The organism is Polyangium spumosum (assembly GCF_009649845.1).
GTDB classification, from domain to species: domain Bacteria; phylum Myxococcota_A; class Polyangia; order Polyangiales; family Polyangiaceae; genus Polyangium; species Polyangium spumosum.
In genome coordinates this window covers 743638-791043 of record NZ_WJIE01000001.1, presented here as the reverse complement: position 1 = coordinate 791043, position 47406 = coordinate 743638, and the positions used below count along the sequence as shown (strand labels likewise).

The window sequence follows — 47406 nt, the reverse complement described above, 5'->3', positions numbered from 1 at the left end:
CGTCGGTGGTCCAAGGACTAGGGGGGGGGGCTGGGGAGTTCGTGGGGGGGGGGGGGGGGCGCGGGGGGGGGGGCGCGCGCGCGTCTCGAAGTCGTGCGGGGGCGACGAAATGTTGCGCGGGCGAGACTTGAAGTCTCGTGGACGAGACCCGAAGGTCTCGCGGGCACGACCTGGAGTCGCGTGGGCGTGTGAGGTGGGTCGCGCGGAGGCGACAAAATGTTGCGCGGGCGAGACTTGAAGTCTCGTGGACGAGACCTGAAGGTCTCGTGAGCACGACTCGAAGTCGCGTGGGCGTGTGAGGTGGGTCGCGCGAGAGCGACGAAATGTTGCGCGGGCACGACTCGAAGTCGCGCGGGCGCGAGGGGAGGGTCGTGATTTTGGGGGGTGACGAGGAAAAGTTTGTGCACACGCTGTGTGCGGAATGGAGCTGGCCCCCGGGCACGAGCAGCTCGAACCCGCCGAGCGACCGCGGCGCGGGTCCATGGCATGCCTGTCGGGCTGGGGACCGTCCGGCATCCGGCTTGCCCCGTGAGGGCGCATGCGGACTCATTCCCCGCTCGGTGTGCAAAGCCGGTCGCGGCGCGTGCGCGCGTGGAGACGCAAGGCCCCCCGTGGCGAGCGTGGACAGGAGCACCCGACGATTCCGTTCAAGCGGCTGATCCGGCCCGGCGTCGGGTACAAGCGCTTCTTCAAGGATCTCTACAACGAGATCCGGGAAGATCAGGTCTCCACGGGCGCGGCGGCATTGGCGTATTTCCTGATGCTCTCGATCTTCCCGGCCGCGATTTTCCTCCTGAGCCTCTTGCCTTATTTGCCCATTCCGGGGCTCGAGCCGGCGATCATGGACCTCCTCCGGGAGGCCATGCCGACGCAGGCGGCGGAGCTCTTCACGTCGACGGTCGACAGGGTGCTGTCCGAGCGCCGCGGCGGGCTGCTCTCGGTCGGCTTTCTGGGCGCGTTATGGGCCGCGTCGAACGGGCTGAATGCCGTGATCGGGCAGCTCAATGTCACCTACGACGTGAAGGAGACGCGGCCTTTCTGGAAGACGCGCGGGATGTCCGTCCTGCTCGTGTTGCTCTTCGGCGCGCTCGTGGTGACCGCGTTCGGGCTCATCGTGTTCGGCGGGATCTTGCAGCGCGAGGTGGCCGCGATCATCGGCTGGAGCGGCGCGCTCCTGAAGCTCTTTTCGGCCTTCCGCTGGACGGTGATCCTGGGCTTTTTGCTGATGGCGTTCGCCGTGGTGTATTACTTCGGGCCGAACGTGCGGCAGAGCTTCCGGTTCATCTCGCCGGGCGCGGTGCTCGGCGTCGGCGTGCTCATCCTGGCCGCGCTCGGCTTCCGGTTTTACGTGGAGAACTTCGGGTCGTACGAGGCGACGTACGGGAGCCTGGGCGCGGTGATCGTGCTGCTCTTGTGGCTCTACGTGGCCGGGCTCGTGATTCTGCTCGGGTCCGAGGTGAACTCGTTGCTCGAGCATTACGCGCAGGGCGGGAAACGAAAAGGGGAGCGGGAGCTGCCGGGGAGCGGGGGCTGATCCCTCTCAGGAGCGGCGGCCGGCCCAGCGGACGAGGGGGCCTGCGCCGCGGCCTCCGCCGAGGGAGGTCGCGCCGCGGCGCTTGCGCCAGTCGCCTGCGAGCACGCGGCGCCGGCCTGCCGATTGTTCGGGCAGGACGGTGTAACCTTGCGCTTCGCGGCCGTCGGCGAGGCGGATGGTGACGCGCTGGTTCAGGACGGGGTGGCCACGAAAGACGTCGAGCGCGGCGAGGGCTGCGGGCTCGAGGCCATACAGCTCGCCCACGACCGAGACCATGCCGCCGGGGATGAGGGCGCCGGTCGTGCCGAGGTCGACGAGGTCGTAGGCGGGCGCGGTCGTGGCTGGGCCGAGGGGGCGCGCGGCGGCGAGGCGGGCGTGTTGCTCTTCCCCTTGCATGAGGCTGTCACACACGAAGAGCACGATCTCGCGGGTCGGCGCGGCCATCCCTCGACCCTAATCGAACGCCGCTCAAACGCCAAGCGACCCCTCGTCTCCCGTCGCCAGCGCGCCTCGCGCGCTGTCGCCATCGGTCCAGGCCGTGCCTGGTCCGGGTCCAGGGGCGGACAGCCCCTGGTGGGGTCTGGGGCAAAGCCCCATCGCCAGCGCCAGCGCCCCGGACATCACCGGATGGCGGCCGGGCGCCTTGCTCTGCAGGGGGCGGCAAACTAGGCTGCGCCGCGCCATGTCGCCCGAACCTGTCTTCCGTCGCCCGAGCGCTCGGGGTCCTTTGCCGCGCCGGGGGCGCGTCGCTGCTCTTGCGCTGGTGCTCGCTGCCTCGGGCCTCGTCGGCCTCGGGGGGTGCTTCAACGTCGCCGAGGGGCTGCCGCCGCCGCTCGACGCGTTCTACTTCCCGACGGGCGTCCTGGTTTCGCCCGGGAGGACGGCGCTCTACGTGGCGAACTCCGATTTCGATCTGCAATACAGCGGCGGGACGATGATGGCGCTCGACCTCGTTTTGCTGCGCGAGGACACGGGGCGGCTCAGGCAGGCGATCCTCGACGCGGCCGCGATGCCGGTCTCGAACACCGAGGCGATGGCCGGGGCGTGTGGCGCGGCGGGCGTGGGGCGCAACGACAACACGACGCTCTACCCGGGGCCTTGCGCGCCTGTCGCGCTCGCGCCTTACCTGCGGGGCGGGAAGGTGATGACGATCGGCGCCTTTGCTTCGGATGCGGTGATCGCGGTCAAGCCCGATCCGTGCAAGGACGGCCGCGGGGCGCGGCTCTTCGTGCCGGTGCGTGGGGATCCCTCGGTGACGTACTTCGACATCACCGACGACCGGGAGATCACCTGCGAGGGCGCCGCGCTGCCCGCGGCTTCACCCTGCGGGGACGCGATCTGCCTCGCGTGCGGGGCGGCGTCGGAGGGGGCTCGGTGCGGGAGGGATCACCTCGTCGGGCGGGATGCTTCGGACAGCCAGCGGGAGCTGACGTTGCCCGTCGAGCCGTTTGGCATCGCGGTGGACGACGTCGGCGCGTCGCTCGTGGTCGTGCATCAGACCGAGCAGACGGCCAGCCTGCTCGTGAACCGCTGGGAGAGCGAGCCTGCGCTGGAGCACTACCTCACGAACATGCCGCCGGGGCCCACGGACGTGGTCGCCTTCCCGACGCCGCGTCTCATCGCGGAGAACCGCGGCGCGATCGACTACACGCCGGCGTTCGGGGTGAGCTTTCGATCGTCGGCGGAGTTCGACGTGCTCCGGTACAACGACGACCGCGGGTCGAGCCCGGCGCGGCCTTTCATCACGCGTACGGCTGCGGTGCGGATCGGGGCGACGGCGAACTCGACGGACTCGCGTGGGGTCGCGATCGACGCGAGCGAGCGGCAGGCCTGCGAGGAGGCTTGTCCGACGGGCGCGACGCGCGGCACGTGCCTGCGGGATTGCGCCGAGGATCATGCGCTCGGGATCTTCATGGCGAACCGGAACCCCGCGGCGCTCGTGATCGGGCAGGTGGAGGCGAAGTTCACGGAGCGCGAGGGGCCGAGCGGGCCGGAGGTGTCGGGCGCGTACGAGGACATCACGTTCCACGACGCGGTGCCGCTCGCGTTCGGCGCGTCGCGCGTGGAGATGGGGCGGGTGATCGGGGAGGACGGCAAGCCCGCGTGGCGTGTGTTCGCCGTGGCGTTCGATTCGAGCTTCGTCTTCTCGTACGACCCGGTCGCGCGGCGCGTGGACACCGTCATCAAGACGGGCCGCGGGCCACACGCGCTCGCGTTCGACACGGAGCGGATGCGGGACGAGGCGGGGAACGTGGTGCTCGACGCGCAGGGCGAGCCGGTCTGGTACTCGACGATGTACGTCGCCCATTTCACGGATTCTTACGTCGGCGTGGTGGATCTCGACATGCGGAATCAGGCCACGTTCGGGTCGATGTACATGACGCTCGGCAAGCCGGTGCCGCCCAAGGAGTCGCAATGAAGCGGTCACGGTCGTTTTCACACAAGACGTTTGGCGCCCTGGCGCTCGCCGGGCTCGGCCTGCCCCTCGCGCTCGCGTCCGGCAGCGGGTGCCAGACGCAGACGGTGGCGCAGACGGTCCGCGCCCTCGAGCGCTCGGGCCGCGTGTCGTTCCTCTGCCTCGGCGCCCCGGGCGTCGGGACGACGCCGGCGCTGCCGTTCGAGCGATGTTCGAACACGCGGTTCGAGTCGCCGGACGACTTCGCCGTGGCGGACGGGACGACGACGCATCCGCACCTCTACGCGCTCGTGACGCAGACGACGCGCGGCGAGGTGGCCGTGGTCGACATGAGCACGAAAAAAGATCCGGTGCTCGACTCGCATCCGCGCGTGCCGGGCGCGAACTTCCTGCCCATCGGCGCGCAGCCGATCGACATCGCGAGCACGAGCGGCAGCATGGCGGCGTTCGTGGGCGTGGCCGAGCACGGGCGGGAGGGGATCTTCGCGCTCGCGGCGAAGGACATCCGGGTCTGCGCGACGTGCGCGCCGAAGACGCTGTCGAGCTGGCCCGCCTGCGCGCTTCCCGCGGCGCCGGGCGAGATGCTCGTGGTCTACGATCCGGCGAACGACGACGGCGAGGTGCGGGCGCGTTGCGAGGACACGACGTATTCGAAGCCGCGCGAGGCGGAGCCCGACGGGGAAGGCGGCTACCTCGTGGACCTCACGCAGGAGGGCTTCGGCCGGCCGAAGCTCGTCGTGACGATCCCCGATCTCGGCGCGCTCGCCGTGATCGACGCGCAGACGTTGTTCGACGTGGAGCGCGAGGCGGACGGCACGCCGAAGAAGGATCCGGAGACGGGCGAGCTCGTCTACAAGCACGCGCCGGGCTCGTGGAACGAGTGCCCGATCGATCGCTGGGTGCCGCTCGAGGTGGATCTGCCGGTGCAGAGCCCGCCGGCGCCTCCGCCGACGGGCGCGGCGTGTGTCGCGCCTCCCGTGATCGTGCCCGCGCCGGCCCAGGCGTACGATTCCCGCCCCGCGGGGCTCGCGCTTTCGGAGAAGCGGCTCTTCGTCGGCGACCTCGAGGCGCCCGTCGTGCACGTGCTCGACATGGAGACGCCCTGCGAGCCCATCGAGCGGGATCCGCTCCTGCCGACGTCGCTGCGCAAGCCCGATCGGGTCGTGACCACGAGCCAGGTCGCCGCGTCGCCGACGCTCGCGGGGTCGCTCGATCGTTTCCTCTACGCGGTGGATGATCTCGACGGGAGCGTGATGGTGTTCGACATCGCGGAGGACGCGACGTCACGCCGGCCGCTCACGCGGCCCCACCCGGAGTGGACCCCTCTGCAGGCGCCGGATCGCGTGGAGTTCGGCGTGCCCGTGCAGGATCTCGTGATCATCGAGCGCGACAACCCGCAGCCCATCCCGGCCACGGGCGTGGCGCCGGAGGGGATTCGCTGCAATCCGGATCCGGACCTGAAGGTCTGCACGTCGGAGGCGGCGTCGTGTGATCCCGAGACGCTCTACCGGACGAGCGCGAACTACGATCGCGGCGCGGGGCCGGCCCGCATGCGCGGCGCCTTCGCGTACGTCGTGCTCGGCACGGGCCAGATCGCGATCGTGGACATCGACGACTACGACGCGTATTGCCGGGCGCCGACACGGTACACGTACCTCTACGGTTGCCCGCCCTCCGGCGCGCCGCCGGAGCTCGTCCAGGAGCTCGCCGAGGAGGAGGCGCTCGCGAGCTCGGGCGAGGTCTCGTGCAACGTCGTCGTGCCGCACACGCCGCGCAGCACGAACTACCTGCGGACGTCGGAGCGGACGGGGCAGAACCAGCCGGGCATCGCGGGTTTCCCGTTGCTGTACGACAACCAGGGGACGCTGCAATCGACCTTCGATCCGGGCGGGCCGGTGCTACGCGCGACGGTGCCCGCGCCCCCGGATCCGAGCGAGGAGGTGCCGCCCGAGCATTTGACGCTCGCCATCGGCGGGACGTTGCGGATCATCGACCAGGAGACGGGCCTCACGACGAACGCCGGGGAGCTCGAGCATACGGTCGCGATGAACTTCGAGGATCCACGCGCGCAGTCGACGAGCCAGGCGTTCACGATCACCTACGAGGGCGCGCTGCCGGGGCTCGCCGGGAAGGCCGGGCGGCTGGATCTCACGGGCGGGGCCGCCCCGATGCTCTCCGACGCCGCGAGCCGGTTCTGCGATCGTGGCGTGCTCGGGCAACGCGCCTGGAAGGAGATCCTGCAAAACGAGGGGCTCTCGGAGGCGGAGGCGGAGGCGAGGGCCGTGGCGCTGGCCGATTACGTGCAAATTGGCTCGAACATCCCGGCGGAGGACGACGTCCACTGGCAGGATCCGGCGACACAAGGGGTCTGCACGTTCCAGACGTGCAAATTGACGTTCGGCGTGGCGGAGGTCCCGCGCAATACACGCGACATCCGGATCGTGGAGGCGTACCAGGACCGGCTGGAGCTCGGCGCGTCGCGCGGCGGGATCCCGAACCCGGCGACGCCGAACCCGGACGACACGATGGCCGTCCCGCCGGAGCTCTACGAATGCTGCTTCCCCACGCTCGTCGGGTTCAACATTCGCGTGGGGAACCAATGGTCGGTCGTCGGCGATTCGTCGGGCTTCTTGCACCACGTGATCCCGGCCTCGGCGAGCGTGGGGGATACCCCGCTCGGCGCTTGCCGGAACTCGTGTGATCCGAACCGCGTCCGCGAGAACGGCCGCGTGCGCGCCGCGCCGAGCGGCACGGTGGTGAAGGACGGCGACGTGCACGCCTTCATCAATCCGTTCTTCCGCATGGCCATCAACGATCCGGCGCAGGGGAGCGATTTCGACGCGAACCCCGGTTCGCCGGACCTCAACGGCCCGCCGCGCGACACGTTTTTCCAGTTCGCGACGCAAGGCAACTTCCGGCCCCTCCTCCTGAACCTCGCCTCGAACACGAGCGAGATCCAGCCCCAGGCGATCTCGTTCGTCCCCTCCACCGGCGAGCTCGCCATCACCGACGGCTCGCTCGAAGGCCTCATCCTCCTCTCCGCCAGCCGGCTCGACATCACGCGGCAATATTACTGACCGGGGTTCGTCCGCGGGCCCTGAACGGGTGTAGAGCGCCCCGGGTTTTTCCGGGGCGCCCTGGACAAACGAAGGGGACCTGCCGGGCAAACCGTGGTAAGGGGGGGCCGTGCAAGCGCGCAATAGCGGCAAGAAGCTCACCCCCGTGATGCGTCAGTACGAGGAGGCGAAGGCCGCCCACCCCGACGCAATCCTGTTTTTCAGGATGGGGGACTTCTACGAGATGTTCCACGAGGACGCCGTCATTGCGGCGCGCCTGCTCGACATCACCCTGACGAGCCGGAACAGAGGCAATCCCGACGAAGAACCGATGGCAGGTGTGCCGCACCACGCGGCCGCTGGATACATCGCCCGGCTGCTGACGTTCGGGCACAAGGTGGCCATCTGCGAGCAAATGGCCGATCCCTCGACCGTCAAGGGGATCGTGCCGCGCCAGGTGGTCCGCGTGATCACGCCGGGGCTCGTGACCGACGCCGAGCAGCTCGACGCGCGGGCAAACCACTACCTCGTCGCCGTGGACGCCGCGGAGGACAACACCGAACGAGGGATTGCCCTGCTCGATCTCTCGACGGGCGAGCTGTCGGCCGGGATGATCCCCGATCTCGCGTCCCTGCTCGGGGAGCTCGCCCGGTGCGACCCGCGGGAGGTGCTCGTGGGCGGAGGGCTGCCCGCGGACGTGAAAAAAGGCGCCGGGCTGGCGGCGCCTCGCGCGGTGCTGCGGGACGACGAGCCGCTCGACGACGGAGACGTGGCAGCGACGATCGACGGCGCGGTGGCGGAGCCGATCGCGGCGGAGGCAGCGGTGACGTTGCCGCTCTCGGCGCGGCGGGCGGCGGCGCGGGCGCTGCGGTTCGCGCACAAGTGCACGCCGGGCAGCCCGCTGCCGGTGCGGAGGATCGCGCCGTACGACCCGACCGGGGCCATGCGGATCGACGAGACGGCGCAGGTGCACCTGGAGCTCGTGCGAGGGGCGGACGGGTCGAGGAAGGGGACGCTGCTCGAGACGGTGGACGCGACGGTGACGCCGGCGGGGGCGCGGCTCTTGCGGCGGAGGTTGCTCGCGCCGCTGCTCGACGTGGCGTCGATCCGGCGGAGGCTTGATGAGGTGCAGGCGTTCGTGGAGAACCCGCGGGCGAGGGCGGAGCTGCGGGAGGCGCTCGCGAAGGTGGGGGATCTCGAGCGGCTCAGCGTGCGGGCCGTGTTGCGGGAGGCGACGCCGAAGGACCTCGGCGCGCTGCGGGACGGGCTGCTCGCGGCGCCCGCGGCGGTGGCGGCGACGCGGTCGATCGTGGACGCGGGCGAGCTGTTCGGGGCCGAGGTCGACACGCTCCCGGAGCTCGCGGCGAAGCTCGCGGCGGCGCTCGTCGACAGGCCGCCTGCGCTGGCGCGGGAGGGCGGGTTCGTCCGGGAGGAGTACGACGCGGAGCTCGGCACGCAGCGCAGGCTCGCGCGGGGGGGCGCGGAGGAGATGACGAAGCTCGAGGCGGAGCTGCGCGAGAAGACGGGCGCGGGCTCGCTGCGCATCCGGTTCACGCGCGTGTTCGGCTGGTACATCGAGGTGACGAAGACGCACCTCGGCAAGGTGCCGCCGGACTTCCGGCGCAAGCAGACGGTGGCCGGCGGCGAGCGCTTCACGAGCGACAGGCTCGACGAGCTGGCCGACGGGCTCGAGAACGCCGAGTCGCGCGCGCTCGCGCGGGAGACGGACATCTTCGAGGGGCTCGTCCGCCTCGTGGCCGAGAGCGCGGAGCGGATCCGTAAGCTCGCGCGGACGCTCGCCTCGTGGGACGTCGCGGCGGCGCTCGCGGACGTGGCGCACCGGCAGGACTACGTGCGGCCGGAGGTGGACATGGGCGAGGCGCTCGTCATCGAAGGCGGGAGGCACCCGGTCGTGGAGCGGCTCGCGGCCGCAGGTCGCTTCGTGCCGAACGACACGACGCTCGACCTCGGAGGCGAGCGGCTCTGGCTGCTGACGGGGCCGAACATGGCGGGCAAGTCGACGCTGATGCGCCAGGTCGCGCTGATCACGATCCTCGCGCAGGCAGGGAGCTTCGTCCCCGCGCAGGGGGCGCGGATCGGCGTCGTGGATCGCGTGCTGTCGCGCGTGGGCGCGAGCGACAACGTGGCGCGCGGCGAGAGCACGTTCATGGTCGAGATGCGGGAGACGGCGACGATCCTGCGCGACGCGACCCGGCGCTCGCTCGTGATCCTCGACGAGATCGGCCGCGGCACGAGCACGTACGACGGGCTCGCGATCGCGTGGGCGGTGGCCGAGCACCTCCACGACGCGGTCGGGTGCCGCGCGATGTTCGCCACGCACTACCACGAGCTGACGGAGCTCGCGCAGCACGGGCCGGGCGTGGCGAACTGGTCGGTGTCGGCGCGCGAGCACGCGGGCGACGTGGTCTTCCTGCACAAGCTCGTGAAGGGGCCGGCGAGCCGCAGCTACGGGGTCGCGGTCGCGCGGCTCGCGGGGGTGCCGGAGCCGGTGCTCGCGCGGGCGAAGGCGATCCTCGCGACGCTCGAGGCGGGCGCGGCGCTGCCGTCGGGCAAACACGCGACGATGCGAGGACGCACGAAGCAGGGCTCGGTGCAGCTCGACCTGTTCGCGAAGGCAAAACCCGACGTCGATGCGGCCGCGCCCGTCCTCGAAACGCTGCGCGCCGTGGAGGTCGAGCGCTTGACGCCGCTCGACGCGCTCACGTTCGTCGCGCGCCTGAAGTCGCTCCTGCCGTCCTGATCGGCGCCCGAAGAGAGCGCGGAAAAAAGCAAGCGATCCGGCGCGAGGCGTGCTCGCGTACCTGCTCGTCTGCGGCCGGGACGGGCGCCGCACGTCCACCTTGCGCAGCCGAACGTTGAGGACGGTCCTGATTCGAGCCGGGCAAGGTGCGGATGCACTTTTCGGGTGATTCCTGACGGGGAGCGTGCAGAAATGACCTGCTGCCCCGACCATGACCCCTCCGAACTTCAACGAAGGATTGTCCCGGGACCCCCTCCCGCCACGCGACGCGCCGAGCTCCGCTCCCGAGGCGGATCAGGGCGCGCCCTACGTGCCGGGCCTCGTGCTCGAGGGCGTGGTGGCCGAAGGCGGGATGGGGCTCGTGTACGCGGCCCGCGTGACCACGACGGGCAAGCGCGTGGCGCTGAAGACGCTGCGGGCCTGCTTCGCGGACGACGAGGGCGCCAAGGCCCGCTTCGAGCGGGAGATCTCCTTCACGCGTCGGGTGGTCCACCCGAACGTGGCGCCGGTGCTCGGGCACGGGCAGATGAGCGACGGGCGGCCGTACTACCTGATGGAGCTCTATCGCGGCAGGACGCTCGGGGCCGTCGTGCGGGAGGACGGGCCGCTGCCGCTCGGGCGCGCGCTCGACGTGACGGACCAGATCCTGGCCGGGCTCGAGGCCGTGCACGCGGCGGGGATCGTGCACCGGGATCTCACGCCGGAGAACGTCCTGCTCACCGAGGGGCCGCCGGGCGAGGCGCAGGTGCTCCTGCTCGATTTTGGCTTCGCGCACGAGCCGGGCGTGGACACGGGCGACGGGGTGACGGCGGACAGCCGCGGCGCGCTCGTGGGGACGATCCGGTTCATGTCGCCCGAGCAAGTGACGCGGGGCCGCGCGATCACGCCGCAGAGTGATCTGTTCGCGACGGCCCTGCTGCTCTACTACGCGGTCTCGGGGAAGCTGCCCTTCCGCGGGGAGGGGGACCTGGACGTCGCCGTGGCGACGGTGCGCAAGGCCCCGGTGCCGCTGCGCGCGGAGCTCCGGAGCGCGCCGCGCGCCCTCGATGTGCTCCTGTCGCGCGCGCTGGCGAAGCACCCGGAGGCGCGGTTCTCGGGCGCCGCGGAGATGCGGCGCGCGCTCGCCGAAATGAAGCCCCGCCGCGCGAAGGTCGCCGGGGCGGCCGCGGCGCTCGCGGGGTAGGAGATCCCCCGCCACGCGGCAGGAACGGCGCGCCATCGAGCACGCCGTGCGCGCCTGCCATGGGCCCGCTCCTTGCCATAGACGCCCGCGCTGCGCGGCTTTCGCGCACGGTTCCGCCCGCGTGCGCTCCCCGCGCGAAAGGGCCGCCGCAGCGAGAGGCTTGGAGGAGAGGGCTCATGGATGCACTCGATCTGTTGGAGCAACAGCACCGCGACGTCTCGGCGCTGCTGTCGCGTCTCGCCGAGGCGTCGCCGGTCGGCGCGGGGAGCGAGGAGGCGTTTTACGCGGCGCTGCGCGCGGTCGACGCGCACGTCCGCGTCGAGGAGGCGTACGTCTACATCGCGTGCGCGAGCCGGCTGGGCGACGACGCGGACATCCGCGAGGCGCGCGACGAGCACAGGCGGATCCTCGACGCGGCGCGCGTGGCGCTCACGATGCCGCGCTCCGGGCCGCAGTTCGCGGCGATGATCGTGGCGCTGCGCGAGCGCTTCGAGAGGCACGCGGAGGTGCAGGAGGACGTGGTGTTCCCGAAGCTGAAGCGGAGCCTCACGGACGAGGAGCTCGACGTGCTCGGCGAGGAGATCGAGCGCTCGTACAACCGGCTGCTCGCGTCGAGCGACGACATGCGCGCGGCGAAGGCGCGGCCTTCGGAGGCGTCGTCCGAGGCGGAGCCGCGCGGCGGACGCCGAGGAGCACGCAGGCCGTCGCCCGGGGCGATGTGAAGGCGCGTCGGAGATCCTTGGTGCTCCAACGAAACGCCGCCGGCTACACGGGGACGGGGCCGCCGAAGAGGCCGAAGAAGCGGACGAACCAGACGGCGATCATCGCGACGGCGAGGACGATCGAGCCGAGCGTGATCCAGCGCGTCTGCTGAAACGCGAACGTGTACCAGCGGCCGTGGCGCACGTAGTTGTAGCTTCCTTGCAGGAGGACGAGCGCGACCACGGGCACGACGGGGATCACGAGCGGGTGGAGGTGGAGCGCCTCGTGGAGGTCGCCGGTGGCGAGGGCGAGGGCGGCGCGCGTGAGGCCACAACCCGGGCACGGGTGGCGCGTGATGAGGGCGAACGGGCAGAGAGGGATCCGGAGCGCGACCGCGAGGCCAAAGGCCGCGGCGACGGCGGCGAGGCGCGCGGCGCGGCCGAGCGCCGACCCTCTTGGTGCGGGCGCGGAGGCGCGGAGGCCAGGCGAGGGAGACGGGACGGGGGAGGGAGCCGGGGCGATGGCGGGTTCGTCCGCGCGTCGCCCCGGCGCGGGGAGCGCGCTCAATCGGCCAGGTTCGGGTCCCAGACCTGGTTCAGGTCCTTCGCCAGCGCGTAGGGGAAGAGGAAGATGTACATCACGAGGCTCTGCGACTGCGGGCTGCGCGAGCCGGCCATCTGCTTCGCCCGCGTCACGATCTCGGGCAGCTTCAGGATCATGAGCAGGTTCAGGATCGGGACGAAGAGGTGCCACGTCTGGAGCGACTCGTCCTTCGTGTAGGCCTTGAGCTCGTTCAGCATGCCGTACCCACCGAAGAGGTGGTACATGCCGCAGCAGAAGAGCGTGCCGAGCAGCGCGGTCGTCGGGTTGCGCGTCTGGCCGCGCATGCCGCCCATGCCGCCGCCCTGCGCGCCCATCATGGCGCCGCCGCCGCCCATGCCCATGGGAGCGCCCATCGCGCCGCCGGGGTACTGGCCAGGACCAACCATGGCGCCGCCCTGGGGCGCGCCGTACGCGCCGCCAGGAGGGGGGCCGTAGCCGCCGGGGCTGGGAGGCGCGCCGTAACCACCGGGGCCGCCCATCGCGCCGGGATCACCACCCGGGGGCGGGCCGTACGCGCCGCCGGGCGGCGGGGCGCCGTAACCACCGGGAGGAGGCGGCGGCGCGCCGTAGCCGCCGGGCGGGGCCGCGCCGAAGCCGCCGCCGGGGGGCGGGCCCGCGGGCGCCGGGAAGGCGCCGGGCGAGGGCATGCCGGGCGGCGGGGGCGGCGCGGCGGGCGGGTTTGGCGACGGGGGTGTGAAGTTCGGGATCTGATCGATCGCGATCGTGCTCCCGAGACCACCCTGAGGCTCGAAGCCACCTGCCGGCGGATAACCGGGAGGAGGCGGGGGCGCGCCCGGCGGCGCGGCCGTCGGGCCGAGGCCCGCGGGCGGCACGCCGATCACCGTACCCGCCAGGCCCTGATCGCCCAGCGTGGGGCTGCCGGGCATCGGCGGCATCGGCGGCGGCGGCGCGGCAGCCGGCATCGGCGGCGCAGCCGGCATCGGCGGCGGCGCAGCCGGCGGCGGCATGGCCCCCGGGGGTGCAGAGGGGGGCTGCTGGCTCATCAGCATCGTCCCCTTGAACTTCGGCGCGGCAGCTCCTTTCAGGTTGAAGCCGCACTTCGTGCACGTCGTCGCCGTCTCCGAGTTTTGTGTCCCACAATTCGGACAGAACACGAACCACCTCCCGAGGCGCCGCGCGTCATTCGACCAGGTGCGAAAGACGCGAGGGCGGGCGGCAGCCTAGTGGAAGGTCGCCCCGCGACTCAAGAACAACACACGTGGTCGTCACGAGATCGATCCCCTGACGCGCGCGCCGGGTGATGAGGGGTTGCGAGCGAGCAAACCCGCGCGCGCGGATCGACGCGTGACGCGCGTGAAACGAAGCCGCTGCGAGGTGCGCTCGGGCGCACCTCCAGAGCGTAGGAAAAGGAGAAAGATACGGCGTGGCGAACGGCGCGCCTTGACACAACCGGGGATCGCTCACTAGCGTGCGCGCGCCTGCAGAAGGGGCCCGAGCGAAACGCGGGCAAAACCCTTCGGGCGGCTCGTTCTCTCTCTCGTCTGGCGCGTGGCCCGACGGAGGGGTTCGAAGTCGAGCATGAAGCTACGTGCTCGCTTGCCGCCGCCTCGATCCACCCCTAGCCCTGCTGGCGAACGAACATGACGAAGTTCGCATTGTCTCCCGACCGCGAGAAGCACGTCGAAGAAATCCTCTCGCGTTACCCGAACCGCCAGGCGGCCTGCATCCCCGTCCTCCATGTCTGCCAAGAGCAGAACGGGTGGATCTCCGACGAAGTCGTCGAGTGGGTGGCGGCTCGGCTCGACCTCTCGGCCGCGCACGTGAAGGGCGTGGTGACGTTCTACACGCTCTTCAACAAGGAGCCCGTGGGCAAGCATCAGGTCTGGGTCTGCCGGACCTTGAGCTGCGCGCTCCGCGGGGCGGACGAGATCCTCCACCACTGCGAGAAGCGCCTCGGCATCCACGTCGGAGAGACGACGAAGGACGGGAAGGTGACCTTGCGGACGGCGGAGTGCCTCGCCTCGTGCGGCACGGCGCCGATGATCCAGGTCGACAAGGACTACTACGAGAACCTCACCACGGCCGAGGTCGATCGGATCCTCGACCGCCTCATCAAGTGACCCCATGCTGCGACAAACGACGTATCTGACGAAGCGGTATGGCGTCCCCGAGGGGTGGACGCTCCCCGTGTACGAGCGTGACGGCGGCTATCAACAGGCCAAGCGCGCGCTCTCGATGACGCGTGAAGCCCTCGTCGACGAGATGAAGCTCGCGAACATCCGCGGCCGCGGCGGCGCCGGCTTCCCGATGGGCGTGAAGTGGAGCTTCATGCCCTGGCCTCCGAAGCCGGAGAAGCCGCACTACCTCGTCATCAACGCCGACGAGGGCGAGCCCGGGACGTTCAAGGACCGGACGATCATGGAGCTCGATCCCCACGCGGTGGTGGAGGGCTGCATCATCGGCTGCTTCGGCATCGGCGCGCACGCGGCGTACATCTATGTCCGCGACGAGCTGCACCTCTCGAAGGCGCGCCTCTGGGGCGCGATCAAGGAGGCGCGCGAGAAGGGCTACCTCGGCGCGAAGCCCTTCGGGATCGACTACCCCGTCGAGGTCTATGTCCACACGGGCGCAGGCGCGTACATCTGCGGCGAGGAGACGAGCCTCCTGAACTCGCTCGAGGGCAAGCGCGGCGAGCCGCGGCTCAAGCCGCCGTTCCCGGCGAACGCGGGCGCGTTCGGCATGCCGACGACGGTGAACAACCTCGAGACGATCGCGGCGGTGCCGGTGGCGCTCGCGATGGGCGGCGACGCCTTCTCCAAGCTCTCGGACCTGCACGATCAGAAGGACGGCGGCTGCCGGCTCTACGGCGTCTCGGGCCACGTGAACAAGCCCGGCATCTACGAGGCGTGCGTGGGTCTGACGCTGCGCGAGCTCATCTACGACCTCGGCGGCGGCGTGAAGGGCGGCGAGATGCTCGGCGTGATCCCGGGTGGTTCGTCCTGTCCGATCCTGCGGCCCGACGAGGTCGTGAACGCGCCGGACGCGAAGTCGCCGCTGCACCGCTGGCACGGCAAGAACGTGCTCGACGTGCCGATGGGCGTGGAGACGTACCGCGCGCTCGGGACGATGCTCGGCACGTGCTGCGCGATCGTGCTGAACAAGAACACGGACATCGTGCTCGCGATGCACAACCTGATGCGGTTCTACCGCCACGAGTCCTGCGGCCAGTGCACGCCGTGCCGCGAGGGCAGCGCGTGGCTCTTCCGCATCCTCGATCGGATGACGCACGGCGAGGCCACGATGGAGGAGCTCGATCGGCTCCACGAGATCGCCGACAACATCATGGGCAACACGATCTGCGCGTTCGGCGAGGGCACGGCGATGCCCGCGCTCGGGTTCTTGCGCAAGTACCGCAAGGAGTTCGAGGAGTACGTGCGCACGAAGGGCAAGTCCGGGACGGGGAGGCTCGCGCTGTGAACAAACTCGAACTGGCGTACTTCGGCGCCTGCTCGCTCATCGCGCTGGTCGGCGCGATCGTGACCGTGGGCGCGAAGAACCCGATCCGCGGGGCCATGGGGCTGCTCTCGACGATCATCGGGATCGCGGGCCTCTACCTGATGCTGGCGGCCGAGTTCCTCGCGGCGATCCAGCTCCTCGTGTACGCGGGCGCGGTCGTGATCCTCTTCCTCTTCGTGATCATGCTCCTCGGCCCGTCGGCGCAGTCGAAGCGCGACGCGCGGGGCGCGGTCGCGAGGTACGTGGGCGCGGCGGCGATGCTGTTCAGCGGGGTCGGCGGGATGGCGCTCGTGATGCGCACGCAGTCGCCCGCGCCGACGGCGCTGCCGGCGGCGCCGCCGCAGTTCGGCACGATCGAGTCGATCGGGCACGAGCTCTTCTCGACGGCGCTCGTGCCGTTCGAGCTCTCGGGTGCGCTCTTGCTCGTGGCCGTCGTCGGCGCCGTCGCGGTCGCGCGCGGCAAGCAGGTGGATCCCACGCTGCTGCCCGCGGCGGACGCGAAGAAGCCGAGCGCCTCTCCCTCACCCACCGCGCGCGCCGCAGGCCAGACCAAGGAGGCGAGGTCGTGACCGTCCCGCTCGAGTACTTCGTGATCGTGGCCGCCGTGCTCTTCATGACGGGCGCGGTGGGCTTCTTGATCCGACGCAACCTGCTCGTGCTCCTCATGAGCATCGAGCTGATGTTGAACGCCGTGAACCTCACGCTGGTCGCCTTCAACCGCCAGCATCCGGGGGATCACACGGGGCAGATCTTCACCTTCTTCATCATCGCCATCGCCGCGGCGGAGGCCGCCGTCGGCTTGGCCATCGTCCTCGCGTTCTTCCGGCTCCGCAGCACGGTGCGCTCGGACGACGCCGATCTTCTGAGGAACTAGCGTGGAAGCCCTCAAAGCTCAGTTTCCCGCAACGAACTTCACGCTGTTAGCGGTCGTCCTCGCCTTGCCGCTCATCGGCGCCTTCGTGAACGGCGTCTTTGGCAAGCGGCTCGGCAAGGCCGGCGTCCGTCTCATGGCCCTCTCGGCCATCGGCGGCTCGTTCATCGCGGCGCTCGCCACCTTCCTCCTCCTGCCGAAGGGGGAGGGCGGCGGCACGCTCGCGTGGACCGCTTGGCGCTGGTTCTCGTTGAACGGGCGGATGGGTCAAACGATCCCCATCGACGTCGCCTTCAGCGTCGACGCGATGAGCGCGACGATGATGCTGGTGGTCACCGGCGTCGGGTTCCTGATCCACCTGTACTCGAGCGAGTACATGGTGAAGGACCCGGGCTACCACCGGTTCTTCGCGTACTTGAACCTCTTCTGTTTCGCCATGTTGACGCTCGTCATGGCGGACAACATGGCCGTGCTCTTCGTCGGCTGGGAGGGCGTCGGCCTCTGCAGCTACCTCCTCATCGGCTTCTGGTTCGGCGAGGAGAAGAACGCGACCGCGGGCAAGAAGGCGTTCATCGTCAACCGCATCGGCGACTTCGGTCTGCTCGTGGCGATGGCGATGTTGCTCTACTACACGGGATCGCTGCGCTTCGCGGAGATCAACGCGAGCGCGCGGAACCTGCTCGATCCGGTCACGATCTGGCCCTTCGGCAACCTGCCGCTCGAGGCGCAGTGGAACGCGGCGAACCCGAACGCGAACGCGGCCTACAAGGCGATCGTGCACCTGTTCCTGCCCGAGAAGGGCATCCAGGTCTACGCGTCGACGCTCGTCGGCCTCGCGATGTTCCTCGGCGCCGCCGGCAAGAGCGCGCAGATCCCGCTCTACGTGTGGCTCCCGGACGCGATGGCGGGCCCCACGCCGGTCTCCGCGCTCATCCACGCGGCCACGATGGTCACGGCGGGCGTCTACCTCGTCGCGCGCACGTCGGCGGTGTTCCTGATGTCGCCGGCGGCGATGGCGACGGTGGCGGTGCTCGGCTGCGCCACGGCGATCTTCGCCGCGTCGATCGGCCTGTTCCAGCACGACCTGAAGAAGGTGCTCGCCTACTCCACGGTGAGCCAGCTCGGGTTCATGTTCATCGGCGTCGGCGTGGGCGCGTTCGCCGCGGGTTTCTTCCACGTCTTCACGCACGCGTTCTTCAAGGCCTGCCTCTTCCTCGGCGCCGGCTCGGTGATCCACGCGATGCACGCGCGGATCCACGACACGGACAGGTCGCAGGACATCCGCAACATGGGCGGGCTGAAGAAGCACCTGCCCATCACGCGGTGGACGTTCCTGATCTCGTGCTTCGCGATCGCGGGCGCGCCTCCGCTCGCGGGCTTCTGGTCGAAGGACGAGATCCTCTGGAAGGCGTTCTCCACGAAGATCGTGGCGCCGGAGCTCGGGCGCATGGAGCCGCTCTGGACGTGGCCCTCGTGGCTCGGCCAGGCGATCTACTGGGTGGGCGTCGTCGCGGCGACGATGACGGCGTTCTACATGTTCCGCGCCTACTTCATGACCTTCCACGGCGAGTTCCGCGGCTGGAAGATCGTCGCGGGCTGGAAGGAGCCGAAGCACGCGCACGGCCATGACGATCATGGCCACGACGATCACCACGATCACGAGCACGACGACGGCAAGCCGCTCGAGGGCCCGAAGCCCCACGAGTCGCCGCTCGCGATGACGCTCCCGCTCATGGTGCTCGCGGCGTTCGCGGCCTTCGCGGGCTTCCTGATGGCGGAGCCCATCCACCTCGAGCCGCTCGGGCACATGCTCGCGCCGGTCTTCACGCGGGCGCACGACCTCGTCGTGCCGCGCGCGGAGGGCATCGAGAAGCTCATGTGGCCGATGATGGGCCCCGGCGTGGCGGCCTTCCTCGGCGGCACGGGCGCGGCGATGGTCGTGTACCTGAACAAGGGCGGCGCGCCGGAGGAGTCGTTCAAGAAGGCGGCGCCGGGCCTGTACAAGCTCATCTACGACAAGTGGCGGATCGACGAGCTGTACGACGCGACGGTGGTCGGGATGGTGGACGCGCTCGCGGACATCTTCACGGCCGCGGACAAGTGGTTCATCGACGGCATCCTCGCGAAGCTGACGGCGGCGGTCGTCGGGTTCTTCGGGACGGTGCTCCGCACGTTCCAGACCGGCCGCGTGCAGGTCTACGGCGCGGCGATGGCCATCGGGCTCGCGGGCGTGGGCTTCTTCCTCGTCCGGCCGCACGCCGACGCGACGGTCGATGATTCGCGGCTCCGCTCGGCCGGCGAGGTGGTCATCTCGGCGGCGCCCGGCCCTGGTTACACCTACCGCTGGGAGGGCACGGGGACGGAGCAGAAGGACTTCAGCCAGGTGCGCGAGGTTCGTATCAACGTCAATCCCGGGGAGACGAAGGACGTCAAGCTGCACGTGCGCAACGCGTTCGCGCAGGAGGCGACCCACAGCTTCGCGATCTCGCGGCCTGGCCGCGGCTTCCCGTCCTCGGCCGTGCCCAACCTGGGCGTGCCGGGCGCGGTGGTGCCGGCGGGTGGTGGTCGCGTGCCTGCGAAGGACATCCCTGGGCTCATCAACCCGCGAGGCGCCCAATGAGCCCGCTCGATCTCGTCTTCCAGTACTGGCCCGCGATCGGCGCGGGCATCCTCGGCGCGCTCGTCCCGCGGGGCGACGCGCCGACGAAGCAACGCGCCGGCCTCGGCTTCATCGCGGCCCTCACCACGCTCTTCGTGATCTGGCTCTGGCCGTCCGAAGGCGCGCCGCAGGCGGCCGAGGCCGCGGGCGAGTGGCCGCACCTGCTCAACCTGCTGATCGCGCTGCCGATCGTGGGCGCGGCGGCGGTGCTGTTCATCCCGCGCCAGATGCTCTCGGTGCTCCGCGGCTTCACCTACGTGGTGCTCGGCATCGGGTTCGTCGCGTCGCTCTGGCTGCTCACCGTCCCGATGACCGCGGGCTGGCACTTCCAGTACATCAAGGACTGGATGCCCTTCCTCGGCATCCGCTACCACGTCGCGATCGACGGCATCAGCCTGTGGCTGGTCCTCCTGACGACGTTCGTCACGCCGATCGCGGCGTACGCGTCGTTCGGCTCGATCAAGACGCGCATCAAGGAGTTCTGCTTCGCGCTCCTGCTCCTGCAGGGCGGGATGATCGGCGCGTTCCTCGCGCTCGATCTCTTCCTGTTCTACGTGTTCTGGGAGCTGATGCTGGTGCCGATGTTCATCATGATCGGCGTCTGGGGCGGCGCGGATCGCGTGAAGGCGGCGATCAAGTTCTTCCTCTACACGATGGCCGGCTCGGTGCTGATGCTGGCCGCGATCATCTACCTCGTGTGGGCGCACCAGAAGCTCACGGGTGAGTTCACCTTCGACTACCTCGCGCTCTCGCGCGTCGTCCTGTCGAGGGAGGCGCAGCTCATCTGCTTCTGGGCCTTCTCGCTGGCGTTCTTCATCAAGGTGCCGATGTGGCCGGTGCACACCTGGTTGCCGGACGCGCACGTGCAGGCGCCGACGGGTGGCTCGGTGATCCTGGCCGCGGTGATGCTGAAGCTCGGCACCTACGCGTACATGCGCTTCTCGATCGGGCTCTTCCCGGGGCCCGCGTCGAACCTGTCGGCGAACCTGGCGGGCGTGGCGATCCTGGGCGGCATCCTCTACGGCGCGCTGGTCGCGTGGAAGCAGCGCGACGTGAAGCGCCTGGTCGCGTACTCGTCGGTCGCGCACCTCGGCTTCGTGATGCTGGGGCTCTTCAGCGCGACGCCGGCGGGCATGCAGGGCGCGGTGCTGCAGATGGTCAACCATGGCGTGTCGACGGGCGCGCTCTTCCTCCTCGTCGGCGTCATCTACGACCGGCGCCACACGCGCGAGGTGGACGAGTTCGGCGGGCTCGCGAAGGTGATGCCGATCTACACGGTGGTCTTCCTGATCGTGACGTTCGCGTCGGTCGGCGTTCCCGGGACGAACGGGTTCATCGGCGAGTTCCTCGTCATCATGGGCACGTTCATGTCCGAGCGGCTCGGCAAGTTCGCCGGGATCCACACGGTGGGCGCTGCGGCCGGCGTGATCCTCGCGGCGGTCTACATGCTCTACGTGGTCCAGAAGATGTTCTTCGGGCCGCTCACGAACCCGAAGAACAAGCACCTGCCCGACCTCACGGTGCGCGAGTCGCTCGCGCTCGCGCCCTTCGTGCTCATGATCTTCGTCATCGGGTTCTTCCCCTCGATCTTCCTCGATCGGATGAAGGAGTCGATCCTGCTCCACCACAACCAGTACAAGGTCGTATCGGGCCAGGCGATCCTGTTCGCGGACGAGCGGGACGCGAAGCTCCTGCCCGAGGACACGTTCTCGCCGGCGTTCCTGAAGGGCATGCCCAAGAAGGAGAAGCCCGCCGAGGAAGCGGGCGGCGAGGACTCGCAGGCGGCGCTCGGCGGTGAAGGGAAGGTGGCGCAGTGAACTCCGGCCTCTTCCTCGGTCTGTCGCCGCTGCTCGTCGTCAGCCTCGGCGGCCTGCTCTTGATGGTGGCGGAGGCGTTCTCGAAGCGCCGCGTCGACGAGACGTCGGACGATCGGGACGCGGGGCCGTCGTCGGAGCTCTCGCTCGGCACGGCGGTGACGCTGCTCGCGGGCGCCGTCTTCGCCGCGGCGATCTGGTTCGTCGGTCCGGAGAAGCTCGAGGGCGCGAACCTGGTCGCGCCCTGGATCATCGTCGACCGCTTCACCCTGTTCTTCTCGTTCGTGCTTTGCCTCGGCGGCGCGCTCGCCGCGCTGCTCGCGGGTGGTTACCTGCCGGAGCACAGGCTCGATCGGGGCGAGTTCTACCCGCTCGTCATCTTCTCGACCGTGGGCGCGATGATCCTCGCGGCCGCGGGGGATCTGCTCTCGCTCTTTCTCGGGCTCGAGACGATGTCGCTCGGCGTGTACGCGATGGTCGGCTTCCGCCGCGCCTCGTTGCGCAGCACCGAGGCGGCGGTGAAGTACTTCCTGCTCGGGTCGTTCGCGGCGGCGCTCCTGCTCTACGGCGGGGCGCTGCTCTACGGCGCGACGGGGCACACGGATCTCGCGGGCATCCGCGAGGTGATCGCGAACGCGCAGCCGGGCAAGGGGCCGAACTTCGCGCTCGTGATCACGGCGGCGGCGCTCATCATCGTGGGGCTCGCGTTCAAGGTGAGCGCGGTGCCGTTCCACATGTGGACGCCGGACGCCTACGAGGGCGCGCCGACGCCGACGACGACCTACATGGCCGTGGCGGTGAAGTGCGCGGCGTTCGCGACGATGCTCCGCGTGCTCATCGGTGGCTTCGGCGAGGGCGGGCTCGAGTCGTGGGCGGCGGGCTGGCCGCCGGTCGTCGCGCTGCTCGCGGTGCTCACGATGACGGTGGCGAACCTCATCGCGGGCCAGCAGGAGTCGGTCAAGCGCATGCTCGCGTACTCGAGCATCGCGCACGCGGGGTACGTGCTCGTGGGCGTCGTCTCGACGATGCGCGCGGGCGGCGACGCGCAGGGCAGCGTGATGTTCTACCTGCTCACGTACACCGTCTCGACCGTGGGCGCGTTCGGCGCGCTCATCCTGATGGGCAGCCGCGGCGCCGAGGCGGTGAGCTACGAGGACCTCGCGGGCGTGGGCAAGCGGCATCCGGCCGCGGGCTTCGCGTTCTCGCTCTTCCTGCTCTCGCTCGCGGGCGTGCCTCCGACGGCGGGCTTCTTCGGCAAGCTCTACATCGTCAAGGCGTCGATCGGCGCCGGGCTCTACCCGCTGGCGGTCATCCTGCTCTTGAACAGCGTGATCTCCGCGTATTACTACCTGCGCGTGATGGTCTACATGTACATGCGCGAGCCCGCGCCCGGCGCGCCCATCGCGAAGCCGATGCGCTCGGGGTACGTGGCGACGGCGCTCGTCGTCTCCGGCGTGCTCGTGGTCGTGCTCGGCCTGTGGCCGACGACGTCGCTGCAGATGGCGGTCGAGGCGGCCCTCGCCGCGCGCTGAACGCCTCGCTCCGCGCTCCTCGCTTCCCCCACAACGAAGGTCCCTTGCCCCGGCGATGGCTGTGCCGCAGCATCGCCGGGGGAGTGACAACGAGGTTGATGATGATCCGACAACTCGGTTGGCACGGTGAACGACGTGTTGCCTCGAAACGGCCACGATCCTGCGCGGCGCAGGGCTTGCCCACGTCCGGGGTGATGAACCGAACTTCGATGGCCTGGTTGCTCGTCGTCCCCTGCGTCGTTGCGCTGGGTTGCCAGAACAACCCGGCTCCCCCGAACCACGACACGAAGCCCGGGACCGACGGAGCGGCAGCGCCGGGATCCGCGAAGCCCGAGGCCTCGGCAGCGGCTCCCGCGCCGAAGGGGGCGTTCCCGAACGGGATCGGGCGCGCCGACGCCGACATCACCAAGGTCATCAACCCGAAGAACGAAGCGCCGTACGAGGGCCCCAAGGCGACGGTGCGCGGCACGGTGCGCATCAAGGGCGACGCGCCGCCGGGCACGAGCTTCACGTTCCCCGCGGGCAAATGCGGCGAGGCCGCGGCGACCTACGGAAAGCTCTTCCGCGTGGGGCTCGAGGGCGCGGCGGCCGACGTGCTCGTCGCGGTGACGGGTTACAAGGGGTTCGTCCCGGCACGCGAGGAGGCCGCGAAGGTCACCATCCACGGCTGCGCCTTCTCGCGCCGCACGGTGGCGATGACGTTCGGGCAGCGCCTCGAGGTCGCGAACATCGACAAGATCGAGAGCTACATGCCGTACCTCGACGGCGCGCCGAAGAAGGCCGTGCTCGTGGCCGTTCCGGGCGGGGCGCCCGTGAAGCTCTACGCGTTCGAGCCCGGGCACTACATGATCCGCGACGAGCTGCCGAACCCGTTCCTCACGGCCGACGTCTACGTGCTCGCCTACGCGACCCACGCGGTCACGGGCCTCGACGGGCAGTACGAGATCACCGGCGTCCCCGCGGGCGGCGAGGTGCGCGTGAGCGCGTTCCTGCCGTCGATCGACAAGGTCGTCGAGCAGCGGATCACGCTGAAGGAAGGCGACAACACGGTCGACCTGACGCTCGAGTTCGACGAGAAGAAGGACACCCCCGAGGCGAGGAAAAAGGCCGCCGCGGAGAAGAAGGCCGAAGCCGAGAAGAAGGCCGAAGCCGAGAAGGAACGCTAAGCGCCCTTGCCCGAGGGCGCGAGGCGAGCGCGCACGCGCTTGCGGACGGCTTCGAGCAGCGGATCGGGTGTTGCGTTCGGCGATGTGTCGGACGACGCGGAGGCGGCGCCGGCGAACGCGCGTGCGGCCTCGGCGCCCGCGCGTCGCAGGAGCAGATCGGCGAAGAGCAGGCGCGCGAGCGGGGAGGGGGCCGCGGCGAGCGTGTCCCTCGGGGCGTCGAGCGCGGACGCGAAGAGGGCCGCGTCGCCCGCGAGATCCGCGGCGACGGCGAGCGCGATCCGCGCGGAGCTCGACGAAGGATCGGCGCCGAGGACGAGCTCGGCCTGGTCGCGCGCGAGGGGCGCGAGGCCGAGGGCCGCGGCCCGGACGGCGAGCTCGGGGGCGGGGAGGCGCGCGCGAAGAGCGGCCTTTCGGGCGGCGCCGAGGTCGCCGGAGCGCAGGGCCGCGTCGACCTCGGCGAGCGGCGCGAGCGCGGGCACCTCGGCGCTGATCCGATCCGCATGGCGAGGCGCGCGTCTTCGCAAGGCGCGGGCTGCTCGCTCGGCGGCGGCCGCGTCGTTGCGTCGGAGCGCGAGCTCGTAACGGGCGAGCCAGCCTCGAACGGAGGTGGGTCGCTCGAAGACGAGGGCGTCGAGCCAGCGCTCGGCCTCGGTGACGCGACCTCTTCGCTCGAGCAACGAGGCGTAGAGCAACACGGCCTCGTCCTGCCCTGGATCGAGGGCGACGGCGCGGGCGGCGTGCCCGAGCGCCTCGTCGAGCCGGCCCATCTTCTCGGCGCAGCGGGCGCGCGCGCGGGCGAGGGGCTCGTAGGTCGGATCGAGCGCCTCGGCGCGTTCGAAGGCGCCTCCGGCGGAGCCACGCGCGTCGGGATCGGCGCACGCTGCGGCGCCGAGGCGGGTCCAGACCTCGACGCTCTTCGCGTCGTGCTCGGCGGCGCCGCGGTAGAGCAGGATCGCCAGCCGTAGATCGCCGCGCGCTTCGGCCTCCGCGGCGCGGGCGTAATACGCGTACGCCTCGTACGCGATGAACCGCCCCTCCGTGGGCACGCCATCGATGACGCGGATCACCTTCGGATCACCGCAGCCCGCCGTGAGGCCGAGCAACACGAGCGCGGCGCCACGCGCGAGTGACCGTCCACGTCCGCTCATGCCCACCTCGTGAGGACCTCGAGCAGCCGGTCGTTCTCTTCGCGTGTGCCGATCGTGATGCGCAGGTGGTTCGCGAGGCGACCGCCGCGGGCGTGGAAGCTCCGGACGAGGATCTTGTTCGCCGCGAGGCCCTCGAACACGTCCTTCGCGGGCCGCTTCGTTTCGACCCAAAGGAAGTTCGCGTCACTCGGGGGCACACCGAAGCCGAGCCGCGCGAGCTCGCGGCCGAGGCGCTCGCGCTCCGCGACGACGTGCGCGACGACGCGCTCGATCTCGGCGCGCAGCTCGCAGAGGACGAGCGTGGCGGCGCGCTGCGAGGGCGTGGGCAGGTTGTAGGGCTGGCGGACCTTGTCGATCTCGCGGACGAGCTCGGCCGGCCCCACGAACCAGCCGACGCGTAGCGCCGCGAAGCCGATCTTGGAGACGGTGCCGAGCAGGGCGACGTTCGGGTAAGCGTGGCGGAGGTGCGCGACACTCGCGGGCGCGAAGGCGACGTACGCCTCGTCGAGCACGACGAGCGCTTCGGGCGCGGCTTCGATCACGGCGCGGATGCGATCCTCGGACATGCGCGTCCCGGTCGGGTTGTTCGGCGACGCGAGGAAGACGATGTTCGGGTTCGTCGAGGTGATGGCCGCGCGCATCTGCGCGACGTCGAGGTCCCAGCGATCGTCGAGCGGGACCTCGTGGACACGGATGCCGCGGGCGGCCGCGCTGAGCCGGTACATCACGAACGTCGGCGACGGCGTGACGATCGTCGCTGCCTCGGCGCCTGCGCGCGGCTGCGAGAGCGCGGTGAGCAGGAGGGCGATCACCTCGTCCGAGCCCGTGCCCACGAGGACCTCGTCCGACGTGCCGCCCACGTGGCTCGTGATCGCCTCGCGGAGCTCGGTCGCTCGTGGATCGGGGTACCGCTCGAGCGCGCCCGCCGCGAGCGCCTGCGCGACGGCGGCGCGCGCGTCGGGGGAGAGCAGCGGCGGGGCCTCGTTGCCGTCGAGCCGGATCTCGAAGTCGCCCGTGTGCGGGACGTACGCGGCGAGGTCCGCGAGCTCGGGGCGGAGCAGGTTGGCGAAGCGGGACGCGGTCATACGAATCAGCGCGGCAGCTTAGCCCCCGTCGCCCGGTGATGCTCGGATCGTTCAACCGACGGAGAGCCCGGGCGCGCCGATACGTGTGTCGAGGGGCTCGAGGTGAAGCGTGGCAGCCCGCTCGCGGAAGGCGGCGGACGAGGGCGCGGGGCCGATCCACAAGGCGATGTCGCCGCCGCCTGCGCCGCTTGGCCCGAAGCTCGCGCCTTCCGCTCGCGCGAACGTGCGCAGCGTGGCCACGTCGTCGACCACGATGGGCGCGCCGGACACGCGGCCGAGCTCGGCGAGCGTGTCGATCTGCGCCGCGATCGCTCGCACGAACCCCGCCGCGTCCTCGGCTTCGAGCGCGGCCTTTGCGCCGTCCGCGATCTCGTCGAGCAGCTTCCGATACACCTCGGGATCCCGCGCGCGCACGGCCTGCACCTTCTCGACGAGCGCGCCCGTCGACGCCGCCGTGGGGCAGGCGAAGACCTCGAGCACGACGCCGCGCGGCAAGGCAAACGGCGCGACGTCGAGCGCCCCGTCCTTCACGAGCCGGCACGCGACGACGCCGCCGAACACGCTCGAAGCGACGTCGATGCCGCTGCCGCGTGGCTGGGCCTTCCGGTGCGCGGCGAGCGCGAGCGGGAAGACCACGCTCCTGAGCTTCGCCTCGTCCGTGATCGTCGCGGCGAGCGCCGCGCCGATCGAGGCGACCAGGATCGCCGCGCTCGATCCGAGCCCGAGCTTGCGTGTCGTGCCGTCGGGCATCGGCGCGCGCAGGGCCGACGCGTCGAACGCGGGCGCGTGGCGGAGCACGCCCGCGTCGATCGCCGCGTGTACCTCCTCCGTCACGAGCTCGCTCGTGTGGCTCTCGTCCGCCACCACGTAGCGATCGACGGCCGCGACGAGCGCGGGTGCTCCTTCGAGGACGGCGTACGCCCCCGAGACGACGATCTTGCCCGGCGCCCGCGTGATCACGTTCGTTCCAAAAGCCGCGCGCCTTCGCCGGGCGACGCGACGATCGTACGTTTCACGCCCGGCACCTCCGCGAGCGCGGCCGTCACGCGTGGCTCGTCCTCCGGCGTCGTCAGCACCTTCACGTGAGGTCCCGCGTCGATCGTCGCGTAGGCGACGAGCCCGCGCGCCCGCATGCGTCGCACCTCTTCGAGCGCCTCCACCGTCCCGCCGGTCCAGTAAATGAGCCCCGGCCGCGCGGCGATACTCGTCGCGTGCATCGCGAGCGCGCTCTCCTCGGCGGCGACGCCGAGCGCCTCGAGATCCCGCCGGAGCACGGCCTCGCGCACGCGGGCGCAGAGCGCGGGCGCGGACGCGACCCACGCCGGAAAATACGGGCTCGTACGGACCGTGTGCTCCATGCCGTCCGTCGAGCCCACGGCCTTCGGCCCTTCCCGCGTCACGGCCACGACGACACGTAACGCGAGGTGATCCGCCGGCGCGATCGGGATCGCCGCGAGGTCCCCCTCGCCGGGGTTGCCCACGGGCAGCTCCACGAACCCGCCGAACGCCGAACGCGCCGCGCTCACCGAGATCCTTCGCGCGAGATCACTCACGCGCGCCGGATCCGTGTCGAGCCCCGCCGCCGCGAGCGCCGCGAGCGCGAGCGCCGAGAAGCCCGACGCGCTCGACGCGAGGCCCGAGGCCGTCGGGAAGTCGTTGCTGCTCTCGACACGCGCCCGCGTCTCGAACCCCGCCGCGCGACGCACCCGATCGAGCAGCTTCACCACCCGCGCGCGCGGGCCCTCGTCGGCCGGCGCGCCGCCGAGCAGGAACGTGTCCTCCACGAGCGCCGGATCGAAGGTCACGGTCGTCGTCGTGGCCATGCCCGCGAGTGTCACCGAGAGGCTCGGCACCGCGGGCTGGTTCACGCCGTCCGCCCGCTTCCCCCAGTATTTCGCCAGCGCGATGTTCGGATGCGCCGTCGCCTTGGCCGCGCGTATCGTCACGACAGTCCTCCTTCGGCGCGCTCCGTCGGGGCGCGCCTGCCTGCGCGGATCCGCGCGTAAAATCCTTCGTAGCGGCCCTCGGCGCCTCGCCAGGCGTCGAGGATCCGCGCGGCGCTCTTGGCCTCGCGCGCCTCGTCACGCGTGCCGTCGCTCTGGAACGCGGGCGGCACGAGCGCGATCACGCAGCCGCCGCCGCCGCCTCCCGTGAGCTTCGCGCCGAGCGCGCCCGAGGCCCGCGCGAGCGCGCAGAGCTCCTCGAGCTCGCTCGTCGAGACGAAGAGCCCCGAGAGCACGAGCTGGTTCATGTTCATGAGATCCCCGAGCGCGCGCTGGTCACCGGCCTCGAGGGCGAGCACGGCGTTGCCCACGATCGACGTCACCGCGTCGATCGATCGCTGCACGAGCACGGGATCCTTCGCGTGTTGTGACGCGATGAGCCCGACCGTCTCCCGCGTCGACGACGGCTGCCCCGTCGATCCCACACACAAGGCGAGGTCCTGGCGCGGCAGGATCGGCCGCGCCCCCTCGGCGCGCGTGAACCGGAAGATGCCGCCTCGCGCCGCGGCCATCGCGTCGATGCCGGAGGGGTTGCCGTGAAAGATCCGCTCCCACGCGGCTGCACGTTCGAGCACACGCGCCTCGATCGCCGCGTCCTCTTCCTGCCCACGCGCGAGCGCCTCCGCCGCGCGCGTGATCGCCACGGAGAGCGCCGCCGAGCTGCCCAGGCCGCCGCCCGGCGGCAGATCACTACGCGCCTCCACGTGCACGGGCGGGAGCGCGGGCGCGACCGTGAGCAACGCGTGGAACGCGCGCTCGAGATCGTTCGAGGACGAACCATCCGCCACGACCGTCTCGTCCCCGATCCGGAGCGTGCTCGGCCCGCTCGCGAGGCGCGTCGCTCGGGCGTGGGCTCCGCGATCGAGGCCAGCCGCGATCGCGGGTGATCCGTAGACGACCGCGTGTTCGCCGAACAGGATCACCTTGCCCGACGCCGTCCCCTCCGCGCTCGTCCTCTCCGTCACGAGCGCGCCTCCTCCGCGGCGGGCCGCACCCGGAGCGCGTCCACCACGCCGGCCAGGATCGATCGCGCCGCGGCCGTCACCGTCATCGACGCGAGCTCCTTCATCGCCGCCTCGCAGAGCGCCCGCTGCCGCTCCTCCACGGCCCTGCGCGCGCCCGACGTCACGAGCGCCCGCGTCGCCGCGGCGACCGCGTCCGCGCCCGCGTCCGCTCGCCCGTGCGCCGCTGCGAGCGCGCGTGTCTCGTCCTCGTTCATGCGCCGCGCCGCCTCGGCCACGAGGCTCGTGCGTTTGCCCGCCACGATGTCGTTGCCGACCGGCTTGCCCGTCTCCGCGTGGTCTCCGAAGGTCCCGAGCAGATCGTCGCGGAGCTGGAACGCGACGCCGAGCGGCGCCGCGAAACGCGCGAGCGCCGCGCAGAGCTCCGGCGATCCACCCGCGAGCGCCGCGCCGATGAGCAGCGGCCCGCGCATCGTGTAGCTCCCGGTCTTGAGGTCGTGCATCGCCTCGACGTCCTCCGCCTTGCCGAGCACGTCGATCTGCTGGCCGAGCACCACGTCCTCGTGGATCCGCAGGAACACCTGCGTCACCTCGAGCCGCCGCTCCGCCGAGAGCCCCGGGATCGACACCAGCGTCTCCACCGCGAGCCCCCACGTCATGTCACTCGAGAGGATCGCCGCCGTCGCCCCGATGTGCTCGCCCCCGAGCCTCTTCGTGAGCGCCGCGTGGACGCTCGGACCGCCGCGCCGCGTCGCGTCGTTGTCCATCCAGTCGTCCTGGATGAGCAGGTAACTCTGCAGGAGCTCGAACGCGACGCCGGCGTCGATCGCCGCGTCGAGCGGGCCCTCGCCTCCGGCGGCGATCCACCCGGCGGCGATGAGCCCTGCGCGCACGCGCTTGCCGCCGCGGAGCGAGAGGTCCCGCGCCGCCTCGTGCATCGCGGCGATCTCGGCGCCGTACGTGCGCGCCCTCGTGATCTTCTCGTCGAACCGCGCGGCGATGCGGCGCTCGATCTCGGGCTTGATCTGCGCGAGCAACCCGAGGAACCCGTTTTCATTCTTGCCGGGCTCGACCGTCGCCTTCGTGAGGCCTTCATTCATAGGGCGCGCGAGCGTAGGAGCCGGGCCCGGGTCGGTCAATGGCAGGGCCGGCGCGTCACCGCCCCCGCCGCGTATGACGCGCGAGCGCGCGGCGCACGGGCCCACGATCCCGCGCGCCGCCCATCACCGGATCGAGCTCTGCGAGTAACACCACGAGCGCCCGCGATCGCGCCCGAGCTTCCTTGTGCGCCTGCGCGTCGCCGCGCGCCTCCGCGAGCGCCTCCATCCGCCGGCTCGCCGCGAGCGCCGCCGGCAACGCGGAGAGCGCCACGTACGTCACGAAGAGCCCTTCGAGCGCCGCGGCGTCGTCCGGGGCGAACGAGAGCGCCGCTTCGAAGTCCGCCGCGGCTTCGCGTAACCTCCCGAGGCGCTTGCGTAACCTCCCGCGCGCCGCGTGCCCCTCCACGAAGCCGGCGACGCGCTCGAGCCCCGCGGTGTACACGCGCTCCGCCTCCACCACGTCACCCGTGGCCTCGTGTCGCGCTGCGAGGCCGAGGTACGCGGGCCCGTACGTGGGATCCAACGTGATCGCCTCGACGAGCCTTCGCCGCGCGGCCGCGTCGTCGCCTCGCGTGGCGTGCGCGTTCGCTTGCCGCACGAGCTCCGCGGCTTGCTTGGTGGCCCAGCTCGTCGTGTCGTTCTCTTGCCCGCGCGCCTCTGCGGCGAGCGCGAGGACAAGCGCGACGCAGGCGAGCGTGACGACGCGGCGCGGGGCGTGTTCGAGCACGCGTTTCGATACCAGGGGGCGGCCTCGGGGTGTCTCGAAACGACCTCGGGGTGTCTCGAAACGACCTTGGGGTGTCTCGAAACGGTTTCGGCGCGTCGAGGTAAAGCTTCGGGGCGTCGAGGTAAACGCGGACGGCGTCGAGGCAAGCGCGGGGGGCCGTCTCGAAACGGTTTCGGGGTGTCAGGGCAAGGCTCGGCGCTGTCGAGGTACGGCTCGGGGGCGTCAATGTACGGCTCGGGGCTGTCGAGGTACGGCTCGGGAGCGTCGAGGTAAGCGCGGGGGGTCGTCTCGAAGCGGCTTCGGGGCGTCGAGGTGAGACTCCGGGGCGTCGAGGTGAGACTCCGGGGCGTCGAGGTGAGACTCCGGGGCGTCGAGGCAAGGCTCCGGGCTGTCAGGGCAAGGCTCCGGGCTGTCAGGGCGGACTAAAACAGCTCCGCGGCGATGCCGTCGGCGAGCACCCACGCGTTTCGGGGCACGCGGATCGTCCCGCCCTCGATCGTGAGCTTGCCCAGCTCGGCGAGGCGCTCGGCCGCGCGCCGCCGCGACGGCGTCCACGCCTCCGTGCCGACCTCCGCCGCGGATCGTTCGAGGTCGAACCCTCCCCGGAGCCGGAGCCCCAGCATGATCCGCTCGCGCAGCCGCGTCTCCGGATCGAGCGGCTCCTCGCTCTCCACCTCGGCCTCACCCGCGAGCGCCGCCCGCATGTACCGCGCCGGATCGATCACGTTCCGGTACCGGAGCGCGAACCCCGCGCGTACGCCCGCGCCTTCGCCGCTCACCGTCCCGAACGCCGCGCAGCCGAGGCCCACGTAGTCATGCCCGCGCCAGTAGCCGAGGTTGTGCCGCGCCTCGTGCCCCTCGCGCGCGTAGTTCGAGACTTCATAGTGCGAGAGCCCCGCGCGCCCGAGCGCCTCCTCGATCGCAAAAAACGTCTCGGCCACGTGGTCCTCGTCGGCGATCGGAAGCCGCCCTCGCCGCGAGAGCTCGCCGAACTGCGTCCCCGGCTCGATCGTGAGGCTGTACGCCGAGACGTGCGTGACCCCGGTCTCGGCCACGCGCCGCGCCTCCGCCGCCGCCTCGCTCGGCGACTGCTCCTGCGTCGGCCCGCCCGCGAGGTACCGCGGACCGGCCTCCGGCGCCGGCACGGCCACGCCGTAGATGAGATCCGCGCTCACCCGCGGCACGCCCGCGCGTAGCGCGGCCCGCACCGCGTCGAGCCCGCCCTCGGCGTCGTGCAAGCGCCCGAGGAAACGTAGGCGCTCCGGCTCGAGCCCTTGCACCCCGACGCTCAGCCGGTTCACGCCCACGTCGACGAGGGCGCGCGCGCGGTCCTCGTCGAGCGAGCTCGGGTTGCACTCGACCGTGACCTCGACGTCCTCGACGGCCCGCCCTGCCGCGGCCCGGATCCCGGCGAGGACCCGCCCGAGCGCCCGGGGCGCCCAGAGCGACGGCGTCCCCCCGCCGAAAAACACCGTCGCGAGCGTCCGCCCCTCGAAGACGCCGGCCCGGCGCTCGAGCTCGGCCAGGATGGCGTCGGCGTACCGCTCGTGTTCGATTCCGTCCCGCTCCTTGGCGAAGGACACGAAATCGCAATAAGGGCACTTTTTCAGGCACCACGGGAAGTGGACATAGACGCCGATCGGCTGCATGGATTTTCTACGTGTGCGGTGGTCTCTGGCGCTCGTGGCCCCGAAGGTCGCGATGACCCCTTGGGCGCTGGCGCGTCCGTGCGCAAGTTGGCGTTTGCGGTTCGTGCAGGAAGTGTGTCGAGGAGGGCTCCGCATGGCCCCGGTCGGGCGCGAGGGCCTCGGTCGCTCGAAGGAAGAAGAAGCGGAGCGCGTGAGCCATGGTCATTCAATTGCCGGGCGAAACACGGGGTGTTAGCGTGAACGTTCAGGACGGTGCCCGGGCACCGGCCCAACCGCGTATGCTGACGTCTCAAGAGCTGATCGAGCGGGTCCAGGCGTATCAGCCCGGGGCCGACGTCGAGCTCATCGCCCGCGCTTACGACTACGCCGCCCAAGCGCACAAGGGCCAGATGCGCAAGAGCGGCGACCCTTACTTCTCCCACCCCGTCTCGGTCGCCGGCATCATCATCGAGCTGAAGCTCGACGTGGCCAGCATCGTCGCCGGGCTCTTGCACGACGTCGTCGAGGACACGCTCGCGACGCTCACGGACATCGAGCGCGAGTTCGGGCAGGAGGTCGCGTTCCTCGTCGACGGCGTGACGAAGCTGTCGAAGATCAACTTCGCCTCGAAGGAAGACCGGCAAGCCGAGAATTTCCGGAAGATGCTGGTCGCCATGGCGCGCGACATCCGCGTGCTCCTGGTGAAGCTCTGCGACCGCCTCGACAACATGCGGACGCTCGAGCACATGAAGCCCGAGGCGCAGGACCGCATCGCGCGCGAGACGATGGAGATCTACGCGCCGCTCGCGAACCGGCTCGGCATCGCGCGCTTCAAGAGCGAGCTCGAGGACCTCGCCTTCAGGTACCTCGAGCCCGAGGCCCACGCCGACCTCTCGCAGAAGGTGCTCGGCTCGAAGGCCGAGCGCGACAAGTACATCACCGACGTCTCGAAGATCCTCGCGGGCAAGCTGGCCGAGCAGGGCTTCGCCGCCGAGGTGACCGGCCGGGCGAAACACAACTACTCGATCTGGCGCAAGATGCAGTCGCAGCAGTGTGACTTCGACCAGGTCTACGACGTCATCGCCTTCCGCGTGCTCGTCGAGACGGTGGCCGAGTGTTACGCGACGCTCGGCGTCATCCACTCGCAGTACACGCCCGTGCCCGGCCGCTTCAAGGACTACGTCGCGCTGCCGAAGCCGAACATGTACCAGTCGCTGCACACGACGGTCATCGGCCCGGGCCGCGAGCGCATCGAGGTGCAGATCCGCACGCACGAGATGCACCGCGTGGCGGAGCAAGGCATCGCCGCGCACTGGAAGTACAAGGAGCGCCACTCGGGTGGCCTCGACCCGAAGGACGCGGCGCGCTTCGGCTGGTTACGCCAGCTCATGGAGTGGCAGAAGGAGCTCAAGGACCCGCACGAGTTCCTCGACAGCGTGAAGGTCGACCTCTTCCAGGACGAGGTCTACGTCTTCACGCCGAAGGGCGACGTGCGCGTCTTCCCGCGCAACGCGACGCCGATCGACTTCGCCTACGCGATCCACAGCGAGGTCGGCGATCACTGCTCGGGCGCCCGCGTGAACGGCGCGATCGTGCCGCTCCGCTACAAGCTCCGGAACGGCGACGTCGTCGAGGTGATGACGAACCCGAGCCAGCAGCCGAACAAGGACTGGCTCGATCACGTCTCGACAAGCCGCGCGCGGTCGCGCATCCGCAGCCACCTGCGCGCCGATCAGCGCGAGCGTTCGCTGAAGCTCGGGCGTGAGCTCCTGGAGAAGGAGTTCCACACGCGCGGCATCAGCATGGCGCGCCTGACGAAAAACGAGGCGGAGGTCCGCAAGCTCTGCGAGCACTTCAACGCGCAGACCTTCGACGAGCTCCTGATCGGCATCGGCTACGGCAAGCACAGCCCGAAGGCGATCATCGAGTTCCTCGCCCCGCCGCAGGCCGGCGACAAGGAGTCGCTGCCGCCGCCGTCCCTCAAGGAGAGCCGCATCGAGTCGCTCGTCCGCAAGGTGACGGGCCGCGACAACCACGGCATCCGCCTGAACGGCATCGACGACGTGCTCGTCCGTTACACGAAGTGCTGCAACCCGCTGCCGGGGGACGAGATCGTCGGTTTCATCACGCGCGGCCGCGGCATCACGGTGCACCGCCGCAACTGCCCGAAGGCGCTCGACACCGATCCGGAGCGCCGCGTGGAGATCTCCTGGGACGCGCGGGCGAAGATCAACCGCCCGGTGCAGCTCCGCGTGATGACGGCGAACCGGCCGGGCATCCTCGCCACGGTCGGCCAGACGTTCCACGAGCAAGGCATCAACATCAGCGAAGCGACGTGCCGCGCGGGCGACGACGGCCGCGCGACGAACACGTTTACCTTCCTTTGCTCGGACCTCGCGCAGCTCAAGGGCGTCATCCGGCAGCTCCAGCGCATCCCGGGCGTGATGGCCGTGGAACGAACGTAGGCCTAGCGCCTGCGTCGAGGGCCCGATCCTGAACTCGAGCTCGCGCCCGCGAGCGCACGCGTGAGCGGCCGGCCGAGGTCTCCCTCGGGGGCGTGACGCGCCGCGAGATCCTTGATGCGGCGAACGAAGGCGTTGATGCCGCGTTGATCGACGCCGGCCGTCCCGGTCGCGCGCTCGCAGAAGTACGTGCGGCAGCCGAACGGACGCGACGTGTAGATCGCGCAGCGGCCGCGCTCGTCGAGCAGCGGGCAAACGCGCTCGTCGAGCGTGGTGAGGCGACGTTTGCCACGCGAGTTGTCCTCGTGGCCTGCGAGCGGCGGCGGCGTGCGTCCGATCGCGCGCGCGCCTCCACGCGCGGCGATGGCGCGTTGCACGAGCGCGAGCTCGATCGACGTGACGTAGGGCTCGCGCCCCGTGACGCCGAAGCGACAACACTCAGTCGACGCAGGACACGACTGCCCCGCGAACGAAGCGTCGACCTCGCGGTAGATCGCGGCGAGCTCTTCGAACAAGGGCACGAGCCGATCGCCTTCAGGCGAAGTGTTCGTGCGGGTCTTTGCGGGCGAACGATCGGACGACTTCGTGCGGGACATGGATCGATCGCTCGCAGCATACGCGGGAAAAGCTCCTTTCCAACGCGCGCGCCTCACTTTGCGTGTGGGCTCCGAGCGCTATCCTCCGCGGTGACCATGCCGAACCCGCACGCGCACCCGCGGCTGCGGCCGATCGAGGCCATCTTCGTTCCGCACCCGACGTTCGGGAAGGCGCTCTTGCTCCGCGACGGCGAGGGCATCGCGCCGAGCCCGGTGGCGATCCGCGGAGACCTGGCCCCGATCGTCTCGTGTATGGACGGCGCGAGCTCCATGGACGGCATCGCCCGCCGCGCGAGCCGCATCATCGGCCGCATGATCGACGTCGCGCTCGTCTCGCGGATCGTCTCCGAGCTCGACGCCGCTTACATGCTCGAGACGCCCCGCTACCAGGCGAGGCGACGCGAGGTCGTGGCCGCGTTCGCCGCGGCGACCGAGCGGCCCGCGCACCACGCCGGCGGCGCCTACCATGGTGATCCGGACGAGCTCGCGCGTTACATCGACGAGGCCTGCCTGCAGAAGGCGCCGCGCGAGGGCGGCGCGACGCACGGCCGCATGGTCGGCCTCTGCGCGCCCCACATGGACCTCTGGCGCGCGGCCGAGGGCTACGGCCACGCGTACGGCGCGCTGGCCGAGGCGCTGCCCCCGGAGGTGGACACGTTCTTCCTGCTCGGGACGTCACACGCGCCGATGCGCCAGCCCTTCGCCGTCTGCGACAAGCGCTTCGCCACGCCGCTCGGCGCGCTCGAGCCCGACCACGACGCGCTCGTGTTCCTCGCGAGCCAGAGCCGCTTCGACGTGCGCGAGGACGAGTACCTGCACAAGGGCGAACACTCGTTGGAGCTGCAAGTGATCTTCCTGCGCCACCTGCTCGGCGATCGACCCGCGCGGATCGTGCCCGTGCTCTGCGGCCTCGGCGACGCGCAGGCGAGGGGGCGTGATCCACAGAAGGACGCGCGCGCCGAGTCGTTCCTCGCGGCGCTCGTCGAGCTCGTGGAGCGGCGCGGCGCGCGTTCGTTCCTGATCGCGGGCGCCGATCTCGCGCACGTGGGACCACGCTTCGGCGACCCACGCCCGCTCGACGCCGCGGAGCGCGACGCGCTCCAGGCGCGTGACGCGGAGTCGATCCGCCTCATGGTGGAGCACGACGCGAGCGGGTTCTTTTCGCAGGTCGCCGAGGATCTCGACACGAGGCGCGTGTGTGGCCTCGGCCCGATCTACACGGCGCTCCGAGCGTTGCCGGGGTCGGCAACGGGGCGGCTCTTGCACTACACGCAGTGCGTCGATCCCGTGGAGGGATCGATCGTCAGCCACGCGTCGCTGGCGTTCGTCGCCTGAAGGGCGACGTCCTCGAGGGGCCGTGTCCCCGCACGGCCCTCTGTTCCGCCGCGGCTAGCTCCGCGAGAACTTGCGGCGCGCGATGTCGAGCCCGAGGCGCTCCGCCTCGCGGTAGATCGCCTGGCGCGACATGCCGAGGGAACGCGCCGCCGACGCGACCGAGCCGTTCGCGCGGGCGAGCGCGTCCTCGAGGCGCGCCCGTGCGAGCGAAGGATCCGTGGCGGGCGGCAGCGAGGGCTTCGTGCGGCTCGCGCGCGCGAGCGACGAGGCGATCGACGACGGGTGGATCGCGCCCTCGGGCCCTGCGCCTTCGGCCGCCGCGACGAGCGTCGTCTCGAGCTGCGGCACGCCGCCCGGCCAGCCCGCGCGTACGAGCGACTCGAGCAGCTCCGGCGTGATACGCGAGAGCTCGATGCCGCGGCGCTCCGCGATGTCCTGCACGATGGCCGCGATGTCCTCGCGGCGGTACTCGAGCGGCGTGATCGTGACGCGCTTGCCCGAGAAGAGCGAAGCGAACCACGGCGCGAGCTTGCCGTCGCCGACCGCGCGATCGAGGGGCTGCCCCACCGTCGCGATCACCGACACGCCGCTCGTGCGACCCACCGCGTGCGCGATCTCGAGCTGCTGCGGGCGAGGCAGCCGATCCGCGTCGAGCACGACCCACGTCATCGGACGAACGCCGGCCGGGATCGTCGGTTTGCCCTCGGCGCGCCCGTCGACCGTGACGATGTCGCCCACGCCTTCGCGCAGCGCGGCGGCGAGCTTCGCCATCGTGCGCTTGCCCGTGCCGGGCCCGCCCTCGATGCACACGCACGAGCCGCCCTTCACGAGGTCGAAGATCGGATCGATCCAGTCCTTGCGCTGCCGCGGGCCGTGGACGAGCGGGCCCGTGCGCATGACCTGTCCGCCGTACGCGCTGAGGTCACGCTCGACGAACACGCCGATGCGGCTGCCGAGGCGGACCACGTCGCCGTGGCTGAGCCCGATGCGCCGCGCGCGCACGCCGTCGACGAACGTGCCGTCGGGCGTGCCGAGATCCTCGACGTAGCAGCCGTCCGCTCGGACGCTGACCTTCGCGTGCTCCGGCGCGATCCCTGCGCCTTCCACGTGCGCGTCGCGCGACGCGCTCCCGATGACCGCGCCGTCGGTCAACGTGACCGGCGCGAGCTCGCCGTTCCACCCGACGAGCACGAGGCCCCAGCCGCTGCCGTCTCGCCGTCCTTTGGCGAAGACGCCCGACCGGTGTTCTTTTTGTGCTTGGCTGACCGCCTCCGTGTTCGAAGCGGAGTTGATACGCAAAGCAGCTTGCTGTTCGTTCATGATTCCCCCCAACTGTGCGGAGCACGCGACGGTGCCCCATCCGCCTGTGCTGCAACCCCCAACGGCCTACGCTCCGGCCAGGCCGTCCGATGCAACGGATGAAGAAGATACTCTTGGAATTCAAAGAGGCAACTGTCTGGGGCGCAGGGCTTGACAGTTTCCAAACCGCCGAGTAGAAACGGCCTCGCTGCTGACGAGGCGCGCCTCGGTACGCAGTAGGGCCCTCCTCGGGGACCTCCCGATTGAATCGGGAAAAACCCGAGACAGCCCTCGCCATCGTGCTATTGAAGGCGATGTCGAAGTCTGCGGGAGTAACTCAGTGGTAGAGTGCAACCTTGCCAAGGTTGACGTCGCGGGTTCAAATCCCGTCTCCCGCTCTGAAAATCGAAGTCGTTTCGCAGCACCACTGCGGGAGTAACTCAGTGGTAGAGTGCAACCTTGCCAAGGTTGACGTCGCGGGTTCAAATCCCGTCTCCCGCTCCAGAAAGCAGTAAATAACGAAAGGCCGGCCGCAAAATACACGCGAGCCGGCCTTCGTGTTTTCGAAACGGGCACAAACGCGGCCAGCGTGCGTCGCGTTGTGATACGCATCCTCGGCGATGCCGCCCGCGCCTCTTCACGAGCGACTCCGTCAGCTCGCGAGCACCCTCGAACGACAGTTCCTCGGCAAAGACGAGATCATCCGCCTTCTCATGATCTCCGTCGTCGCCGGCGAGCACTGCGTGCTGCTAGGCCCGCCCGGCACCGCGAAGAGCGCCCTCATCCGCTCCCTCTCGGAGCTCATGCAGGCGAACTACTTCGAGTACCTGCTCACGCGCTTCACCGAGCCAAACGAGATCTTCGGCCCCGTCGACATCGTCGCCTTCCGCGAAGGCACCTACCGCCGCAACACCGACGGCATGCTGCCCGAGGCGGAGGTCGTCTTCCTCGACGAGGTCTTCAAGGCGAACAGCGCGATCCTCAACGCCCTGCTCACGCTCCTCAACGAGCGCAAGTTCACGAGCGGCGGCAAGGTCATGCGTTGCCCGCTCATCAGCGTCTTCGCCGCCTCGAACGAGGTCCCCGGCGACGAGACGCTGAACGCGATCTTCGACCGCTTCCTCCTGCGCGTCCACTCGGACAACCTCGACGCGTACCACTTCAGCGAGCTCCTCCAGCGCGGCATCCAGCACGAGATCCGCCAGATGTCCGGCGAGGGCCTCAAGCCCGTCGTCACCGCCCGCGAGCTCGCCGATCTCGGCAAGAGTTTCGGCGGCCGGATGAATTTCGGAGACACGTTCCTCTCGGCCTACAAAGGCATCGTCTTCCAGATCCGCGCCGAAGGCGTCTCGCTCTCCGATCGTCGCGTGGTGAAGATGCTCAAGCTCTTCGCCGCGAGCGCCTACCTCGACGGCCGCAGCACCACCGACGCGAGCGACTTCTTCGTCCTCAAGCACATCTGGAACAACCAGGACCAGGCCGCGATCCTCGAAGGCATCGTCCAGCCCGTGCTCGAAGCCTTCTTCCGCGAGCACCCCGATCGCCGCCGCGTCGGCGCCCTCGGCGTCGGCGTCGAGGCCCTCGCCTCCGAGATCGATCGCATCCGCCAGCTCCTCACCGGCGGCACCGCCCTCGGCGACGTGCAGCTCTTCAGCCAGCTCAAGGCCCTCGGCGAGATCAAGACCGCCCTCGCCGGGATCACCGATCCACGCGCGCGGGAGCTCGAGAAGCGCGTCGCGCAGCTCCTCGAGGCCTCCTTCCGCAGCGGTCGTTTCGCGCAGATCTGAAGAGCGCCTTCAGCCAGGCCGCTTGCGCTCACGCGGCCCGCGCTCGCGCGGCGGACCGCTCGCACCACGCTCGCGTCGATCCGAAGGACGCGCGCGTCGATCGTCGCGTCCGCCTTCCCGCGTCGCGTGACCCGCGCGTGGTCGCTCGCCGCGCTCGCCCCCGCGATCCCGCGGCGCCGCCGATCCGACGTGCGTGCGCGGCCGTTGCGGCTGCTTCGCGCGTTGCGCCGGCGCCTGATCCACGGCCGGGCGCACGCGCTTCGGCACGCCGAACTCCTTGCGGATCGCGAGCAGCTCGTCGACCGTCAGGAGCCGCCACTTCCCGGGCAACAGCCCCTCGGACGTCACCCCCGCGAAGCTCAGCCGCGCGAGCCGCATCACGGGAAAGCCCGTCGCCTCGCCCATGCGGCGGATCTGCTGGTTTCGCCCTTCTCGCAGGGTGATCTCGAGCCAGGTCTTGTCGCCCTCGTGCCGCAGGATGCGCACGTCGGCCGGCAGCGTCTTGCCGTCCTCGAGCTCGACGCCCGTGCGCCACACGTCCGCGTCGCCTTCATCCATCACGCCGCGCACCTTGAGCACGTACGTCTTGGGCACGCCGCCGCGCGGATGAAGCAGCCCGTTCGAGAACTCGCCGTCGTTCGTCATCAAGAGGACGCCGCTCGTCGCGAAGTCGAGGCGACCCACGGGATAAACGCGCGCCCCGGCGCCCCGCACGAGGTCCGCGACGGTGGGCCGACCCTCGGGATCCGCCAGCGTCGACACGACGTTCCGCGGCTTGTGCAGCACGAGGTAGACCGGCGACTCCGCGATGAGGCGCTTGCCATCCACCTCGATCTTGTCGCGACGCGGGTCTGCCTTGGCCCCGAGCTCCGTCACGATGCGCCCGTTGACCCGGACGCGCCCCGCCGTGATCAGCTCCTCTGCTGCGCGCCGGGAGCTCACCCCGGAACGGGCGATGATCTTCTGCAACCGCTCTTCCATCCGCTGACACGCCTCCAGCCCGCTGCTCGTCGCCTCTTCGCCCCGCCCCCGTTCGCCGCTCGGGACTCCGGGTCGCCTGACGGCGCCCTTCGCCCCGAACCCCGGCTCGTGATAAGCACGCTCCATGCGCCGCGTCGACAAGCCGTGGGGACACGAGCTCATCTGGGCGGAGACGTCCCGCTACGTGGGCAAGTTGCTCCACATCCGGGCAGGCGAGCGTCTGTCCCGTCAATACCACCGGGTCAAGGAAGAGACACTCTTTCTCCAGTCGGGCGAGATGGACCTCGAGGTCGGCCCGAAGGAGTCACTCGAGCGTCGCCGCATGGTGAAGGGCGACGTCTTCCACGTCCTGCCCGGTACGATCCACCGCATGATCGCCGTCACCGACGTGGACGTGATCGAAGTGTCCACGCCCGAGCTCGACGACGTCGTGCGTATCGAGGACGTCTACGGCCGCGAAGGCACGAGCGCGCCCTAGGGTTTTTTCTTCTCGTCCGCCGCGGGTTTCGGCTCGCCTTCGCCGTCCTTCTCGGCGTCGGCTTTTTCGGCCGCGCGTTTCTCTTCCTCGCGCTTCTTCGCCTCTTCTTCCTTCTTCCGCTCGGCCTCTTCCGCGCGGCGGCGCGCCTCCGTGTCGTGGTCCCAGCGGTCGACGCGCTCGTCGGCGTCGAGGTCCACGCCCATGCGCTCGAGCTTGCCCTCGCGGTAGACCTCCCACACGTCGGGTTTGCCGTCGCGGTTCTGGTCGCGCTTGATGCGCGAGAGCTTGCCCTCCGAGTAGGTCTTCCACTCGTCGGGTTTGCCGTCGCGATCGTTGTCGAGCTCGACCTCCGCGAGCTTGCCGCGCGAGAAGGTGATCCACGTGTCGATGCGGCCGTCGTAGTTGGTGTCGCTCTCCTCGTGCAGGGGCTCGCCCTTGTCGGTGTAACGACGCACCACGTCCTTCACGCCGTCGTAGTTCGTGTCGATCTCGCGGCAGACGAGGATCTTCTTCTGCGACTCGCCCATCCCGACGAGCAGGAAGACGCGCCGAACGTTCGGGTGGAGCGATCCAGGCCCCGCGATCTCGCTCGCCTCGCGGTCCTTCCTGCCCTTCCAGTCGCACATCGAGCGATCGTCGACCTTGTAGGCCGGGCCTCGGAGCGGCGCGCGCTTCGGCGTGGTCTCGCCGGTGAACGCGTTCGTCGTGGTCGCGGGCGCGCTCGTGCACGCGCCGAGCGCGAGGAAGGAGCCTGCGAGTGTCCACACGACGGCGCGGCTCGTCATCGGGGGCTCGGTCCTCCGGGCGGCGGGGCAGGGGAGGGGGCAGGGGAGGAGGCAGGGGACGGCGTCGTCGGCGTCGCGCCGGAGGGACGAGGCGCGGGCGCCTGCGGCCTGGGCATCGCGGCCGCCTTGGCGCGGGCCTCTGCGCAGAGATCGAGCACCGTCTCGGGATCGGGCTTGCCGTCGACGTTGCGGTCCTGCGCGACGAGCGCGCATCGATCGTCGGAGGGATCGTTGAAGGCCCACCATTGATCGACGAGCCCGTCGCCGTCCGAGTCGCGCTCGCGCCGCGTGAGGCGGCCGCCCTCGTAGTAGTCCCAGGTGTCGATCTTGTCGTCGAAGTTGGTCTCGCGTTCCTTCAGGAACACGACGCCGTCGCGGGAGCTGACGATCTCGTCGGCGCGGCCATCCCTGTCGTAGTCCGACTCGCGACGGCGCTCGCGGCCCGCGGCGTCGTAATAAACGAAGACGTCGACGGTGCGGTCGAAGTTGAGGTCGAGGATGCGGCAGACCTCGCGGCCCGAGGCGTCCGGCACGCGCGTCATGTCGGGTTGCCCGTCGCCGTTCACGTCGAAGCGCTGGGCGTTCGCCGCGGTCATGTCGCAGGGCTCGTGTTTCAGCTCGGTGTCACGCTCGGCGCCCGTGGGCAGGGTGGGCGGCGGGCCTCCCGGGTCGGCCGAGGTGCACGCGGCGGCGCCGATCGCCGGCAGCGACGTGAAGACGACCGCGACGCCGAGCGAGCGCGCCCAGCGGCCGAGGCATGAAAAGCGGCTGGATTCCAAGCGTTCGGCCGGAGTCTAGTCGCTGTCCGTGGCCTTCCGCAAGGCGAGCGGGAGGGGCAGGCCCGTGCCCGCGTTTTGCTCCCGACCCGCGATTCCGGAAGCTCCCGAGTCTTCCTGATTGACAACACACGTACCGGCATCTAGGGTAACGCCTTGTCAGTATCCCTCGGAGTCCCCAGGGCGCGCCGTCCGCATCCGGCGGGCGACGCGACGAGCGCAGGGCCGGCGTGACATGTCGCGAAAGAAAGTCTCGACGACCATCTACATCACGCCCGAGCAGGCCGAGCGCCTGAAGCTTTTGCACGACCGCACGAAGGTGCCGATCGCGGTCTATATCCGCGAGGGGATCGACATGGTCCTCAAGCACTACGAGCACGTGCTCCCGGGACAGATGAGCCTGGAGACGACGGTCGAGAAGAAGTAACGCCGCGACCCGTGGCTTTTGCCCGCGCGACGCGCTAGGAGCACGCGGCCGTCGCCTTGCCGGCCTCACGGAAGTATGGCTGCCGATCCCAAGCTCATCCGCAACTTCTCCATCATCGCGCACATCGATCACGGCAAATCCACGCTGGCCGACCGCATCCTGGAGGCCACGGGCGCCCTGTCCGATCGCGAGAAACAAGACCAGTTCCTCGACAAGATGGAGATCGAGCGCGAGCGCGGGATCACCATCAAGGCGCAGAACGTCCGGCTCGAGTACGCCGCGAACGACGGCCAGAAGTACCGGCTGCACCTCATCGACACGCCCGGACACGTGGACTTCAACTACGAGGTCTCGCGCAGCCTGTCGGCCTGCGAGGGCGCGTTGCTCGTCGTGGACGCCTCCCAGGGGGTCGAGGCGCAGACGCTCGCCAACGTCTTCCTCGCGCTCGACAACAACCTCGAGATCATCCCGGTCCTGAACAAGATCGATCTGCCTTCGGCGGACGTGGACCGGACGAAGCGCGAGATCGAGGATGTCATCGGACTCGACTGCTCGAACGCGATCCTGGCGAGCGCCAAGACGGGCGTCGGGATCAAGGACATCCTCGAGGCGGTGGTCGCCCGCGTGCCCGCGCCGAAGGGCGACGCAACGATCACGCCCCGCGCGCTGATCTTCGATAGCTGGTACGACAGCTACCGCGGCGCCGTGGTCATGGTCCGCATGGTCGACGGCACGCTCAAGAAGGGCCAGAAGGTCCGCTTCCTCGCGACGGGGCGCGACTACGAGATCACGGAGATGGGCGTGTTCGCCCCGCACGCGACGCCCATCACCGAGCTCGGCCCGGGCGAGGTCGGGTTCATCGCGGGCAACATCAAGAGCGTCACCGACACGAAGATCGGCGACACGGTGACGGACGCGGTCCACCCGACCACGGTGCCGCTGCCCGGCTTCAAAGAGGTGAAGCCGATGGTCTTCGCGGGCATCTTCCCCACGGACTCGGCCCAGTACGAGGATCTCCGGGACGCCCTGTCGAAGCTCCAGATGAACGACGCGGCGTTCGTCTACGAGCCGGACACCTCGGAGGCGCTCGGCTTCGGCTTCCGCTGCGGCTTCCTCGGCCTCCTGCACATGGAGATCATCCAGGAGCGGCTCGAGCGCGAGTACAACCTCGACCTCATCACCACGGCCCCGAGCGTCGTCTACCACGTGTACATGAACACCGGGGAGATGAAGCTCATCGAGAACCCGGCGCGCCTGCCGCCGACGCAGCACGTCGACCACATCGAGGAGCCGATCTACCGCGTGACGATCCACGTGCCCTCGTCGTACGTGGGCGCGGTGCTCGCGCTCTGCCAGGAGCGGCGCGGCGAGCAGAAATCGCTGCAATACGCCTCGTCCGACCGCGTGATCATCACGTACGACATGCCCCTCAGCGAGGTGCTCTTCGACTTCCACGACAAGCTGAAGAGCGTCTCCCGCGGCTACGCCTCGATGGACTACGAGCTCGTCGGCTACAGGGCCGCCGATCTCATCAAGCTCGACATGCTGGTCAACGGCGAGCCGCTCGATGCGCTCAGCGTGATCGTGCACAGAGAGAAGGCCTTCCAGCGTGGCCGTGATCTCGCCGTGAAGCTGAAGGACATCGTGCCGCGCCAGCAGTACGAGGTCGCCATCCAGGCCGCCATCGGCTCGAAGGTGATCGCCCGGACGACCGTGAAGGCCATCCGCAAGGACGTCACGGCCAAGTGCTACGGCGGCGACATCTCCCGCAAGCGCAAGCTCCTCGAGAAGCAAAAAGAGGGCAAAAAGCGCATGAAGATGGTCGGCAGCGTGGAGATCCCCCAGGAGGCCTTCCTGGCCATCCTGAAGATCGACTGAGCGCGCCCTCTACCGTCCGCGCGAAAGCCTTCGTATAAGGCGCGACATGTCGGTCGTTCGACGCGCTCTCCCGCTCTGCATCCTCTTCCTCGGTCTCGCCGCGTGTGATGAACCGGCTTCGACGAAGGGCGCCTCCTCCGCGGCGCCCACGGCCGAGCCGGCGCCCTCGGCCGCGCCGCCGCCCACCACCACGACCCCGCCGCCGCCGGCCAAGGCGAAGATCGAGATGCCGCCGCGGCCCGTGCCGCTCGGATCGGCGGGACCGATCCAGCCGAGCGCTCCGCCCGATCAGCAGATGATGGCGATTCAGTACACGATCGCGATGGTCACGCCGCGCGGCACCGACCCCATCGTCGACAAGGACTACGTGGGGCGCATCGTGAAGAAGCTCGAGATCGCGGCGCGCTCGGCCGACAAGGGCAAGACGCCGCCGAACCCCGTGAAGCCGACCAAGGGCAACCGCAAGATCGAGGTGGACATGGGCAAGGGCTGCAACGAGCGTGTGCCCGAGAACCTGCTCCACCAGCGCGCGGGATCATCGCTGAAGGAAGCCTACGAGGCAGGCGTGCTCGTCATCTCCTGTCACGACGACAAGTGGGAGTGTCACCAGTCGACGCGTATCCCCGAGGACGTCCTGTGCCACGCAGCGCCGAGGCGCTGAGCGAGCGCGTCCGCCCCTGACATGCGGCTCGCGTCGTCGAGCCGGCGCGGGGCGCGGCCGCGCCAGGAGGCGTGATGTGGTAAGGGAGAGCGGCCCATGCATACGGCCCTCCCGAATCTCCGCTCACGCGTGCGGAAAGGTCCCTTCGCCGAGCTGCTCGCCGAGCTCAACCGCAACCGGACACGGCTCGCCCAGGCCGAGCACGACGCCACCATCCCGTTCGGCCCGACCATGCGGGTCGAACGATTCGTCCTCGGCAACGGGCTCCGGGTCCTGATCCTGCAGGACAACGCGGCGCCGGTCGTTTGTGTACAAACGTGGTTCGGCGTGGGCTCGCGCCACGAGTGCGTCGGCAAGACGGGAATCGCCCACCTCTTCGAGCACCTCATGTTCGGCGAGACCGAGACGTCGTCGCACGGCGCGTTCGATCGCACGCTCGAAGAAGCGGGCGCCGAGACGAACGCAGCGACGTTCCTCGACTGGACGTACTACCACACGAACCTGCCGGCCGAGGCGCTCGAGCTGACGTTGCGGCTGGAGGCGGACCGGATGTCGCGCCTCGTCCTGCGTGACCCGCAGGTGGCGAGCGAGAAGGAGGTCGTCGCGAACGAGCGGAGGCAACGCGTCGACGACGACGTGGACGGCGCGATCAGCGAGATCCTCTACAAGGAGGCGTTCCGCGAGCACGGCTACGGGCACCCGACGATCGGGTGGATGGACGACATCCTGGGCTTCACGACCGACGACTGCGTCTCGTTCTACCGGACGTATTACGCGCCGAACAACGCGGCGATGGCGATCGTGGGCGACGTCGACGTCGGGCAGGTGCTCCGGCTCGTGCAGGAGAACTACGGCGGCCTGCCGCCTTCGGTCCTGCCCGTCGAGGACGTGCGTCCCGAGCCGCCGCAGATGGAGGAGCGCAGGATCCACATCACCAAGCCGACGCCGACGCACAAGGTGGCGATCGGGTACAGGTCGCCGGCGCTCGGGGACTTCGATCATCCGGCGCTCACGCTCCTGAACGAGATCCTGTTCGGAGGGCGCTCGTCGCGGGTGCATCGCGCGCTCATCCAGGAGCAGGAGATCGCCACCGACGTGCGCGGCTGGGTGGGCGCGTTCCGCGATCCGTCGCTGTATGACGTCTTCTTGTCGGCGCGAGGCGAGCACACCGCAGAGGCGCTCTGCGAGGCGCTCGACGTGATCCTCGAGCGGGCGCGCGTCGAGCCGGTCAGCGAGGAGGAGCTCGAGAAGGCGAAGGCGCGCATCGAGCTCGCGGTGCTGCAGGGTCTCGAGACCGTGAGCGGCAAGGCCGAGCAGGTCGGGTTCTACGAGATCGTCCTCGGGGATCCGGCGGCGCTCTTCGATCGGCTCGCGGCGTACCGCAGGGTCACGGTGGGCGACCTCTTGCGCGTGGCGCGGCGTTACCTCGTGCGCTCGTCGAGGACGGTCATCCTGGTCGCGCCCGACGGGTCGATGGAAGGCGACGAGGACGAAGAGGCAGATGGTGAAGAGTG

General features: G+C 70.2%; 38 protein-coding genes and 2 tRNA genes (1 of these 40 only partly in view). 24 read left to right on the top strand and 16 right to left on the bottom strand.

Annotated elements, in window-relative coordinates; translation table 11 throughout:
* The first annotated feature begins 583 nt into the window (after positions 1 to 583).
* Entirely contained in the window at positions 584 to 1534 is a 951-nt protein-coding gene (locus GF068_RS03375) for a YhjD/YihY/BrkB family envelope integrity protein (RefSeq protein WP_170319279.1), read from the top strand.
* 6 nt (positions 1535 to 1540) lie between these two features.
* On the opposite strand, the gene GF068_RS03370 is transcribed toward GF068_RS03375, so the two are convergent.
* The gene (locus GF068_RS03370; RefSeq protein ID WP_153817812.1) at positions 1541 to 1978 is read right to left on the bottom strand and encodes a gamma-glutamylcyclotransferase family protein; all 438 of its coding nucleotides are present in this window, start codon (positions 1976 to 1978) and stop codon (positions 1541 to 1543) included.
* Positions 1979 to 2216: 238 nt separating this feature from the next.
* Between GF068_RS03370 and GF068_RS03365 the strand changes: the two genes are divergently transcribed.
* The 5 genes from GF068_RS03365 (at position 2217) to GF068_RS03345 (ending at position 11672) form a co-directional block, all read left to right on the top strand.
* Positions 2217 to 3953 (top strand): hypothetical protein, encoded by a 1737-nt coding sequence (locus GF068_RS03365; RefSeq protein WP_240806584.1) that lies wholly within the window; start codon positions 2217 to 2219, stop codon positions 3951 to 3953.
* Positions 3950 to 7027: a hypothetical protein gene (locus GF068_RS03360; RefSeq protein WP_153817811.1), complete on the top strand. Its 3078-nt coding sequence runs from the start codon at positions 3950 to 3952 to the stop codon at positions 7025 to 7027. The genes GF068_RS03365 and GF068_RS03360 overlap by 4 nt, the downstream gene beginning before the upstream one ends.
* 109 nt (positions 7028 to 7136) lie before the next feature.
* Complete coding sequence (gene mutS / locus GF068_RS03355) at positions 7137 to 9767, top strand: DNA mismatch repair protein MutS (RefSeq protein WP_338046198.1); 2631 nt, start codon at positions 7137 to 7139, stop codon at positions 9765 to 9767.
* A gap of 211 nt (positions 9768 to 9978) precedes the next feature.
* A complete protein-coding gene (locus GF068_RS03350) occupies positions 9979 to 10950 on the top strand; it encodes a serine/threonine-protein kinase (protein ID WP_153817810.1) in 972 nt (323 codons plus the stop codon).
* A 176-nt stretch (positions 10951 to 11126) separates the two neighbouring features.
* Positions 11127 to 11672 carry a hemerythrin domain-containing protein gene (locus GF068_RS03345; RefSeq protein ID WP_170319278.1) on the top strand — a complete coding sequence of 182 codons (546 nt, stop codon included), beginning with the start codon at positions 11127 to 11129 and terminating at the stop codon, positions 11670 to 11672.
* Between the two features lie 43 nt (positions 11673 to 11715).
* Here GF068_RS03345 and GF068_RS03340 read toward each other — a convergent pair whose 3' ends face one another.
* On the bottom strand, positions 11716 to 12219 hold the full coding sequence (locus GF068_RS03340) for a DUF2752 domain-containing protein (RefSeq protein ID WP_153817808.1): 504 nt from the start codon (positions 12217 to 12219) through the stop codon (positions 11716 to 11718).
* Positions 12216 to 13370, bottom strand: coding sequence for a zinc-ribbon domain-containing protein (locus GF068_RS46075; RefSeq protein ID WP_153817807.1), 1155 nt, complete (start codon positions 13368 to 13370; stop codon positions 12216 to 12218). The genes GF068_RS03340 and GF068_RS46075 overlap by 4 nt, the downstream gene beginning before the upstream one ends.
* A gap of 486 nt (positions 13371 to 13856) precedes the next feature.
* Here GF068_RS46075 and nuoE point away from each other — a divergent pair, with 486 nt between their 5' ends.
* The 8 genes from nuoE (at position 13857) to GF068_RS03295 (ending at position 23774) form a co-directional block, all read left to right on the top strand.
* Complete coding sequence (gene nuoE / locus GF068_RS03330; RefSeq protein WP_153817806.1) at positions 13857 to 14336, top strand: NADH-quinone oxidoreductase subunit NuoE; 480 nt, start codon at positions 13857 to 13859, stop codon at positions 14334 to 14336.
* 4 nt (positions 14337 to 14340) lie between these two features.
* Entirely contained in the window at positions 14341 to 15693 is a 1353-nt protein-coding gene (gene nuoF, locus GF068_RS03325; protein ID WP_153817805.1) for an NADH-quinone oxidoreductase subunit NuoF, read from the top strand.
* Positions 15690 to 16301 (top strand): NADH-quinone oxidoreductase subunit J family protein, encoded by a 612-nt coding sequence (locus tag GF068_RS03320; protein WP_338046197.1) that lies wholly within the window; start codon positions 15690 to 15692, stop codon positions 16299 to 16301. Before nuoF ends, GF068_RS03320 begins: the two co-directional genes overlap by 4 nt.
* The gene (nuoK, locus tag GF068_RS03315) at positions 16298 to 16606 is read left to right on the top strand and encodes an NADH-quinone oxidoreductase subunit NuoK (RefSeq protein ID WP_338046196.1); all 309 of its coding nucleotides are present in this window, start codon (positions 16298 to 16300) and stop codon (positions 16604 to 16606) included. The genes GF068_RS03320 and nuoK overlap by 4 nt, the downstream gene beginning before the upstream one ends.
* Before the next feature lies 1 nt (position 16607).
* Positions 16608 to 19223 (top strand): NADH-quinone oxidoreductase subunit L, encoded by a 2616-nt coding sequence (gene nuoL, locus GF068_RS03310; RefSeq protein ID WP_338046195.1) that lies wholly within the window; start codon positions 16608 to 16610, stop codon positions 19221 to 19223.
* Positions 19220 to 21079 (top strand): complex I subunit 4 family protein, encoded by a 1860-nt coding sequence (locus GF068_RS03305; protein ID WP_153817804.1) that lies wholly within the window; start codon positions 19220 to 19222, stop codon positions 21077 to 21079. Before nuoL ends, GF068_RS03305 begins: the two co-directional genes overlap by 4 nt.
* Entirely contained in the window at positions 21076 to 22608 is a 1533-nt protein-coding gene (locus GF068_RS03300) for an NADH-quinone oxidoreductase subunit N (protein ID WP_338046194.1), read from the top strand. The genes GF068_RS03305 and GF068_RS03300 overlap by 4 nt, the downstream gene beginning before the upstream one ends.
* Positions 22609 to 22802: 194 nt before the next feature.
* Positions 22803 to 23774, top strand: coding sequence for a hypothetical protein (locus GF068_RS03295; RefSeq protein ID WP_153817803.1), 972 nt, complete (start codon positions 22803 to 22805; stop codon positions 23772 to 23774).
* On the opposite strand, the gene GF068_RS03290 is transcribed toward GF068_RS03295, so the two are convergent.
* The 8 genes from GF068_RS03290 to hemW form a co-directional block, all read right to left on the bottom strand.
* Entirely contained in the window at positions 23771 to 24922 is a 1152-nt protein-coding gene (locus tag GF068_RS03290) for a tetratricopeptide repeat protein (RefSeq protein WP_153817802.1), read from the bottom strand. The two genes, GF068_RS03295 and GF068_RS03290, sit on opposite strands and share 4 nt — an antisense overlap.
* Positions 24919 to 26007: a histidinol-phosphate transaminase gene (hisC, locus tag GF068_RS03285; RefSeq protein ID WP_153817801.1), complete on the bottom strand. Its 1089-nt coding sequence runs from the start codon at positions 26005 to 26007 to the stop codon at positions 24919 to 24921. Before hisC ends, GF068_RS03290 begins: the two co-directional genes overlap by 4 nt.
* Positions 26008 to 26058: 51 nt before the next feature.
* Positions 26059 to 26967, bottom strand: coding sequence for a GHMP family kinase ATP-binding protein (locus GF068_RS03280; RefSeq protein WP_153817800.1), 909 nt, complete (start codon positions 26965 to 26967; stop codon positions 26059 to 26061).
* A complete protein-coding gene (mvaD, locus tag GF068_RS03275) occupies positions 26964 to 27953 on the bottom strand; it encodes a diphosphomevalonate decarboxylase (RefSeq protein ID WP_338046193.1) in 990 nt (329 codons plus the stop codon). The genes GF068_RS03280 and mvaD overlap by 4 nt, the downstream gene beginning before the upstream one ends.
* A complete protein-coding gene (gene mvk, locus GF068_RS03270; RefSeq protein ID WP_338046192.1) occupies positions 27950 to 28975 on the bottom strand; it encodes a mevalonate kinase in 1026 nt (341 codons plus the stop codon). The genes mvaD and mvk overlap by 4 nt, the downstream gene beginning before the upstream one ends.
* Positions 28972 to 30072 carry a polyprenyl synthetase family protein gene (locus tag GF068_RS44775; RefSeq protein WP_153817798.1) on the bottom strand — a complete coding sequence of 367 codons (1101 nt, stop codon included), beginning with the start codon at positions 30070 to 30072 and terminating at the stop codon, positions 28972 to 28974. The genes mvk and GF068_RS44775 overlap by 4 nt, the downstream gene beginning before the upstream one ends.
* 55 nt (positions 30073 to 30127) lie before the next feature.
* Positions 30128 to 30799, bottom strand: coding sequence for a tetratricopeptide repeat protein (locus GF068_RS03260; protein WP_153817797.1), 672 nt, complete (start codon positions 30797 to 30799; stop codon positions 30128 to 30130).
* A gap of 422 nt (positions 30800 to 31221) precedes the next feature.
* Positions 31222 to 32448 (bottom strand): radical SAM family heme chaperone HemW, encoded by a 1227-nt coding sequence (hemW, locus tag GF068_RS03255; protein WP_153817796.1) that lies wholly within the window; start codon positions 32446 to 32448, stop codon positions 31222 to 31224.
* A gap of 278 nt (positions 32449 to 32726) precedes the next feature.
* On the opposite strand from hemW, the gene GF068_RS03250 reads away from it, so the two are divergent.
* Positions 32727 to 34892 carry a RelA/SpoT family protein gene (locus GF068_RS03250; protein ID WP_153817795.1) on the top strand — a complete coding sequence of 722 codons (2166 nt, stop codon included), beginning with the start codon at positions 32727 to 32729 and terminating at the stop codon, positions 34890 to 34892.
* A gap of 2 nt (positions 34893 to 34894) precedes the next feature.
* Here the strand turns inward: GF068_RS03250 and GF068_RS03245 are convergent, their stop codons facing one another.
* Entirely contained in the window at positions 34895 to 35485 is a 591-nt protein-coding gene (locus GF068_RS03245) for a YkgJ family cysteine cluster protein (protein ID WP_153817794.1), read from the bottom strand.
* Between the two features lie 96 nt (positions 35486 to 35581).
* On the opposite strand from GF068_RS03245, the gene amrB reads away from it, so the two are divergent.
* Positions 35582 to 36820, top strand: a complete 1239-nt coding sequence (amrB, locus tag GF068_RS03240; RefSeq protein ID WP_153817793.1) for an AmmeMemoRadiSam system protein B — start codon at positions 35582 to 35584, stop codon at positions 36818 to 36820.
* 54 nt (positions 36821 to 36874) lie between these two features.
* On the opposite strand, the gene GF068_RS03235 is transcribed toward amrB, so the two are convergent.
* Positions 36875 to 38140 (bottom strand): FHA domain-containing protein, encoded by a 1266-nt coding sequence (locus GF068_RS03235; RefSeq protein WP_153817792.1) that lies wholly within the window; start codon positions 38138 to 38140, stop codon positions 36875 to 36877.
* Between the two features lie 305 nt (positions 38141 to 38445).
* Between GF068_RS03235 and GF068_RS03230 the strand changes: the two genes are divergently transcribed.
* From GF068_RS03230 to GF068_RS03220, 3 genes are all read left to right on the top strand, one after another.
* Positions 38446 to 38517 (top strand) — tRNA-Gly (locus GF068_RS03230).
* 31 nt (positions 38518 to 38548) lie between these two features.
* A tRNA-Gly gene (locus GF068_RS03225) sits at positions 38549 to 38623 on the top strand.
* A gap of 116 nt (positions 38624 to 38739) precedes the next feature.
* Positions 38740 to 39906: an AAA family ATPase gene (locus GF068_RS03220; protein ID WP_153817791.1), complete on the top strand. Its 1167-nt coding sequence runs from the start codon at positions 38740 to 38742 to the stop codon at positions 39904 to 39906.
* A 9-nt stretch (positions 39907 to 39915) separates the two neighbouring features.
* Here GF068_RS03220 and GF068_RS03215 read toward each other — a convergent pair whose 3' ends face one another.
* Positions 39916 to 40887, bottom strand: coding sequence for a pseudouridine synthase (locus GF068_RS03215; RefSeq protein ID WP_240806583.1), 972 nt, complete (start codon positions 40885 to 40887; stop codon positions 39916 to 39918).
* A 124-nt stretch (positions 40888 to 41011) separates the two neighbouring features.
* Between GF068_RS03215 and GF068_RS03210 the strand changes: the two genes are divergently transcribed.
* Positions 41012 to 41365, top strand: coding sequence for a cupin domain-containing protein (locus GF068_RS03210; RefSeq protein ID WP_136931847.1), 354 nt, complete (start codon positions 41012 to 41014; stop codon positions 41363 to 41365).
* On the opposite strand, the gene GF068_RS03205 is transcribed toward GF068_RS03210, so the two are convergent.
* Both GF068_RS03205 and GF068_RS46070 read right to left on the bottom strand, forming a co-directional pair.
* Entirely contained in the window at positions 41362 to 42150 is a 789-nt protein-coding gene (locus tag GF068_RS03205) for a hypothetical protein (protein WP_153817790.1), read from the bottom strand. The genes GF068_RS03210 and GF068_RS03205 overlap by 4 nt on opposite strands.
* Complete coding sequence (locus tag GF068_RS46070; RefSeq protein ID WP_153817789.1) at positions 42147 to 42929, bottom strand: hypothetical protein; 783 nt, start codon at positions 42927 to 42929, stop codon at positions 42147 to 42149. Before GF068_RS46070 ends, GF068_RS03205 begins: the two co-directional genes overlap by 4 nt.
* Before the next feature lie 232 nt (positions 42930 to 43161).
* Between GF068_RS46070 and GF068_RS03195 the strand changes: the two genes are divergently transcribed.
* The 4 genes from GF068_RS03195 to GF068_RS03180 form a co-directional block, all read left to right on the top strand.
* Complete coding sequence (locus GF068_RS03195) at positions 43162 to 43353, top strand: ribbon-helix-helix domain-containing protein (RefSeq protein ID WP_153817788.1); 192 nt, start codon at positions 43162 to 43164, stop codon at positions 43351 to 43353.
* Positions 43354 to 43428: 75 nt separating this feature from the next.
* Positions 43429 to 45231, top strand: a complete 1803-nt coding sequence (gene lepA / locus GF068_RS03190) for a translation elongation factor 4 (protein WP_153817787.1) — start codon at positions 43429 to 43431, stop codon at positions 45229 to 45231.
* 46 nt (positions 45232 to 45277) lie between these two features.
* Entirely contained in the window at positions 45278 to 45892 is a 615-nt protein-coding gene (locus GF068_RS03185; RefSeq protein ID WP_153817786.1) for a hypothetical protein, read from the top strand.
* A 96-nt stretch (positions 45893 to 45988) separates the two neighbouring features.
* A protein-coding gene (locus tag GF068_RS03180; protein WP_153817785.1) for a M16 family metallopeptidase crosses the window boundary here: on the top strand, positions 45989 to 47406 show its 5' portion. 22 nt of this gene lie beyond the right edge of the window; only the first 1418 of its 1440 coding nucleotides appear in the window; its start codon is at positions 45989 to 45991; its stop codon lies beyond the right edge, outside the window.

Excerpts from the sequence above, each read along its gene's own strand:
- GF068_RS03370 (WP_153817812.1), bottom strand. The coding sequence starts at position 1,978 with ATGGCCGCGCCGACCCGCGAGATCGTGCTCTTCGTGTGTGACAGCCTC.
- GF068_RS03365 (WP_240806584.1), top strand. The coding sequence starts at position 2,217 with ATGTCGCCCGAACCTGTCTTCCGTCGCCCGAGCGCTCGGGGTCCTTTG.
- GF068_RS03360 (WP_153817811.1), top strand. The coding sequence starts at position 3,950 with ATGAAGCGGTCACGGTCGTTTTCACACAAGACGTTTGGCGCCCTGGCG.
- GF068_RS03350 (WP_153817810.1), top strand. The coding sequence starts at position 9,979 with ATGACCCCTCCGAACTTCAACGAAGGATTGTCCCGGGACCCCCTCCCG.
- GF068_RS03345 (WP_170319278.1), top strand. The coding sequence starts at position 11,127 with ATGGATGCACTCGATCTGTTGGAGCAACAGCACCGCGACGTCTCGGCG.
- nuoE (WP_153817806.1), top strand. The coding sequence starts at position 13,857 with ATGACGAAGTTCGCATTGTCTCCCGACCGCGAGAAGCACGTCGAAGAA.
- nuoF (WP_153817805.1), top strand. The coding sequence starts at position 14,341 with ATGCTGCGACAAACGACGTATCTGACGAAGCGGTATGGCGTCCCCGAG.
- GF068_RS03305 (WP_153817804.1), top strand. The coding sequence starts at position 19,220 with ATGAGCCCGCTCGATCTCGTCTTCCAGTACTGGCCCGCGATCGGCGCG.
- GF068_RS03295 (WP_153817803.1), top strand. The coding sequence starts at position 22,803 with ATGAACCGAACTTCGATGGCCTGGTTGCTCGTCGTCCCCTGCGTCGTT.
- GF068_RS03290 (WP_153817802.1), bottom strand. The coding sequence starts at position 24,922 with ATGAGCGGACGTGGACGGTCACTCGCGCGTGGCGCCGCGCTCGTGTTG.
- hisC (WP_153817801.1), bottom strand. The coding sequence starts at position 26,007 with ATGACCGCGTCCCGCTTCGCCAACCTGCTCCGCCCCGAGCTCGCGGAC.
- GF068_RS44775 (WP_153817798.1), bottom strand. The coding sequence starts at position 30,072 with ATGAATGAAGGCCTCACGAAGGCGACGGTCGAGCCCGGCAAGAATGAA.
- hemW (WP_153817796.1), bottom strand. The coding sequence starts at position 32,448 with ATGCAGCCGATCGGCGTCTATGTCCACTTCCCGTGGTGCCTGAAAAAG.
- GF068_RS03250 (WP_153817795.1), top strand. The coding sequence starts at position 32,727 with ATGCTGACGTCTCAAGAGCTGATCGAGCGGGTCCAGGCGTATCAGCCC.
- GF068_RS03245 (WP_153817794.1), bottom strand. The coding sequence starts at position 35,485 with ATGTCCCGCACGAAGTCGTCCGATCGTTCGCCCGCAAAGACCCGCACG.
- amrB (WP_153817793.1), top strand. The coding sequence starts at position 35,582 with ATGCCGAACCCGCACGCGCACCCGCGGCTGCGGCCGATCGAGGCCATC.
- GF068_RS03235 (WP_153817792.1), bottom strand. The coding sequence starts at position 38,140 with ATGAACGAACAGCAAGCTGCTTTGCGTATCAACTCCGCTTCGAACACG.
- GF068_RS03220 (WP_153817791.1), top strand. The coding sequence starts at position 38,740 with ATGCCGCCCGCGCCTCTTCACGAGCGACTCCGTCAGCTCGCGAGCACC.
- GF068_RS03215 (WP_240806583.1), bottom strand. The coding sequence starts at position 40,887 with ATGGAAGAGCGGTTGCAGAAGATCATCGCCCGTTCCGGGGTGAGCTCC.
- GF068_RS03210 (WP_136931847.1), top strand. The coding sequence starts at position 41,012 with ATGCGCCGCGTCGACAAGCCGTGGGGACACGAGCTCATCTGGGCGGAG.
- GF068_RS03205 (WP_153817790.1), bottom strand. The coding sequence starts at position 42,150 with ATGACGAGCCGCGCCGTCGTGTGGACACTCGCAGGCTCCTTCCTCGCG.
- GF068_RS03195 (WP_153817788.1), top strand. The coding sequence starts at position 43,162 with ATGTCGCGAAAGAAAGTCTCGACGACCATCTACATCACGCCCGAGCAG.
- lepA (WP_153817787.1), top strand. The coding sequence starts at position 43,429 with ATGGCTGCCGATCCCAAGCTCATCCGCAACTTCTCCATCATCGCGCAC.
- GF068_RS03185 (WP_153817786.1), top strand. The coding sequence starts at position 45,278 with ATGTCGGTCGTTCGACGCGCTCTCCCGCTCTGCATCCTCTTCCTCGGT.